This window comes from Rhodococcus sp. NPDC058521, assembly GCF_042719695.1.
Classification (GTDB): domain Bacteria; phylum Actinomycetota; class Actinomycetes; order Mycobacteriales; family Mycobacteriaceae; genus Rhodococcus_F.
Genome location: NZ_JBHXNL010000001.1, coordinates 711,979 through 768,453 on the forward strand (window position 1 = coordinate 711,979; position 56,475 = coordinate 768,453).

A 56,475-nucleotide genomic window follows, 5' to 3' on the forward strand; every position below is an offset into this window, starting at 1 on the left:
ATCGAACCGTGGCGGCCGGAACAACCGTGGTGCGCTTTGACATTGACGACTACACGAGATGGCGCCTATTGGAGGGTCTGGACGATATCGGACTGACGTTGCGCCAGGTAGAGGCGATTTCGGAGTTCGAAAAGTCAAGGCCTTCATGGAAACCAGAGACCCTCCCCGGGGGCGTCGACGCGAACTGAATCGCTACGACCACGGTCGAATCCGGCGCCATTCGCGCCATGGAATTGATGCCACATCCAATGAGAATTGGCGTGGCACATAGACTCCTGCCGTATTCGGGTTTACCGTGGTTCGTAGTCGGTCCGAAGAAGGACCATTAGTTTGCGGAGGAATTTCAATGAACAAGGCAGAGCTCATCGATGTTCTGACCGAGAAACTGGGGTCGGACAGGCGGACGGCGACTGATGCAGTCGAGCATGTGGTGGACACGATCGTTCGCGCCGTTCATCGCGGCGAGAGCGTGACGATCACCGGATTCGGAGTTTTCGAGCAGCGTCGCCGCGCGGCACGTGTGGCGCGCAATCCGCGCACCGGCGAGACCGTGAAGGTCAAGCCGACATCGGTTCCCGCCTTCCGCCCCGGTGCCCAGTTCAAGGCTGTTATCGCCGGCGGCCAGAAGCTTCCGTCTTCCGGTCCGGCCGTAAAGCGCGGTGCTGCAGCGCCCGCGAAGAAGACGGCAGCCAAGAAGACTGCGGCAAAGAAGGCGGCTGCCAAGAAGACAGCGGCGAAGAAGACTGCGGCAAAGGCACCTGCCAAGACCGCAGCAAAGAAGACCGCAGCGAAGAAGACTGCGGCAAAGGCACCTGCCAAGACCACCGCGAAGAAGACTGCGGCGAAGAAGGCACCCGCCAAGACCACTGCCAAGAAGACTGCGGCAAAGAAGGCACCCGCCAAGACCACTGCCAAGAAGACTGCGGCAAAGAAGGCACCCGCCAAGACCACCGCGAAGAAGACTGCGGCGAAGAAGGCACCCGCCAAGACCACCGCGAAGAAGACTGCGGCGAAGAAGGCACCCGCCAAGAAGACAACCGCCAAGAAGGCTTCCGCGCGGCGGAAGTAGCTCTCGGTAGAACGAATTCGGCGCCGACAACGCACTATCTGCGTTGTCGGCGCCGAATTCGTTTCAGACCGTGCGCTTGACCGGCAGTGGACTGTCGATATGATCGGCCGCGCACAAGCGGCCACCGGACAGCGACAGCACCCACATGCTCGCCTTGCGGTTACGGGCAGGCGGCAACTCGATTCCGTCGGCGTCCGCCCACCACGACAGAAGGTCGGGGATGACCCCACCCTGGCTCGAGATCACGGGCACACCACCGCCCGCCGCGATCTTGCGTACGAGAGTGCGGGTACCCACCGGGTCCTCGGCGAAACCTTCTTCCGAGAGCCGCGAATCCGTGCGAATCTCCAGCCCTTCCGCATCGGCGAAGGGCTGGACGGTCTGAACGCACCGCTTTCGATCAGCCGATGTCACGGAAGACCCACCGAAGGCGCGGAGTTGCGCGACGAGCGCGTCGGCTTGAATGCGACCCTTGCTGTCGAGGGGCCGCTTGGCATCGTCGCCCTTGTAGCGCTTCTTCGAACCGGCCTTCGCGTGGCGTACCACGATGACGGTAGCGGTATCTGCCGGAAGTGCTTCGAATCTCCGGAGAATCATGCGGTCCATCGGATACGACAACTGATCCGCGACGTCGCCGACCGGAACCCATCGGAGCTCGTCCACCTCCGAATTCGGAACGAACTCGCCGGATATCGCCTCGCCGTTCCAGTACTCGACGCGTTTGCGTAGACGGTGGCCCGGAACGGGATAGGACACCGATCCGAGATGACGGCCGGTCCTGATCGTCATTCCCGTCTCTTCGCCCACCTCGCGAATCGCGGCGACCAATTCGGTTTCACCCGGATCGAGTTTGCCCTTGGGAAACGACCAATCGTCGTACTTACGGCGATGCACCAGAGCGAGTTCGACATCGTCCGGCGTATCCGTGGACTTGCGCCAGACGACAGCCCCGGCAGCAAAGACATTCGACTTGAACGGCTTCTTCGACGACATGATCGGAGATACCCGCTATCCGGCGTTGGTTCGGCTACGCATCAGCGCTTCCTGATGCTCTCGAACCTCTTCACCACGCGCCGGAGCAGCCACCCAGCCTCCGTCGGGCTGAAGCACCCAACAGCGAGTCGTCGGATCCAGTGCGGATTCGAAGATGTCGCTCAACTGCTTGGTGAGTCGTGCGTCCTTCACCTGAGCCATGACCTCCACTCGGCGGTCGAGATTGCGGTGCATCATGTCCGCACTGCCGATCCAGAATTCGTCGGATGCCTGGAAGTGGAATATCCGCGAGTGCTCGAGGAATCTCCCCAGAATGGAACGGACTTCGATGTTCTCGCTGAGTCCGGGTACGCCGGGCCGGAGGGCACAGATTCCGCGCACCACGATTTCGACAGGCACGCCCGCAGCCGAGGCCCGGTAGAGCGCATCGATGACCTGCTCGTCCACCAGTGCGTTGGCCTTCAAGCGAATCCGAGCGTCGCGACCCTGCTCCTTGGCGGACACTTCGGCGTCGATCCGTTCGACGATGCCCTTTCGCACCCCGTATGGCGCGACCAACAGGTTCCGGTACTTGGACTTTCGTGAATAACCGGTAAGCGAGTTGAACAGATCGGTGAGATCCGCCCCGATCTCGGGTGCGGCGGTCAGAAGACCCACGTCCTCGTAGAGTCGGGCCGTCTTCGGGTTGTAGTTGCCGGTTCCGATGTGGCAGTAGCGCCGAATTGTGGAACCCTCCCTGCGGACCACCAGGCACGTCTTGCAGTGAGTTTTGAGCCCGACGAGACCGTAGACCACGTGAACACCGGCCTGTTCGAGCTTGCGGGCCCACTTGATGTTCGCCTGCTCGTCGAAGCGCGCCTTGATTTCCACCAGCGCGACAACCTGTTTGCCGGCCTCGGCCGCATCGATCAGTGCGTTGACGATGGGCGAGTCACCGGAAGTGCGGTACAGCGTCTGCTTGATCGCGAGGACCTGAGGGTCGGCTGCCGCCTGCTCGATGAAGCGCTGCACGCTGGTGGAGAACGAATCGTAAGGGTGCTGCACGAGAACGTCGCCGTCGCGCAGAGTGGAGAAGACACTCTTGGGCGTTTCGCGCTCACCGAATGCGGGATGCGTGGCGGGAACGAACGGCGCATCCTTGAGACCCGGCCGGTCCACCGCGTAAACCTGCCAGAGGCAGGACAGATCAAGCAGACCGGATACCTGGATGACGTCGCCGGGGTCGACGTCGAGTTCGCGTAGCAGCAACTCCAACATGTGATCGGTCATGTCGTCCGCGACCTCGAGTCGGACCGGTGAACCGAAGCGGCGGCGCGCAAGTTCACGCTCGAGTGCCTGCAGCAAGTCCTCGTCACGATCTTCCTCGACCTCGAAGTCTGCATTGCGGGTGATGCGGAAGGCATGATGCTCGACGATCTCCATACCGGGAAAAAGAATGTCGAGGTGCGCCGAGATCAGTTCCTCCATCGGAAGGAACGCGTCGATCGAGGATGGTGTGTCGTTCCGGCGTACGCGAACGAACCTGCCCACGTTGTCCGGCACCTTCACCCTGGCGAAGTGCTCGCCACCGGTCGCGGCGTCCTTGACGGTCACCGCGAGGTTGAGACTGAGGCCGCTGATGTAGGGGAAGGGGTGCGCGTGGTCGACGGCGAGTGGAGTCAGCACCGGGAAGACCTGATCGATGAAGTGCGCAGACAGGCGCTCGTGGTCGTCGGCTGCGAGGTCCTGCCAACGAACGATCGATATTCCCTCGCCGGCGAGCGCAGGGCGAACCGAATCCATGAAGACCCGAGCATGTTTGCTCGCGATTTCCTGAGTTCGAGTATTGATCAGTGCGAGCTGTTCGCGCGGGGACAACCCGTCTGCGGATCGAACCGACAACCCGGTCTCGTCGCGGCGCTTGAGACCGGCCACCCGAACCATGAAGAACTCGTCGAGATTGGACGAGAAGATGGCCAGGAACTTCGCACGCTCGAGCAGCGGCAGAGAGGTGTCCTCGGCGAGAGCCAGAACACGTGAATTGAAGTCCAGCCAGCTCAGTTCACGGTTGAGGTAACGATCGGATGCCAAGCCGTCGGGCAGTGCGCTCGCAATGCCGTTGGTGGCGGCGGGCGGCGCGGTGGGGATGTTCGACCGCGATTGCGACCCGTTCGACGAGCCGACGTCGATCGAGTCGGCTTCTGACTGCTGGCGGTCGGTGTGCCGACCCAATGCTTCCGTGTTGCTCACCCCACGATCATCCCTCACAACTCGAGAAGCGGACAATCATGCGCGAAAATTCGCCGACCCGGTCCGGAGAGCCAGACCGGCGAGGACTTCCGCCGTCGACGGGCCGACACCCAACTCGGTTGCGGCAGCGAGGTCGGACTCGGTGTCCACGTCGGTGCGCAGTCCCGGCCAGTCCCCGGTCAACGGTCGGGCACCCGATTCGAGATGTCTTCGAGCGGAGCTCGGGCCGAAGGAGGGACCGAGGTCGGCGTCCGAATCGCATGCGAACAGTGCTGCCGTCCCGGTGCCGTGGCGGTCGACGATCATCGACCGCGAATGCTCTCGTGCTGCGGCCAGCGCGGTCGTGAGTTCGTGGACCCGAATCGACGGCAGATCGGCTTGTAGCGCAACCAGGTCGGTGGACGGGTCCAGTCGGCGGACGTGATCCGCCGCAGCGGAGAGTGCCGAATTCAACCCGACTTCCGGTTCGTCGGGGCGCATCTCGACGCCGTCTCGGTGCGCAGACGGGGGTGCGGGATCGGGATACGCATCGGCCCCGGTGCTGCGAGCGAGTTCGGCGACCACGTCGTCGGGAGTCACCACGGTGATCCCCGCGACCGTGTCGACGGAGCGAACCACCGAGAGGGTGTCGTGAAGCATGGACAGGACGAGGTCGGTTCGAACGCTTCCTCCGACGAATCCGGACAGCCGTGTCTTCGCTGCCCGGAGATCTTTCACCGCGACGAGAACGTGCGCGCGAGGCCCGTTCACGTATGTGTTCGCGTCACCGCCGGTGCTCATACCGACAATCCTGCCAGGTGTCCTCTCCCGTGACTCACCCTGCCGGAGCCTGTGCGCGAACGATACTGTGGGACGAACACCATCGTCGACACAGGTGAGGGGACGACGTGACCAAGGCAGCGGTTCTGGGTGCGGGCTCGTGGGGGACTGCTTTCGCGAAGGTCCTGGCCGACGCGGGCTCCGACGTCACGGTGTGGTCGAGGCGGCCCGAGGTGGCCGAGTCGATCGTCACCCGTCACGAGAACCCCGGATATCTGCCGGGCGTCGTACTGCCGCCCGGCCTGCACGCTACTGCGGACCACACCCAGGCGTTGGCCGGCGCCGATCTGGTGGTGCTGGCGGTGCCCTCACAGTCACTGCGAACCAATCTCGAGGCGTGGAAGGACGACCTGCCGGAGGATGCCACTCTGCTGAGTCTCGCCAAGGGAATCGAAACCGGAACGCTGATGCGGATGAGTCAGGTCATCGGTCAGGTGTCCGGTGTCGACTCGAACCGGATCGCGGTCTTGTCGGGCCCGAATCTGGCGCGGGAGATCGCATTGGGGCAACCCTCCGCGACGGTGGTCGCGTGCACCGACTCCTCGCGGGCGCTCGCGATCCAGAAAGACTGTGCTACAGGCTATTTCCGCCCCTACACCAACTCTGACGTCATTGGATGCGAGGTGGGCGGCGCCTGCAAGAACGTCATCGCACTCGCCTGCGGGATGGCCGCAGGAATCGGCCTCGGCGAGAACACCACGGCCACGATCATCACGCGCGGCCTGGCGGAGGTGACCCGCCTCGGTGTTGCGCTCGGCGCAAACCCCGCAACACTTTCCGGTTTGGCGGGCGTCGGCGATCTCGTGGCCACCTGTACTTCCCGACTGTCCCGTAACCGGACCTTCGGAGAACGCCTCGGTAGGGGCGGTTCGATCGAAAGCGCGCAGGATGCGACCAACGGGCAGGTCGCCGAAGGCGTGAAGTCGTGCACGTCGGTGCGCGCACTCGCCGCTGGATTCGACGTCGAGATGCCGTTGACCGATGCCGTGCACCGTGTCTGTCACGACGGCCTCGAGGTGCAGGAAGCGATCGGACAGCTGCTCGGACGACGAACGAAGCCGGAGTAGAGCCTTGCACGACACGAAAGGCAGCCCGGTGTTCGGTGATTCGACGCGCTGCGTCAAAGCCGTTGCCGCTGAACATGCACCTGGACGGCCGATGCAGCGCGGGCCGGTGTTCGCAGCGCCGTACCAGCTCTCCGCGGATGAGGGCTCCGAATCCGATTCGTATGCGCGCGCATCCAATCCGGCATGGCGGGAACTCGAGGCTGCGCTCGCAGAACTCGAAGGTGCGGCGGCGGCGCTCGTGGTGGGCTCGGGGATGTCCGCGATCACCGTGGCTTTGCGGTCGCTGTTGTCTACCGGTGGCACGGTGATCGTTCCCTCCGACGGGTACTACCAAGTCCGCGCATACGCACACGAGATGCTTGCACCAGTCGGGGTGACCGTGCACGAGTATGCCACCGCCGAGATGCTGTCGCCCACGGCCGAGGCCACGATCGCCGGTGCGCAGGGTCCCGTCGTCGTGGTGGCGGAGACGCCGGCGAACCCTTCGCTCGACGTCGTCGACCTGCGAGCGTTGTCCGCGTCGTGTGCGCGATCGGGTGCTCTGCTCGTCGTCGACAACACGACCGCAACTCCCCTGGGGCAGCAGCCGCTTTCGCTCGGCGCGGATGTCGTGGTAGCCAGCGGTACCAAGGCGTTGAGCGGCCACAGCGACCTGTTGATGGGATACGTCGCGGTGTCGGACCGTGCGCTGCTCGATCGGATGAGTCGGGAGCGCCTCATGTCAGGAACCGTGCTCGGACCGTTCGAGACTTGGCTGGCGCACCGCAGTCTCGGCACCGCGGGACTGCGCTTCGAGCGGCAGTGCGCGAACGCGGCCGCAATTGCGAAGGCGCTGTCCGAGCATCCGAAGCCACGCCGCGTGCGGTATCCGGGTCTGCAGACCGACCCCTCGTTCGAGATCGCGTCCGGGCAGATGCGCAGATTCGGTGGGCTCGTCACTTTCGAGTTGGAGTCGGCCGCAGAGTTCCACCGTCTGGTCGAGATCGCAGAACTGCCCGTATCGGCGACGAGTTTCGGCGGCATCCACACCACCCTCGACCGGCGTGCCAGATGGGGCGACGCCGTTGCGGACGGATTCGTTCGTCTCTCGGGCGGTATCGAGGACACCGCCGACCTCGTTGCAGATCTCGAGGCCGCGCTGAGCGCCCTGTGACCGACAATATGGGCGTGGGGTCGGTGGCTACCTGCGCTGACCGGTACGGTTTGTCTCGTGAGTGAACCGCGTATCAGGGTCGCCGTCGTCTTCGGCGGACGCAGTAGCGAGCATTCCGTCTCCTGCGTATCGGCTGGAAGTGTGCTGACCAATCTCGACCCGTTTCGTTACGAAGTGGTGCCTGTCGGTATCGGCCGCGACGGCACCTGGATGTTGGGCTCGACCGATCCGGAGTCGCTCGCCATCCGTGATCGAACCCTGCCGAGTGTGCAGCCGGGAGGCAACGAACTCGCACTGACCGCGGACCCGACCCGGCACGGTGCCCTGGTCTCGCTCGGCGATTCCGAGGCAGGCAAGGTTCTCGCGTCCGTGGACGTCGTGTTTCCCGTTCTTCACGGCGCGTACGGCGAGGACGGCACGGTACAGGGTCTCCTCGAGTTGGCCGGAGTTCCCTACGTCGGACCGGGTGTGCTGGCCAGTGCCGCCGGAATGGACAAGGAGTTCACCAAGAAACTCCTGGCCGCCGAGCACCTTCCGGTCGGCCATCAGGTGGTGCTGCGTCCGGGCACGGAAACGCTGACGCAGGAACAGAAGGACGGCCTCGACCTGCCGGTGTTCGTGAAGCCGGCTCGGGGTGGCTCCTCGATCGGTATCACCCGCGTCGCCGACTGGGCGAAACTGGACGACGCGATCACGCAGGCACGCCGGCACGATCCGAAGGTGATCGTCGAATCGGGAATCGTCGGTCGCGAGGTCGAATGCGGCGTGCTCGAGTTTCCGGACGGTTCGGTTCGCGCGAGTGTGGTTGCCGAGATCAAGATGCCCGAATCGAGTCGCGAGGACGACACCGCGTTCTACGACTTCGACACGAAGTATCTCGACGACGTCTGCGAGTTCGATGTTCCCGCCAAGCTGGACGACGACGTGAGCGACGAGATCAGGAAGCTGGCGGTGGAGGCGTTCCGTGCCCTCGATTGCCAGGGACTGTCCCGAGTCGACTTCTTCGTTACCGAGAACGGACCCGTGATCAACGAGATCAACACGATGCCCGGCTTCACCTCGATCTCGATGTATCCGCGCATGTGGGATGCGGCCGGCGTCGACTACCCGACTCTGGTGTCGACCTTGGTGGACACGGCGCTGACCCGTGGAACCGGTCTGCGGTAAGGCCGATCAGGAACCGGGAAGCGGCGCCGGGTCGAGTGGACGAGCTTCCAGTGCCTTCGACGCAGCCTCGGACATCTCCTGAAGTGGGGTGGGACCGGAGCCGTTCGGGATCGTCACCGCGACGTACACGCCGCGGTCGACGAGGTACCAGGTACTCGACTCGAGTCCCATCTCCGCGCCCGAAACCTCGAACCACTGCACCCCGTCGATGACCTGAAGGGGTGCCGCCTGGTCGAACTCGACCGGACGGTCGACTCCGCACCGCAGGACCACGGGTTCACCTTCGCTCGGCTGCCAGGCCGCAGCGGATTCGGGTGCCGGTTCGGCAAGTTCCGCGCGTTCGAGGTCACCCAGATTGTCGGGAAGTGCTGCCATCAGCTTGTCGCACTCGGGTGACTCCGAGGCAGGTGCGGGTACCGTGCCGAGCGACACCGGTTCTCGTATCGGATCTCGGCCGGCAAGGAAGGCTGCCACCAGGACCGCCACGACGAGGGCTACGGGGATGGCCACGGCGGTGGCTATCACGGCAGGGTGTCGGCGATGGTCTTGTTCGGGCTCGAATGCGTCGGTCTCGGGCATGCTCGGATCTTGTTCGTCGTATCGTCTGGACTGTTCGAACCTACCGTAGGAGGCTCACCATCTCACCGACCGATGCCCAGCCCGATCATGTGAGCCCGCGTCCGCGCACGGTGGCGGAGATCGGTGAGTTCGCGGTGATCGGCCGAGCGACCGCTTCGCGGACACAACCTGCAAGCACCTTGCTGGGTCCCGGCGACGATGCCGCCATCGTGAGTGCCTCAGACGGCAGAGTCGCGGTCTCCGCGGACATGCTCGTCGAGGGCAGGCACTTCCGGTTCGACTGGTCCAGCCCACGGGAAGTCGGTCGAAAAGCGTTGGCGCAGAATGCTGCCGATATCTTCGCGATGGGTGCTTCGCCCACCGCCCTGGTGGTGTCGATCGGATGCCCCGCAGACACTCCCGTCGACGTCGTCGACGCGATCTCGGCCGGAATCGGCGAGGCGGCGGAAGAACTCGGTGCAGGTGTCGTCGGCGGCGACCTCGTCCAATCGGACCAGGTGGTGGTATCGGTCACCGTGCTGGGCGATCTCGGTGGTGGTGAACCGGTCCTACGATCCGGTGCGGGAATCGGCGACGTTGTTGCCGTGACCGGTGGACTGGGTCGATCCGCGGCGGGACTGGCACTGCTCCGCGCCGGTGCGGACTACGGCGCTGCCGGACTGGACGGTCTCGTCGCAGCACACCGGGTTCCCGCGCCGCCCTATGCCGCTGCGCGCGCGGCGTCGGATTCGGCCACGTCGATGACGGACGTCTCGGACGGCCTGCTCGCCGATCTCGGCCACCTGTGCGCGGCGTCGGGCGTGAGTATCGATGTCGAATCGGCGCTGTTGCAGCCCGGCACCGACATCGACGTGGCAGCCGAACTGCTGGGCGTGGACCCGCGCGAGTGGATCATGACCGGGGGAGAGGATCACGCGTTCGCCGCGACCTTCCGCGAAGAATCCGATCTTCCCGAGGGCTGGACCCGGATCGGACGGGTTCGCGACGGATCGGGAGTGTCGATCGACGGAAGCCCCGCGACGGGGGGCGCGGGATGGGAAAGCTTCTCCGTATAAATTGCACGCATGGCTATCTACGCGCTCGGCGAACGAACCCCGGACATACACCCGGACGCCTACGTCCATCCCGATGCGGTGGTGATCGGCGCCGTCACTCTCGCTGCCGGCGCATCGGTGTGGCCGGGCGCGGTTCTGCGGGGCGACTACGGCACGATCACGATCGGGGAGCGCAGCAACATCCAGGACGGGTCGGTGATCCACTGCACCCCTGTCGATCCCACGGTGATCGGTGCGGGCTGCGTCGTTGGACACAACGCACACGTCGAAGGTGCCGTCGTGGAGGACAACTGTCTGATCGCGTCCGGGTCCGTCGTGCTGAACGGTGCTGTCGTCGGTGAGGGCGCGGTCGTGGGTGCGGGCGCTGTCGTTCCCTTCAAGTTCGAGGTACCCAGTAGGCGCATGGCATTGGGGGTTCCCGCGAAAGTGCGCGACGGGTTCGAGGTTCCCGAGGGGCATGTGGATCTCAATGTTCAGATGTACTCCGCCAACGCCGGTTACTACCGCGACGCATTGCGCAGGCTCGACTGATGGCGCCGCTGAAGGACGTGGTGGAGGCCGGTTGGGCGAGCGCGCTGGAGCCGGTATCCGGGCGCATCGCGGAAATGGGTGACTTCCTACGCGCGGAGAACGCCGCAGGAAGGGGATACCTCCCTGCGGGGGAGAACGTGTTGCGGGCATTCACGCATCCGTTCGAGGAGGTGAAAGTGCTGGTCGTGGGGCAAGATCCGTACCCGACACCCGGACACGCAGTGGGGCTGAGCTTCTCGGTCGCCCCCGAGGTGCGTCCGGTGCCCCGCAGCCTTGCGAACATCTTCACCGAGTACTCCACGGATCTCGTGCTGCCCACGCCGTCGAACGGTGACCTCACCGCGTGGTCTCGTCAGGGCGTTCTACTCCTCAACAGAGTGCTCACGGTTGCACCGGGCGAGGCCGCATCTCATCGCCGCAAGGGATGGGAGTCGGTCACCGAGCAAGCGATCCGCGCTCTGGTGGCGCGACCGGAACCACTCGTCGCAATTCTCTGGGGGCGAGACGCCGCGACGTTGAAACCGATGCTCGGCGAGGTTCCGATCATCGAATCCGCACATCCGTCGCCGCTCTCGGCGTCGCGTGGCTTCTTCGGATCACGACCGTTCAGCCGCGCAAACTCCCTCCTCGAGGAGTTGGGCGGCGATCCGGTCGACTGGCGCCTGCCCTGAGGCGGTACGGAATCTAGCTGGGCTTGACGGAACCGAAGTCGGCACGACGCTTCTCGACGAATGCGTCGACGCCCTCGATGCCGATCGGACTGTTCGCTGCCGCGGAGATGGAGGCGGCCTCGGCGTCGAGTTGATCGCCGAGCGAGTTGGTGACCGACGCGGCGAGCAGTTTCTTGATTCCGGCGAAGGCATCGGTGGGGCCCACGGCGAGCGAACGCGCGAGCCGGAACGCCTCGTCCTGGATGACGTCGTCACCCACCAGTCGACTCAGAATGCCGATGCGTACGGCTTCGTCACCGCCCAGCACGGAGTCGGAGAGGAGGATGTCCCGTGCACGGGAGATCCCCACGATCCGCGGAAGCAACCAGGTCATACCGCCGTCGGGGGTGAAACCGATGGACGGGTAGGCCGGGCGCAGCTTGGTCGACGGGCCACCCACCGCGATGTCGGCAAGGCACACGAGGCTCATGCCGGCGCCTGCGGCCCAGCCGTGGACCCCTGCGACGACCGGCGCACTGAGTTCGCTGAGGGACCGAACGAATTCGTGGAGCACTCCGGCAACCTCGGCGACGTGGGCACCGCGGTCGGATGCCGACGCGAACCCGTGCACGTTGCCGCCTGCACAGAAGTTGGGCCCCTCACCGACCAGGAGCACGCTGCCCACCTCGTCTCCGAGGATCTGCAGGGCCTGCGTGCCCTGTGCGACACCGTCGGAGTCGAGTGACGCGCCGTTCTCTGCGGTGGCGATCACGATCCGCAGGACACCTTCTTCGAACGTCACCTTGGAGAGTTGATCTATGGAGTTCACGGTCTGCACATTACAGACGGCGATACCGGGTTCGAACAGCACTGCACCCCACAGCGAATCGCTGGGGGGTGCAATTGCGAGTGTCTCGAGTACTCGTACTCGGGGACCGTTCTAGCCTCGGACGACCTTGCCGGCCTTGAGGCAGGAGGTGCACACGTTGACTCGCCGGGTGTTTCCGGGAGCAACCTGGGCGCGAACGGTCTGGATGTTCGGGTTCCAGCGACGATTGGTACGCCGGTGCGAGTGCGAGACCGACTTACCGAAGCCGGGCCCCTTGGCGCATACGTCGCAGACGGCAGCCATAGTCGCGAACTCCTTCAGATAGTGAACAGTGCTTCGTCCTCGTGAGGTCTTCCCGCACGAGGCAACCGTGTAAGAGTAGCCGTTGAGTGCCGGATTGGCCAAACTCGGACGTGTGGCATGGATCGCCCTCGCCGCTCGGTCCACCCCTGCTCGGCGCGTGCTCTCGCGATACCCTGTGCGCACCATCGTAGGTCCATGTGGAGAGGACGTTCGTGAATCCTGAGGTCCGCCCCGCACCGGGTGCCGGCGACGCCGATTTCCGTGTGGACGGTCGCCTGCTCGGATACTGGGCCCGCCTGTGCGTGGCAGGGCTCGAACAGCGGTGCGCGGAGATCAACGACCTCAATGTGTACCCGATCCCGGACGGCGATACCGGGACGAACCTGCTTGCGACTATGCGGTCCGCTGTGGCAGCCGCAGAGGACCACGCGCTGGGTAGCGCTGGTGAAGTGCCCCACAGTGCACACCAGATCGCCGTGGCGCTGGCGCGGGGAGCGGTGTCCGGTGCGAGAGGCAATTCCGGTGTCATCCTGTCCCAGGTCCTTCGCGGATTCGCGCAGGCAACGGGTGAAGGCGACCTCGACGACGCGGCATTGCGTAGTGGTCTTCGGCAGGGTTCGAATCTGGCCGCGGACGCTGTCAGCGAGCCGGTCGAGGGCACCATCGTCACCGTGCTGCGGTGCGCCGCCGACGCCGCCGCGAGTTCGGACCGGGATCTCGGGCTGGCCGCGACCGCGCGGGATGCTGCCGACGCGGCCGCATCGGCACTGATCCGCACCCCTGCGCAACTCGACGTGCTCGATGCTGCCGGTGTGGTGGACGCGGGCGGGCTCGGCCTCGTGGTGATTCTCGATGCGCTCGTCGAGGCGGTGGACGGCGCGGCGCCGAGGCGCGAGATCGTGACCCGTCGTGCGCTGCCCGAACGTGCGCAGAACACCGAGTGCGCCGTCCCCGCCCACGATCATCCCGGACACGAACACGCGGGACAGGATCGTTCGGGGCCGGACTACGAGGTCATGTACCTCGTCTCCGAGACCGAGGACGAACGCATGGCCGACCTGCGAGCCCACCTCGGTGCGCTCGGCGACTCGATCGTGATCGTGGGCGACGGCGCAGGCGGTTGGTCCGTCCACGTGCACTGCACCGATGCCGGTGCGGCCGTCGAAGCCGGCCTTCTCGCCGGCCGGGTTCACGGAATCCGGATCACGAGCTTCCTCGTCGATGCGCGTGATCAAGGACTGGTTGCGCCGACCGTGCGGGTCCGCAGCGGCGGGCACGGTCGGGGGATCATCGCGATGGCGTCCGGGGACGGCGCGGCCGAGTTGTTCGAAGCCGAGGGTGCGACCGTACTGCGGAGTGACACACCGGTTACTCGTGGCCGATTGCTCGGCGTGATTCGCGAGATCGAACGCAGCGAAGTGCTCGTGCTTCCCAACGGTGCCATTTCCGCGCAGGAACTCGTGGCGGTGAGCGCCGCCGCCCGTGACTCGAGCCACGAGGTGGTGCTGCTCGCAACCTCCTCGATGGTGCAGGGAATCGCTGCGATGGCAGTCCACGATCCCAGCAGAGACGCCGTCGACGATGCCTTCACGATGTCGGAGGCAGCGGCAGGCACCCGGTGGGGATCGCTGAGAGTCGCCGCCGAACGCGCCCTGACCTATGTCGGAACGTGTGAGCCGGGAGATTCTCTCGGCCTCATGGGCCACGAGGTGGTCCTGATCGAGTCGGATACGGTCACAGCCGGTACCCGGCTGGTCGACCTCGCGCTCGGGGGTGGCGGTGAACTCGTCACCCTGATCATGGGGGCGAACGCACCGGAAGGACTGAGCGAGCACCTCAGCGACCACGTCGCTCGCAATCATGTGGGTGTGGACGTGATGGTTTATGTCGGTGGGCAGGTCGACGATCTGTTTCAACTGGGTGTCGAATAGTCGGCACGATCGAGCACATCGGGAAGGAACCTCATGGCGGCGCTGTCGGATCGTCTCGATCTGCTCCTGGGAAACAAGACGGCGGACGCACTTGCCGAGGCCTTCGAGATTCGCACGGTCGAGGACCTTCTTCGCCACTATCCGCACCGGTACGCATCCCAGGGCCGGGATCTGGCCGAGAAGGAGCCTCCCGAAGGCGAACACATCACGATCATCGCGCGGGTCACGTCCGCCGCGGTCGTGAAGATGCGGAACCGCCCGGGGCAGATGCTCAAGGCGGTTCTCACGACGGACACCCAGAACGTGGATGTCACCTTCTTCAACCCACAGAAGGTCCGGCATGCGATCAAACCGGGTGTGCGCGCAATGTTTTCGGGGACGGTGAAGTACTTCCGCGGCAAGTGGAGTCTTACTCATCCCAGCTACCTGATCCTTCCCGAGCCTCGTGGGGGAGAGGACGACCCGGTCATTCGGGTCGGTCGCATCCGGGGGTCGGGCGATCTTGCCGGCATCGCGCGCGCCGGATCCGATTCCGGTGCCGGCGTGGACATGTCGGTGTTCGATCGCGCGTTCATTCCCCTGTACCCGGCGACACGCGAAGTCGAGAGCTGGACCATCATGCGGTGTGTACGGCAGGTGCTCGATCAACTCGATCCGGTCGTCGACCCGTTGCCCGAATCGACGGTGGGTGAGCACGGCCTCGTCGGCCTGGACGACGCCCTGCGTTCGATTCACCTTCCCGACACCAGGGACGAGATCGATCGCGCGCGTGATCGGCTTCGGTTCGACGAAGCGGTGTCGTTGCAGCTCGTGCTCGCGATGCGCCGCAAGGACAATGCAGAACGAGTCGCACCCGAGTGTCCGCCCGTTCGCGACGGAATCGCCGAGCGTTTCGAAGCGCGGCTGCCGTTCACTCTGACCGACGGACAGCACGCCGTTGCGGAGGAGATTTCGGCGGACCTTTCGCGCCCACACCCGATGAGCAGACTTCTACAAGGCGAGGTGGGGTCCGGAAAAACGATCGTCGCACTTCGGGCGATGCTGCAGGTCGTCGACGCCGGGTATCAATGTGCGCTCCTCGCGCCCACGGAAGTGCTCGCGACGCAGCACGCGAAGTCGTTGCGGGCAATGCTCGGCGACCTGGGGACCGCCGGCGAGCTCGGATCCGAGGACAAGGCGACACGTGTCACGTTGGTGACCGGCTCGATGTCGGTTGCCGCGAAACGAGCGGCGCTCAACGAAGTGGTGGTGGGCGACGCGGGAATCGTGATCGGCACACACGCCCTCATTCAGGACAACGTCGACTTCTTCCGGCTCGGCATGGTCGTGGTGGACGAGCAGCACCGATTCGGTGTCGAACAACGCGACGCGCTGCGGTCCAAGGCAAGGGACGGACTGAGTCCGCACGTTCTGGTCATGACCGCGACACCCATACCTCGCACTATCGCGATGACGGTGCTCGGGGACCTCGAGGTGTCGACGCTTCGGCAACTGCCGAAGGGCCGCTCTCCCATCAAGAGCAGTGTCGTACCTGCCGGTCAGAAGCCGCAGTGGGTGGGCCGTGCCTGGGAACGGATTCGTGAGGACGTCGCCGACGGTCGACAGGCGTACGTCGTCTGCTCACGGATCGGCGACGGCAACGACGAATCCGGCGACAAGGACGAGAAGGACGCGCAGCAACAGACGATCGCCGCGACCGACCTCCACGAGCAGTTGAGCACACAGCTTCTTCCCGATCTGCGCATCGGACTTCTGCACGGGCGATTGCCGGCGGACGAGAAGGACGGGGCGATGGCGGCGTTCGACGCGGGGGAGACGGACGTCCTGGTGTGCACCACGGTGGTGGAAGTGGGCGTGGACGTTCCCAATGCCACGGTCATGGTGATCGTCGATGCAGACCGATTCGGCGTCAGTCAGTTGCACCAATTGCGAGGACGCGTGGGCCGTGGCAAACATCAGGGTCTGTGCATTCTGATCACCAGCGCCAATCCCGGAAGCCCCACGTACGAGCGGCTGTCGAGTGTGGCGTCGACCAACGACGGTTTCGAACTGGCGCGGCTCGACCTGGAGACCCGCCGCGAGGGTGACATTCTCGGAAAAGCTCAGAGCGGAACGACCACGACGCTGCGACTGTTGTCACTCCTCGAACACGAGGACGTAATTGCGAGCGCCGCCGAATTCGCACGTGGAATCATCGACGTGGACCCGGTCCTCGAAGAGCATCCCGGATTGGCGGCAATGGTCGGTGCAGCACTCGATTCCGAGAAGATCGAATACCTGGAGAAAGCCTGATCGGAAGCGTGAACGTGCAGGTCGCGTGTTTCGCAGGTATTACCGAACTTGCACCCCGCCGAAGCTCGATTGTGAAGTCGTTTGTGGAATCTTGAATATTGGGACGCGGGTTCCCCGGCGCCCTTCCTCGCGGGGTAGTTTGCAGCCATGTTCTCAAAAGTGCTCGTCGCGAACCGTGGCGAAATTGCGATCCGCGCTTTCCGCGCCGCCTACGAACTAGGTGCCGGAACCGTCGCGGTGTTCCCGTACGAGGATCGGAACTCGATCCACCGTCTGAAGGCCGACGAGAGTTACCAGATCGGCGAGGAAGGGCACCCGGTTCGGGCGTACCTGTCCGTCGACGAGATCGTGTCCGCTGCCGTCCAGGCGGGTGCCGACGCCGTGTACCCCGGGTACGGGTTCCTGTCGGAGAACCCCGACCTTGCGGCCGCATGCGCCGAGGCCGGAATCACGTTCGTGGGCCCCTCGTCGGACGTCCTCGAGCTGACGGGAAACAAGTCACGGGCGATCTCGGCCGCGCGCGCCGCGGGCCTTCCGGTACTCGCTTCCTCGGAGCCCTCCTCCGACGTGGACGAACTGGTGGCAGCTTCCGAGAACATGGAGTTCCCGCTGTTCGTGAAGGCCGTTGCCGGTGGCGGCGGTCGCGGTATGCGCCGAGTGGCCGAACCCGCGCAGTTGCGTGAGTCCATCGAGGCGGCGGCTCGCGAGGCCGAGTCCGCGTTCGGTGACGCAACCGTGTTCCTCGAGCAGGCCGTGATCGATCCACGGCACATCGAGGTACAGATCCTCGCCGACGGCGAGGGCAACGTCATTCACCTCTTCGAGCGCGACTGCTCCCTGCAACGACGCCACCAGAAGGTCATCGAGCTCGCCCCCGCGCCGAACCTGTCCGACGAACTGCGTGAGCGGATCTGCTCCGACGCCGTCGCGTTCGCGAAGCAGATCGGCTATTCCTGCGCGGGCACGGTGGAGTTCCTTCTCGACGCCCGCGGCAATCACGTCTTCATCGAGATGAATCCGCGTATCCAGGTCGAGCACACCGTGACCGAGGAAGTCACCGATGTGGACCTCGTCCAGTCACAGTTGCGCATTGCTTCCGGAGAGACCCTGGCCGATCTGGGTCTGAGCCAGGACAAGATCACCCTCCGCGGCGCGGCGCTCCAGTGCCGAATCACCACCGAAGACCCCACCAACGGCTTCCGGCCCGACACGGGCCGCATCACCGCGTACCGCACGCCCGGAGGTGCCGGAATCCGTCTGGACGGCGGTGCGACCCTCGGTGCCGAGGTCGGTGCCTACTTCGACTCGATGCTGGTCAAACTGACCTGCCGTGGTCGTGATTTCGAAACCGCAGTCGGCCGCGCACGGCGAGCAGTCACCGAGTTCCGAATCCGTGGTGTGTCGACGAACATTCCGTTCCTGCAGGCGGTGCTCGACGATCCAGATTTTCGCGCGGGCCGTGTCACGACCTCGTTCATCGAGGAACGACCGCAGCTACTGACGCTGCGCTCCTCCGCCGACCGCGGAACCAAGATTCTGAGCTACCTCGCCGACGTGACGGTCAACAAACCGCACGGGGAACGGCCGTCGTCGGTGTACCCGCACGACAAGCTCCCCAAGATCGACTTGTCGGCACCCGCACCGGAAGGCAGTCGTCAGCGGCTGCTGACGCTCGGCCCAGACGGGTTCGCGAAGGCACTGCGTGAGCAGAAGGCGCTCGGCGTCACGGAAACCACCTTCCGGGATGCGCATCAGTCCCTGCTCGCGACCCGGGTGCGCACCAGCGGGCTCCTTGCCGTGGCTCCCTACGTCGCCCGTACCACCCCCGAGTTGCTGTCGATCGAGGCCTGGGGCGGCGCCACCTACGACGTCGCACTGCGCTTTCTGCACGAGGATCCGTGGTACCGGCTCGCGGCGTTGCGCGAAGCGGTCCCGAACATTTGTTTGCAGATGCTGCTGCGTGGACGCAACACGGTGGGCTACACCCCCTATCCGGAGAAGGTGACCCGGGCTTTCGTTCAGGAAGCGACGGACACCGGAATCGACATCTTCCGAATCTTCGACGCGCTCAACAACGTCGACCAGATGCGACCGGCCATCGATGCGGTCCGCGAGACCGGGACCGCCGTTGCCGAGGTGGCGCTGTCGTACACGGGTGACCTCGCGAACCCGAACGAGAAGCTCTACACACTCGACTACTACCTGAAGTTGGCCGAGGAGATCGTCGAAGCGGGCGCTCACATCATCGCCATCAAGGACATGGCCGGTCTTCTGCGTGCCCCGGCGGCCGCGAAGCTCGTGACAGCACTGCGGGAGAACTTCGACCTACCGGTCCACGTGCACACGCACGACACACCGGGTGGACAGCTCGCCACCTACTTGGCGGCCTGGCAGGCCGGTGCCGACGCGGTCGACGGGGCATCCTCGGCGCTCGCCGGAACCACCAGTCAGCCCGCGCTGTCGGCCATCGTCGCCGCAGCCGCGCACACCGAACAGGACACGGGTCTCGACCTGCAGGCGGTGTGCGACCTGGAGCCGTACTGGGAAGCTCTCCGCAAGGTGTACGCACCGTTCGAATCCGGGATTCCGGCACCGACCGGACGCGTCTACACCCACGAGATTCCGGGTGGGCAGTTGTCCAACCTGCGTACTCAGGCTGTGGCCCTCGGACTGGGTGATCGCTTCGAGGAGGTCGAGGCCAAATACGCTGCCGCAGACCGCATGTTGGGGCGCCTCGTGAAGGTCACGCCGTCGTCGAAGGTCGTCGGCGACCTGGCGCTGCACCTCGTCGGTTCCGGCGCCTCCACCGAGGAATTCGCCGACGACCCCTCCCGGTTCGACATCCCGGACTCGGTCGTGGGCTTCCTGCGTGGCGAACTCGGTACGCCTCCCGGCGGATGGCCGGAGCCGTTCCGTACCAAGGCCCTCGAGGGTAGAGGTCCGGCCAAGCCCGAGGTGCCGCTCAGCGCCGAGGACGAGAAGGCACTATCGGGAACCTCGGCGGAACGCCGGAGCACCTTGAACCGCTTGCTCTTCCCCGGGCCGGCGAAGGAATTCCTCGAGCACTACGAGAAGTACGGCGACACCTCCCAGCTGTCCGCCAACCAGTTCTTCTACGGACTGCGCCGCGGCGAAGAGCACCGCGTGAAACTTGCACAGGGTGTCGAACTGCTCATCGGTCTCGAGGCGATCTCCGAACCCGACGAGCGCGGGTACCGAAACGTGATGTGCATCCTCAACGGTCAGTTGCGTCCCGTGTCGGTGCGAGACCGTTCGATCGCCAGCGAGGTGCCCGCGGCGGAGAAGGCCGACAAGACCAACCCGGCTCACGTGGCAGCGCCGTTCGCGGGAGTGGTGACTCTGGCCGTCTCCGAGGGAGACGAGGTCGAGGCCGGCGGAACCGTCGCCACCATCGAAGCCATGAAGATGGAGGCTGCGATCACCGCACCCCGCGGTGGTGTCGTCTCGCGCCTCGCGATCGGCAGTGTCCAGCAGGTAGAGGGTGGTGACCTGTTGATCGAGGTGACTGCGGGGGAGTCGACGGCGCAGTGACGGAACGTCCTCGATGACCCGGATCGTTGCGGGACTCGCAGGCGGGCGCCGCCTGCGAGTCCCGCCCTCGGGCACGCGCCCCACGTCGGACCGCGTGCGCGAAGCACTGTTCAGCATGATCGACGCCCGTATGGACCTGGAGGGCATTTCGGTTCTCGACCTGTACGCCGGGTCCGGTGCGCTCGGTCTCGAAGCACTGTCGCGGGGTGCTTCTCATGTCGTTCTCGTCGAATCCGACGCGGCCGCAGCACGTGTCGTCGCGAGCAACATCGAGGCGACGGCGTTGCCGGGGGCCACGGTGCGGCGGTCGTCGGTGGAATCGGTTGTCGGGTCGCGGGCCGATCGCGAATTCGACCTCGTCCTCGCCGATCCGCCGTATTCGGTCGAGGACGCTGCCGTGGCCGGCATGCTGATCGCATTGCGTGACAACGGCTGGGTGCGAGACGGCTCCCTCGTCGTCGTCGAAAGGTCTTCGCGCTCACCCGAAACGTCCTGGCCCGACGGTTTCGAGGGGCGCAAGGGCAAGAAGTACGGCGAAGCCAGAATCGAACTCGCCACCTGCTACGGTCGGGACTCATGACTGGAGCTGTGTGCCCGGGATCCTTCGACCCTGTGACGAACGGCCACCTGGATGTCATATCCAGGGCAGCTGCGCAATTCGACGAGGTCGTCGTCACGGTGATGATCAACAAGAGCAAACGCGGACTGTTCACCGTGGACGAGCGTATCCGGATGCTCGAGGACGCGACCAGCGATCTCGGGAACGTGCGCATCAGTTCGTGGCACGGACTGCTCGTCGACTATGCGAAGCAAGAGGGCATCACGGCCATCGTGAAGGGTCTGCGTGGCGCCAACGATTTCGATTACGAACTGCAGATGGCGCAGATGAACCAGAAGTTGTCCGGCGTGGACACCTTGTTCATCCCCACCAACCCGACCTACAGCTACCTGTCGAGTTCGCTCGTCAAGGAAGTGGCCACGTTCGGGGGTGATGTCGCCGACATGTTGCCGGCGAAAGTGCACTCCCAGCTGCTCGAGCGCATCGCCGAGCGTGCAACCGAGCAGAGCTGAAAGCCGACACACCCACTCACGCCGCACATCGGCGCAGTCGATCCGGCAGACTTGCAGCCGTAGCTGTGTCACCGACGAATGGGGTTGCTTGTGTACCGGGTATTCGAGGCGCTGGACGAGCTCGTCGCGATCGTCGAAGAGGCGCGCGGAGTTCCGATGACCGCGGGCTGCGTCGTGCCGCGCGGTGACGTTCTCGAACTGCTCGACGACGTGCGTGACGCGATTCCCGGTGAACTCGACGACGCCCAGGACGTGCTCGACCACCGTGACAAGTTGGTCGGCGACGCCCGTGCGAGCGCCGAGAAGACGGTGTCGGTGGCGACTACCGAGGCCGACTCGATGGTCGAGAATGCTCGCGAGGACGCCGACCGGATTCTGTCGGACGCCAAGGCCCAGGCAGATCGCATGGTCACCGAGGCGCGTGCCCACGCCGACCAACTCATCGGCGACGCCGAAGCGGAAGCTGAGCGAGCCGTCGACGAGGGCCGCCGGGAGTACGAGTCCGTCACCGGGCGGGCACGCAGCGAGGCCGACCGGATGATCGAGTCCGGGAAGGCGAGCTACGAGCGTTCGGTGGCCGACGGTACGGCGGAGCAGGAACGGTTGGTCTCCCAGACCGAGGTCGTGCAGGCCGCCCACGCCGAATCCGCCAGGGTCATCGACTCGGCTCATGCCGAATCGGATCGTCTCCGTTCGGACTGCGACGTGTACGTCGACACCAAGCTGGCCGAGTTCGAAGACTTCCTCAGTGGCACCATCCGCTCTGTGGGCCGGGGGCGCCAGCAGCTCCGGACCGGGTCCGGTGTGCCCGACTACGCGCCCGATTACGAGGACGACCGCCGCCGCAGGTAGCTTGCCGCTTCCGGTTGGAGCCCACGCTGCCGATCGCGTATCGTTGAGTGGTTGCCCATTCAGTACACGTCGAAAGCGATTCTCGTGACTTCCCGTCATCACCGTCCGTCGCATCCGGTCAAGGATGCGGGTTTCGTGCTGGGCACGGCCGCTCTGGGTCGTCGTCCGGGGTCGATGCAGACGGTCGAACGAGTCGTGCCCGCACAGCGTCGAATCGGTCTGGATCTCGTTGCCATCCCCGAGGGGACGGACATCGACCTCGACCTGAAGCTCGAAGCGGTCTCCGAAGGTGTGCTGGTGACCGGAACGCTCTCCGCCCCCGTCGCGGGTGAGTGCTCCCGGTGCCTCGAGCCGTTCACGGACGACGTCGAGCTGCGTCTGACGGAACTGTTCGCGTACCCGGACAGTGCCACCGACGAGACCACAGAGGAAGACGAGGTGTACCTCGTAGAGGACGAGCAGATCGACCTCGAACCTCTCGTGATCGACTCCGTGGGACTGGCTCTTCCGTTGCAGCCCCTGTGCAGTGAAGATTGCCTGGGATTGTGCTCGGAATGTGGCGTTCGCCTGGCGATTGCCGAATCCGGGCATGGGCATGACATACTTGATCCTCGCTGGGCTGGTCTTGCAGCCAAATTTGGCGTGGATTCAGAACCGAGCGCAAATCTTGTGAACACCGAAGCCGAGGAGAAGTAGAAGTGGCTGTCCCCAAGCGCAGAATGTCGCGATCGAACACCAGGTCGCGTCGCAGCCAGTGGAAGACCACTGTGCCCACCCTCGTCACCTGCCCCAACCGTGGTTGCGGCGAGAAGACGCTGCCCCACGTTGCGTGCCCGTCCTGCGGCACGTACAAGGGCCGCCAGGTGACCGCCGCCGTTTAGTCTTCGGTAGACGTGACGAGCGACAACACCGCAGTACACGCCAGCGGCGAGGAGGATCACCGATCCCTCCTCGCCGCTCTCGGCGTGGAGATAGAGTCCGAGCTGCTCACGCTCGCTCTGACTCACCGCTCGTATGCGTACGAGAACGGCGGACTGCCGACCAACGAGCGACTCGAATTCCTCGGTGACTCCGTCCTCGGAGTGACGGTCACCGAGAAGCTCTACCGCGCGCACCCCGACAAATCCGAGGGTGATCTCGCCAAGATCCGGGCGAGCGTCGTCAACATGCATGCTCTGGCCGAGGTGGCCAGGCAGCTCGGCGAGGGTGGACTGGGCGCCCATCTTCTGCTCGGCAAGGGCGAAGAGATGACCGGCGGGCGCGACAAACCCAGCATTCTGGCCGACGGGATGGAGTCGATTCTCGGCGCCATCCATCTCGAGCACGGGATCGAGACCGCTCGCCGAGTCGTGCTCGACCTGTTCGCCGACCTGCTCGAGCGCGCGCCTCGTCTCGGTGCCGGCCTCGACTGGAAGACCAGTCTGCAGGAGCTCACTGCAGAACGCGGCGCTGGTGTGCCCGTCTACGAGATCGCCGCCACCGGGCCGGATCACGACAAGGAATTCACGGCGACCGTTCTGGTCGGCGGTAGTCCGCTCGGGATCGGTGTCGGGCGCTCGAAGAAGGAAGCCGAACAGAAGGCCGCGAGCACAGCGTGGAATGCGCTGTCGGATTCGGCGGACGGCGACGCCCCGGGCCTCGGTGCCTGAACTTCCCGAAGTCGAGGTGGTCCGTCGCGGCCTCGAGAAATTCGTCGTCGGATCCACCGTGGAGTCGGTGGATTTTCTGCATCCGCGATCCATAAGGCGCCACGTACTGGGCGCGGGTGATCTCGCCGGACAGATCGTCGGGCACCGCATCGTCTCTGCCGATCGGCGGGGCAAATACCTCTGGCTGGTTCTCGACCCCGGCACAGTTGCGATCGTCGTGCACCTCGGAATGAGCGGCCAGATGCTGGTCCAACCGGCCGATGCGCCGGCGGAGAAGCACCTTCGTATCAGAGCCAGGCTGTCGGATGGCAACGATCTTCGATTCGTCGACCAGCGCACGTTCGGCGGTTGGGCGATGGCCGAGCTGGTGACGGTCGACGGCACAGCTGTGCCGGATTCGGTGGCCCACATCGCCCGTGACCCGATGGATCCGCGATTCGACGTCGAGTCCGTCGTGAAGACACTGCGCGGTAAGCACACCGAGATCAAGCGGGCCCTGCTCGACCAGACCGTGGTGTCCGGGGTCGGCAACATCTACGCCGACGAAGCTCTGTGGCGCGCCAAGATTCACGGAAACCGCCTCACCGACAAACTGACCAGGCCGAAACTACGGGAAATCCTCGACGCCGCGCGGAGCGTCATGGACGCTGCCCTTTCCGAGGGCGGCACGTCGTTCGATGCGCTGTACGTCAACGTCAACGGGGAATCGGGCTACTTCGACCGCTCACTTCACGCCTACGGCAGGGAAGGTGAGCCCTGTGACCGGTGCGGGGCACCGATGCGCCGCGAGAAATTCATGAATCGCAGCTCGTACAGCTGCCCGGTGTGCCAGCGAAAACGCTAGTTCGACCGGTGCTACTTCGTCTCGTTCGGATGGCTCGTGTGCACCTACTCGATGAGTACCGTGCGCCCGTCGACGTAGAACCAGATACGCGCGGTGCCCTTCGTCGTCGGCTTGTGTTGCCAGCGATCATGAGTCTTCCCGCCGCGCTGGATCGTGCCGAGCTCGCCCCTCAGGCGGTAGTTCGTCGGCGTCGTGGACAGCGGCGTGCGCGTGAGAAACTCCCAGGCGTCGGTCATGGGGTTGCGGATCGTCGCGACGAGATCCCGCCAGCCCTTCTGTGGTCAGGGACGCTCCACGGTACTGGCGGCATCTTCTTCGTCGAGCCACTCGAGGTCGGTGCTACCCAAGCCTGCGGCGATTGCGGTTGCTGTCTCCTTCCAAGACGTGAGCTCGGTGATCGCCAGGTGCGGTTGATCGGTCGAGAACGACGCTCGCGCGGCATCGACGAGGTCCTGGGCGCAGGTCTCACGATCGGCGGGGGAGAGTGCCAGCATCCACGGGAACGCCTTCGTCATGCGCTCGGCGAGCGTGCCCGTATGATCCAGGGTCACCGTGATCAGCTGCGCGGCGAAGTTGAGCAGGCGTGCGCGTCCTTCGGCCTCGCGCTGCGACATCAGGACCAGTGCCTCGCCGTCTCGGCGGGTCACCGTGACTGGATGATCTTCGGCCTCGGCAAACACCTCGGCGGAGTGTTTACTCAGGTCCGACGATCGTCGAGTGGCGACAGGGAGGTCAGCTGCCATGGTCATGAACCGAGCGTATTCGGAACGTGTTCGGAAGTCTAGCGCGGGACTGCCTGCTTCATGGGGTCCGGTGTGCCAGCCGTCACCTCGTTCCAGGTCGCCCCGCGTTCGGGGATGACCGAGTGGCAGGATTGCCACATGACTGACGACAACGCCACGCCGTCCACAGAGCTGTGGGTCGAGCGCACCGGCACCCGGCTCTACACGGGTCGTAGTTCGCGCGGCGCCGAGGTTCGTATCGGCTCGGAGAGCGTCGAGGGTGTCTTCACTCCGGGTGAACTCCTCAAGATCGCGCTTGCCGCGTGCAGTGGCATGAGCTCGGACTTTCCGTTGTCTCGTCGGCTGGGCGACAACTACGACGCCACCATCCGCGTCTCCGGTGCCGCAGACCGCGAGAACGAGGTGTACCCGCAGCTCGACGAGGTTCTCGAACTCGATCTCAGTGAACTCGACGCGGATGCGCAGGCACGCCTGATCGCTCTCGTCGAGCGCTCGGTGGACAAGGTCTGCACTGTGGGCAGGACCCTGAAGGCGGGCACGAACGTGACTCTCACGGTGGCCGGGGAGAGCTGATGGAAAGGCTGACGGCCTGGGTGCACGGGCGCGTCCAAGGTGTCGGTTTTCGGTGGTGGACCCGGGCGAGGGCGCTGGAGCTCGGACTGGTCGGCTACGCGGCGAACAAGTCCGACGGCCGCGTGCTCGTCGTGGCCGAAGGAGAACATGCGCGACTGGAGACTCTCGTGGGCCTGCTGCGCGGCGGCGAGACACCCGGCCGGGTGGATCTGGTCGTGGAGAGTTACGACGCGCCGCGCGGAGACCTGATCGGGTTCGTCGAACGGTGAACCGAAGGTAAACTCGTCGGCCATGCATCTGAAGAGTCTGACGTTGAAGGGATTCAAGTCCTTTGCGTCCGCGACGACTCTGCGATTCGAGCCCGGAATCACCTGTGTGGTCGGCCCCAACGGGTCCGGCAAATCCAATGTTGTCGATGCTCTGACCTGGGTCATGGGCGAGCAGGGCGCCAAAGCTCTGCGCGGCGGCAAGATGGAGGACGTCATCTTCGCCGGTACCGCGGGCCGCGCACCACTCGGCCGCGCAGAGGTGACACTGACGATCGACAACACCGACGGTGCCTTGCCGATCGACTACTCCGAAGTGTCGATCACTCGTCGCATGTTTCGTGACGGTGCGGGCGAGTACGAGATCAACGGCTCGTCGTGTCGGTTGATGGACGTGCAGGAACTTCTCAGCGACTCCGGTATCGGCCGCGAGATGCACGTGATCGTGGGGCAGGGGCGCCTCGCAGCCATCCTCGAATCGCGGCCCGAGGATCGGCGTGCCTTCATCGAAGAGGCCGCAGGCGTTCTCAAACACCGCAAGCGCAAAGAGAAGGCCGTCCGAAAGCTCGATTCGATGCAGGCCAACCTCGCGCGTCTGACCGACCTCACGGCGGAACTGCGGCGACAGCTCAAGCCCTTGGGCAGGCAGGCCGAGGTCGCCAGAAGAGCCCAGACGGTGCAGGCGGACCTGCGTGACGCGCGGTTGCGTCTCGCAGCCGACGACCTGGTGACCCGGCGGGCGGAGCTGGAGAATCAGGCTCAGGACGAAAAGATCGCACGAGAGCAATACGACCAGGTGACGGCCGCGCTCGACGATGCGAACCTCGAACTGGGCAGGCACGAACAGTCCCTTGCCCGGCTCACACCGGGCGCCGAGGCTGCTGCGCAAACGTGGTTCCAGCTTTCGGCGCTGGCCGAACGAGTCAACTCGACCATTCGTATCGCTCGCGAGCGGGCCCGTCACCTCGACTCGGAACCCCTGTCCAACCGGGGTGAGGATCCCGACGCGATGGAGGCGCGAGCCGATCGGATCGCGGCCGAGGAAGCCGAGCTGGTCGAAGCCACCGAGATGGCCCGCGCCGCGCTGGACGCGGCAAAGGAACAGTTGGCGATCAACGAGGAGACAGCCGCCGCCGCGGAGCGGGCGCACATGGCAGAGGTTCGCGCCATCGCCGATCGGCGGGAAGGTCTCGCGAGGCTGTCCGGTCGGGTCGACACCCTGCGGACGCGCGGTGAGTCGGTGGACGCAGAGGTGGCCCGCCTGACCGCGTCGATCGAAGAGGCCCGCGCACGTGGAGAAGAGGCGCAAGCCGAATTCGAGGCTGTGCAGGCCGAGATCGGCGATCTCGACGCCGGCGAGCTCGGGCTCGACTCCAACCACGAGCGCGCCGTCGAGGCCTTGAAGTACGCCACCGAGCGGGTCGACGAGCTCCAGGAGCAGGAGCGCGCGGCCAGCCAACGGGTCGTTTCGCTGCGAGCGCGCATCGACGCACTGTCGATGGGTCTCGAGCGCAGAGACGGCGGTGCCTGGTTGCTCGAGCATCGATCCGGCGACGGGGTACTCGGCACGTTGTCCGATCGGATCACGGTGGAGAAGGGCTACGAGGTTGCCGTGGCCGCAGCACTCGGACCGGCTGCAGATGCGGTGATCGCCGAATCGCTCGATGCGGCGAAGGGTGCAGTGGTCGCGCTGAAGTCGGGAGACGGCGGCAGAGCCTCCCTCTTGATCGGAACGAGCGGTGGACCCGACACGGTCCCCGCACCCGCGAATTCGCGGTGGGCGAGTGACGTCGTCGAGGCCCCGACCGAACTGCGTCCCGGTCTCGCAGCGCTTCTGCGCGGAGTCGTCGTGGTCGACGACGTGGACCAGGCCGTGGCCGTGACCACCGCCGACCCCGGCCTGCATGCCGTGACGAAGGACGGCGATCTTCTCGGAGCCGGGTGGATGACCGGCGGCTCGGATCGGCAACCGAGCACGCTCGAGGTCCAAGCGGCCATCGACGACTCGAGCAAGGACCTCGCGCACGCGGAGCGCAGAGCCGAAGAGTTGTCGGCGGCACTGTCGGGTGCCCGCGAAGAGCAGGTGGCCCGACAGGAGAGTGCCGAACAGTCGTTGGCCGCTCTCAACGAATCGGATGCCGCGATGTCGGCGATCTACGAGAAGCTCGGGCGCTTGGGGCAGGCTGCCCGGGCCGCACACGCCGAGTCCGATCGCCTTGCGCAACAGCGTGAAAGGGCGGAGAGCGGCCGCGGCGACACGCTCACCGAACTCGCGGAGCTCGAGGAACGATTGCGGCTCGCCGAGCAGGAGAGCGGGGGAGAGGACGACTACGCGGCCTCCGCGAACACCGGATCCGACCGCGAGATGGCCGCTGCCGCCCTGTCCGAGGCCCGCGCTGTGGAGGTCGACGCACGACTGGCGGTGCGGACCGCAGAGGAACGTGCCGAATCCGTGCGAGGCAAGGCGGACTCGTTGCGTCGAGCTGCCCGCGCGGAGCGTGATGCCCGCGCGCGTGCCGAACGGGCGATGAAGGCCAGACAGAACGCAGCGGCCGTGGCAGGTGCGGTGGCCGAATCCGGTCAGCGAGTGGCCGATCATCTGGACGAAGTGGTCACTGCCGCAATGACGCATCGGGACGAGCTCGCACGCCACCGCACCGAACGCACCGAACAACTCGAGCAGGTCAAGGAACGGGTTCGTGACCTGTCCGCACAGATGGCGTCGCTGACGGATGCGGTTCATCGCGACGAAGTCGCGCGTGCACAGGCTGCTCTGCGTATCGAACAGCTCGAGGAGTCGATTCTCGAGCAGCACGGAATCGGGCTGGACGACCTGATTGCGGAGTACGGCCCCGACGTGGCGCTGCCGCCGTCCGCTCTCGAGCTCGAGGAATACGAGCAGGCGAAGGAGCGCGGTGAGCAGGTCACGAAACCCGCCCCGGTTCCCTACGATCGCGCAACTCAGGAGCGGCGCGCGAAGCGCGCCGAGAAGGATCTGACCACTCTCGGCAAGGTCAACCCCCTCGCACTCGAGGAGTTCGCAGCTCTCGAGGAGCGGTACAACTTCCTCTCTACTCAACTCGAGGACGTGAAGTCGGCGCGCAAGGACCTGCTCGGGGTGGTCGCAGATGTGGACGCCCGCATTCTGCAGGTGTTCACGGAGGCATACGCCGACGTGGAACGCGAGTTCGTAGAGGTGTTCGCGAAGTTGTTCCCGGGCGGCGAGGGTCGGCTGGTGCTGACCGATCCGTCGGACATGCTCACCACCGGTATCGAGGTCGAGGCGAGGCCACCGGGCAAGAAGGTCAAACGTCTGTCGTTGCTGTCGGGTGGTGAGAAGTCGTTGACGGCCGTTGCCATGCTGGTCGCCATCTTCCGCGCCCGGCCGTCCCCCTTCTATGTGATGGACGAGGTCGAGGCGGCATTGGACGACACCAACCTGCGGCGTCTCATCGGACTGTTCGAGCAACTTCGCGAGAAGTCACAGCTCATCGTGATCACGCACCAGAAGCCGACCATGGAAGTGGCGGACGCCCTCTACGGAGTGAGCATGCGAGGCGATGGCATCACCACCGTCATCTCGCAGCGGCTGCGGGGACAGGACATGGTCGCCGCGGACGCCTGACCGGCAGGAGTGTGCGACGCGGGGCGACGCCTGAAACAATGACGGCGTGACTACCGGAGCTTGGATTGCCATTGCGGCCGTACTGGCCGTTCTTCTCGTCGTACTCGTCGTCGGCACGGTGCTGTATCGCCGCCGACGCATCTCGCTCACCGAGCCGGAGACGCGTCAGGTCGATGCGGGCGACAAGGACCGATCGGGCGGCTACAAGGCCGGCAGCGGCTTCAGTTTCAGTCAGGGAGCGACGGCTACGGCGCCCCCGCGCGAAGCGGTGCCGACCCCGAAGCCGGCACCCGAGCCGCAGCCGGAACCGGAACCCGAACACCCCGTAGCCCCCGAGCCGGCCGCTCCGGAATCACCTGCGGCGGCGGATGCACCGGTCGCAGAGCCGGTCACTGCAGAACCGGTCGAGCCCGAGGTCGCTCCGACACCCGCGCCCGTGGAGGCAGAGCCGGAACCTGAGCCGGTACCAGAACCCGAACCGGCGCCCGAACCTGAACCTGAAACCGAGCCGGCACCCGAGCCCGAGGCCGCGCCCGCTCCGGTTCTCGACGAGATCGCTCCCACAGAAGGCCGCCTGGATCGTCTGCGCGGTCGCCTGTCGCGTTCCCAGTCCGCGGTCGGCAAGAGTCTGCTCGGCATCCTCGGTGGCGGTGACCTGGACGAGGATTCGTGGGAAGAGGTCGAGGACACCCTGCTGATCGCCGATCTCGGTTCGGCGACGACCGAGAAGATCGTCACGTCCTTGCGTGAGCAGATGGCTTCCCGCAGCGTTCGCACCGAATCCGAAGCCCGTGCGCTCCTGCGCGAGGTGATGATCACCGAGTTGAAGCCCGATCTGGACAGGTCCGTCAGGGCGCTTCCTCACGCCGACCATCCGGCGGTCCTTCTGGTCGTCGGCGTGAACGGAACCGGCAAGACCACCACGACGGGCAAGCTGGCTCGTGTTCTCGTGGGCGACGGACGCCGTGTCGTGCTCGGTGCAGCCGATACCTTCCGCGCTGCAGCCGCAGATCAGCTGCAGACGTGGGCCGAACGCGTGGGTGCCGAAGTGGTGCGCGGCAAGGAGGGTGCGGATCCCGCAGCCATCGCGTTCGACGCGGTCGTCAAGGGCACGGAGAACGGAGTCGACGCCGTCCTCATCGACACCGCGGGCCGGTTGCACACGAAGACCGGGCTGATGGACGAACTGGGCAAGGTCAAGCGTGTCGTGGAGAAGAAGGCGTCCGTGGACGACGTTCTTCTCGTTCTCGATGCGACCATCGGCCAGAACGGACTCGCGCAGGCCCGTGTCTTCGCGGACGTCGTGGACATCACGGGTGTCGTCCTCACCAAGCTCGACGGCACCGCGAAGGGCGGAATCGTCTTCCAGGTTCAGCACGAGTTGGGGGTACCCGTGAAATTGGTGGGTCTCGGTGAGGGCGCGGACGATCTGGCGCCGTTCGAGCCGGCCGCCTTCGTGGACGCACTGCTGGGCTAGCCGTCCTCACAGCCGCATTCGCTCCGCAAAGTGCCTGGCGAAACGTGTACGCAACACAAATGGTGGATGCGTTCACACAGGTGAAACCGTGCAGAGCCACAGCCGAAACACCGTGAAACCACTCTTCTCCTTACGACGTGCTGTCCCCGGCGCGCGCGACGAGGAGGTAGTAAGTGAGTCCCGACGAAGTGTTGGCAAACTCCGGTAATGCCGCGTGGATGCTGATGGCGGCATCCTTGGTGTTGCTGATGACCCCCGGCCTGGCCTTCTTCTACGGTGGGATGTCCCGGTCGAAGTCCGTGCTGAACATGATGATGATGTCGTTCGGCGCCATGGCCGTCATTGCGGTCGTGTACGTGCTGTGGGGCTGGTCGATGTCCTACGGCACCCAGGACATCGGCGGAATCTTCGCCAATCCGTTCGAGTTCTTCGGCCTGAAGGACAGCATCACGGATGCGGAGGGCAACTTCATCGCCGGTGCGGCCGGATATCCCAACGTCATCGACATCGCGTTCCAGGTGACGTTCGCGATCATCACCACGGCGTTGATCAGCGGTGCGCTGGCAGAACGCGTCAAGTTCGGGACGTGGATGGTGTTCTCGGCCATCTGGGTCACGGTCGTGTACTTCCCGCTCGCCCACATGGTGTGGGGTGGTGGCCTGCTGTCGGGTTCCGAGGACAGCCTTGCAGCGAAGATCTTCGGCACGGTCGACGATGGCGAAGGTGGGCTCGTTGCCGCTGTCGAGCCGATCGACTTCGCCGGCGGCACGGTCGTGCACATAAATGCCGGTATCGCAGCCTTCGTTCTGGTCCTGATCATCGGAAAGCGCGCAGGTTTCGGTAAGACGGCGTTCCGTCCGCACAATCTTCCGTTCGTGATGCTCGGCGCCGCGCTCCTGTGGTTCGGGTGGTTCGGATTCAATGCGGGCTCGGCTTTCGCCGCCGATGGCGCTGCCGGCCTCGCGTGGGTCAACACCACGGCCGCCACCGCCGCCGCCATTCTCGGCTGGCTTCTGACGGAGCGGATTCGTGACGGTCACGCCACCAGCCTCGGCGCAGCATCGGGTGCGGTCGCGGGTCTCGTGGCGATCACCCCGGCTGCCGGTTCGCTCAGCCCGATCGGTTCGCTCGTACTCGGTGTGATCGCCGGTGTGCTGTCGGCACTGGCCGTCGGACTGAAGTTCCGCTTCGGATACGACGACTCCCTCGACGTCGTCGGCGTTCACCTCGTGTCCGGCCTGTGGGGGACCGTCGCGATCGGCCTGCTCGGTACCGAGACCGGTTTGTTCTACGGTGGTGATTACAAGCAACTCGTCGTTCAGGTGGTCATCGCCGTGGTCGCACTCGTGTTCACCGCGATCCTCACCGCCGTGATCGCGCTGGCACTGAAGCCGCTCGGTTGGCGGGTATCGCGGGAGGACGAGGCGCGTGGCATCGACGAGGCAGAACACGCCGAGACCGCTTATGACCTCGCATGATCCGCTGATGGACCTTGTCAACCCTGGTGATGGCCCTACTGTGAATTGCAGAACCCTACTGTGAACCGCAGAACATTGGAAGGAATCGGAAAATGAAGCTGATCACGGCAATTGTCAAGCCGTTCACCCTCGAGGACGTGAAGACAGGCCTCGAGCAGGCTGGCGTGCTCGGCATGACCGTCAGCGAGGTCCAGGGCTACGGTCGGCAGAAGGGGCACACAGAGGTCTACCGCGGTGCCGAGTACTCCGTCGACTTCGTCCCGAAGGTTCGGGTGGAGGTTGTGGTCGACGACTCGGCGGTCGACAAGGTCGTCGAGGTGATCGTCGAGGCCGCTCGCACCGGAAAGATCGGTGACGGAAAGGTGTGGGTCTCGCCGGTCGAGTCGGTGATCCGGGTTCGCACCGGAGAACGCGGCGCGGATGCACTCTGACCCACGCGGGTCCGGATCGATCGGCCCTGATTCTGCTGCTTCGGCAGCAGGATCGGGGCCGTCTTCGTCCGGGCGCACCGAACTCGCATCGCCAAGTGCGGCAGACGACCTCGTCCGGGCACGCCGGCAACTTCTGCTCCGCAGTGAGCAGGGTTCCGGGGCCGGCGGTGGCCGAACGCGTCGACTCGACGCGCCGGCGCTGCGCAGCGCGCTTGTGGAACTGCACGAATTCTGGCTCACGACCAAGGGTACAGAGCTCGGAATGTCGCCGGACTGCGGTCTGGCACTGGTTGCGGTAGGCGGACTGGGCCGCCGGGAATTGCTGCCGCATTCGGATCTGGACCTGATCCTGCTGCACGACAACGTCGATCCGGACGTGGTGGCAGAAATCGCCGATCAGTTCTGGTACCCGCTGTGGGACGCCCACATCAAACTCGACCACAGCGTGCGTACGATTCCGCAGGCCCTGCAGGTCGCGGCAAACGACATGACGGCGGCTCTGGGGATGCTCGAAGCGCGTCACATCGTCGGAGACATCGAGCTGAGCAATCTCCTGATCGGTGGAGTTCGTCGCCAGTGGCGCACCGACATCCGCAGCCGATTCGACGAACTGATCGACCAGACCAGATCCCGGTGGGAACGCAGCGGCGAGATCGCGCATCGTGCGGAACCGGATCTCAAGAGTGGCCGCGGCGGCTTGCGCGACGTGCAACTGCTCAATGCGCTGGCGATCGCTCAACTGACCGACGGGATGCCGGGTCTCGATCCCGAATCGCCGGGCGGCGGGCTGACGGTTGCTCACGGCCGGCTGTTGGACGTGCGAACCGAGTTGCATCGCGTTGCGGGGCGGGCACGCGATCAGGTTCTTGCGCAGGATGCGGACGAGATCGGTGCCGCACTGCGACTCGGTGACAGGTTCGACTTGGCGAGGACCCTGAGCGACTCTGCCCGAACGATCGGATACTCGGTGGACGTCGGGATTCGCACGGCCGCCAATTCGCTGCCGCGACGGGGCCTTTCGGTGCTCCGTCGGGTTCCGGTTCGTCGTCCTCTGGACGAGGGTGTCGTCGAGCACGGTGGTGAGGTGGTGCTTGCGCGGGACGCGCGGCCGAAGAAGGATCCCGCACTGATCACCCGTGTCGCAGCTGCCGCAGCGCAGACGGGGATGCCGATGTCCGCGTCGACGTTGAGCCGACTCGCGGACAGTGCGCCGGAACTACGGCAACCGTGGCCGACGGAGGCGCTCAGCGATCTGCTCGTGTTGTTGGGCAGCGGTACTCGCATGATTCCGACCATCGAGGCACTCGACCGGACCGGGTTGTGGGGCCGGTTGTTGCCCGAGTGGGGAGCAGTCAGAGATCTGCCGCCACGTGATGCCGTGCACACCTGGACGGTCGATCGTCACCTCGTCGAAACGGCGGCATACGCCAGCGGGTTCACCACACGCGTCAGCCGTCCGGACCTGTTGGTACTCGGTGCCCTTCTGCACGACATCGGCAAGGGGCGCGGGGGAGACCACAGCATCGTGGGGGCCGAACTGGCCGATCAGATCGGTGTGCGGCTGGGATTGTGGCCGTCCGATCTCGCACTTCTGACGGCGATGGTCCGACACCACCTGCTGCTTCCGGCGACCGCGACTCGGCGTGATCTGGACGATCCGGCGACGGTGCAGAAGGTGGTCGACGCGCTGGGTGGCGACACGGTTCTCCTCGAACTGCTGCACGCTCTGGCGGAAGCGGACTCGCTCGCTACCGGTCCGGGTGTGTGGGGGGACTGGAAGTCCTCGCTGATCGGGGAACTCGTTCGGCGTTGCCGCATGGTGATGGCCGGGGACGTGTTGCCGGCTCCGGACCCACTCGATCCGGAGCACGTGTCACTTGCCGCGACGGGTGGCGTCCACGTCGCACTCGACACCACGGACACGGCGCACACCTACGTCGTGACGGTGATCGCCCCCGACGCCCCTGGCCTGCTCGCCAAGGCGGCAGGTGTGCTCGCACTCAATTCGCTCCGCGTGTACTCGGCCTCGCTGGGCAGCCACGACGGAGCTGCGATCAACTCGTTCGCGGTGTCGCCGCGCTTCGGGTCGCCCCCACAGGCGGGATTGTTGAGGCAGGAGCTGATCAGAGCCCTCGCCGGTGAGCTGGACGTGACGAATGCTCTGGACGTGAAGGACGCCGAGTCGAGGGAACATCAACGAGAGGAAGGCGCGACCGGAGTTCCGTCGTTGTGGGCGCAGGCTCCTCCGCGGATCATCTGGTTCGATGCGCCCAACCCGGGAGAGGCGATTCTGGAGTTGCGAGCAGAGGACCGGGTCGGATTGCTGTGCAGGTTGGCGTTCGCGCTCGAACGGTGTGGGGCAGACGTGCGATGGGCGCGCGTCAGCACTCTCGGGTCGTCCGTCATCGACGCGTTCTGCGTGGGCCGCGACGGTATCGACACCCGCAGTGTGCGCGAGGACATCGAAGCTGCTGTTCTCTCTGTCGTCCCCCTCACGAAGCCGGTCACGCCTCCGGCCGGAGAGGGCGGCGCTGCCGGGGGATGATGATTGCCGGGAACGGCAGCGGTTAGGCTGGTATCCGAGAATATCCACGTAGTCGACGCAGGCGCGGCGGCACACTCTTACGAACTCAGGAGCGCACTCGGTGTTCGAATCCCTTTCCGACAGATTGACCGGATCCCTCAAGGATCTGCGTGGCAAGGGTCGACTCTCCGGCGCCGACATCGATGCGACGTGCCGTGAGATCCGGCTCGCCCTCCTCGAGGCCGACGTCGCGCTCCCGGTCGTGCGGACCTTCATCGCGAAGATCAAGGAACGCGCGAAGGGCGTCGAGGTGTCCGGCGCGCTCAACCCGGCCCAGCAGGTCGTCAAGATCGTCAACGAGGAACTTGTCGGAATCCTCGGTGGCGAGACCCGTCGTCTGGCTTTCGCGAAGAACCCGCCCACCGTGGTGATGCTCGCCGGCCTTCAGGGTTCCGGTAAGACCACCCTCGCGGGAAAGCTCGCCAAGTGGTTGAAGGACCAGGGGCACACGCCGCTGCTGGTGGCCTGCGACCTTCAGCGACCCGGCGCGGTCTCGCAGTTGCAGATCGTCGGTGAGCGAGCGGGCGCGACAGTGTTCGCACCGCACCCCGGCACCTCGATCGGCGGCGGCGAGAACGAACTGGGTGTGACGGCAGCCGATCCCGTCGAGGTGGCGCGCGCCGGTGTCGAGGAAGCTCGCAACAAGCAGTACGACGTGGTCGTGGTCGACACCGCCGGTCGTCTCGGTATCGACTCCGAGTTGATGGCCCAGGCAGCGGGCATTCGGGACGCGGTCCAGCCCGACGAGACGCTTTTCGTCCTCGACGCGATGATCGGTCAGGACGCAGTCAGCACCGCCGAGGCGTTCCGCGAAGGCGTCGGCTTCACCGGTGTCGTTCTCACCAAGCTCGACGGCGACGCCCGTGGTGGTGCCGCGCTCAGCGTCCGTGAAATCACCGGTGAGCCCATCCTCTTCGCATCGACCGGTGAGAAGCTCGAAGACTTCGACGTCTTCCATCCGGACCGTATGGCCAGCCGCATCCTGGGCATGGGCGACGTTCTCAGCCTGATCGAAGCTGCCGAGCAGCATTTCGACGCGAAGCAGGCGGAGGCGACTGCCAGCAAGATCGGTTCGGGTCAGCTCACCCTCGAGGACTTCCTCGAGCAGATGATGGCCGTCCGCAAGATGGGCCCGATCGGCAACCTGCTCGGCATGCTGCCGGGCGCGGCGCAGATGAAGGACCAGCTCGCGAACGTCGACGAGAAGCAACTGGACCGCGTTCAGGCAATCATCCGCGGTATGACACCGGCCGAGCGTGCCGACCCGAAGATCATCAACGCTTCCCGGCGTCTGCGCATCGCGAACGGTTCCGGTGTCAAGGTCTCCGATGTCAATCAACTGGTCGACAGGTTCTTCGAGGCCCGCAAGATGATGGCTGCCATGGCCGGTCGCATGGGTATGCCGGGTGGGCGTAAACCTCAGCGGGGCAAGAAGGGCAAGAAGGGCAAAAAGGGAGGCAAGGGTCCGACCCCGCCGAAGATGAAGGGCGGATTCCCCGGAGGCCTGCCAGGTGGACTCCCGGGCGGTATGCCTGCCGGTAGCGGGATGCCCGACCTGTCCAACATGCCGAAGGGGCTCGACGAACTGCCGCCCGGACTCGAGGGCCTCGACCTCTCCCAGTTCAAACTTCCGAAGAAGTAGCCCGATGACCGCTCTGCATCTGCGTGGAACCCTGCTCCCGGGGGAGGACCCCACGGATTTGTGGGTGGACGGAGACGTGGTCTCGTTCGAGCCCGTCGCGGGAGCCGAGACCGTGTGCGAGTCCGGCTGGATCCTGCCCGGGCTGGTCGACGCGCACTGCCACGTGGGCATCGCGTTCGGTGGCGGTGGCGGCGAGACCAGGGACGGCCTCCTGGAACAAGCGGTCACCGAGCGAGATGCAGGGGTCCTGCTGTTGCGGGATGCGGGTTCGCCAGTCGACACCCGATTCGTCGACGACCGCGCCGATCTGCCACGCATCGTGCGGGCCGGTCAGCACATCGCGGCGCCTCGACGCTACATCCGTGGTCTCCCGGTCGACCTCGAAGACGAAGAGCAGTTGCCGGACGAGGTCGTACGACAGGCACGGGCAGGCGACGGCTGGGTCAAACTGGTCGGTGACTGGATCGATCGATCCGTCGGCGACCTGACACCTCTGTGGAGTGACGAGATTCTCGTGGAGGCAATCGCTGCAGCGCACCGGGAAGGGGCTCGCGTCACCGCCCACGTGTTCGCCGAGGACGCGCTGCCGGGTCTGATCAACGCCGGCATCGACTGCATCGAGCACGGCACGGGGCTCACCGACGAGACCATCGAGTCGATGGCGGCACACGGGACAGCACTCGTGCCCACCCTCGTGAACATTGCGACGTTCCCGGAGATCGCAGACTCCGCGTCGAAATACCCGACGTATGCAGCGCACATGCGTGACCTGCACTCGAGGGTCAAGGACACGATCGGGGCAGCGCACGATGCGGGAATCTCGATCTACGCGGGTACCGACGCGGGCGGCTCGATCAAGCACGGCCGGATCGCGGACGAGGTCGAGGCACTGAAAGGTGTCGGTCTTTCGCCCACCGACGCACTGGGTGCGGCGAGTTGGACGGCGCGTACGTGGCTCGGCCACGACGGTTTGTCCGAAGGTGGACCGGCCGATCTGGTCGTGTATCGCGATGATCCGCGGGCAAGCATCGACACGTTGCGGGAGCCGGACCTCGTCGTGTTGCGCGGGGCTGTGGTCAAGACGAGATGACCTCGTTTTCCGTGCATGGCGATCGTCTGGCAGAATGAACGGCTGTCGTCGCATCCGGTTACGTACCGCGCGGCGGTCACAGGTTAGAGGCAAAACCGGGCTCGCTATCCCTGCGGGTCGCTGAATTGCACGTGACATGCGCACTTTCGTGTGCGCTGAAGGAGAAGCACAGCAGTGGCTGTCAAGATCAAGCTCACCCGGCTCGGCAAGATCCGGAACCCGCAGTACCGCATCGTCGTCGCCGACTCTCGCACCCGCCGCAACGGCCGTGCGATCGAGACCATCGGCAAGTACCACCCCAAGGAAGAGCCCTCGCTGATCGAGGTCGACTCCGAGCGTGCACAGTACTGGCTCGGCGTGGGCGCACAGCCCACCGAGCCCGTCGAGGCCCTCCTCAAGGTCACGGGTGACTGGCAGAAGTTCAAGGGACTGCCCGGAGCCGAGGGCACCCTCGAGAAGGCAGAGCCCAAGCCGACCAAGCTCGAGCTGTTCCAGGCAGCCCTCGCGCAGGCCGAGAACGAGCCCGTCGCCGAGGCAGTCACCCCCAAGAAGAAGAAGGCCAAGGCCGACGATGCCGAGGCTGCTGCCGAGGCTCCGGCAGAAGAGGCCGCAGCCGACAGCTCCGAGGCTGCACAGAAGTGAGTGACGTCGTCGCCGATGCCGTCGAGCATCTCGTTCGGGGCATCGTCGCCAATCCCGACGACGTTCGTGTCGAGCTGATCACCGGACGTCGGGGACGCACTGTCGAGGTTCACGTGAACCCCGACGACCTGGGCAAGGTCATCGGTCGTAGCGGCCGTACCGCCACGGCTCTGCGGACACTGGTCTCCGGTATCGGTGGCCGTGGCATTCGGGTCGACGTCGTCGACACGGATCAGTAGACGGCCCCGACAGTGGAGCTCGTTGTCGGCCGAGTGGCCAAATCGCACGGCATCAAAGGTGAATTGGTCGTCGAGGTTCGCACCGACGAACCCGAGGACCGATTTGCGGTGGGTGCTGTGCTGCACGGTCGCAAGGCGCGCGAGCGCGAGCGCGAAACATACGAGGTGGAAGCCGCCCGGGAACATTCCGGGCGGCTTCTGCTGCGTCTCGTCGGGGTGCGCGATCGCACTGCGGCAGACGCACTTCGAGGAACCTTGTTCGTCATCGACAGCGAGGAACTCGACACACCCGAGGACCCGGACGAGTTCTACGACCATCAGCTCGAAGGTCTGTCGGTTCGTCTGAAGGACGGTTCCGAGGTGGGAACCGTCGTCGAGGTGCTGCATTCCGCGGCCGGCGAACTGCTGTCCGTTCGCCCTGTGGACCAGGACCGCGAGCTGCTCGTGCCGTTCGTGGCTGCGATCGTCACATCGGTGTCGATTGCCGACGGTGTCGTCGAGATCGACCCACCGGAGGGTCTTCTCGACCCCGACTTCGGCGAGTCCGCCGACGGGCGGTGACCCGTGCGTCTCGACGTCGTCACCATCTTTCCCGAGTACCTCGAGCCCTTGCGTGCTGCCCTGCTCGGCAAGGCGATCGACAAGGGGCTCATCTCCGTGGGCGTTCACGATCTGCGTGATTGGACCCACGATGTCCACAAGGCTGTCGACGATTCTCCTTACGGCGGCGGCCCCGGCATGGTCATGACGCCCACCGTGTGGGGGCCGGCTCTCGACGACGTGCTGAGCGCTCCGGACGCAGACGCGGACCCGGTGCTCGTCGTCCCGACCCCGGCCGGAGTTCCCTTCACCCAGGCCACCGCGCATCGATGGGCGGAGGAGAAGCACCTGGTCTTCGCATGCGGCCGCTACGAGGGTATCGACCAGCGTGTCTTCGACGATGCTGCGCGTCGCGTGCGCGTCGAAGAGGTGAGCATCGGCGACTACGTTCTCATCGGTGGCGAGGCCGCGGTACTGGTGATGGCCGAGGCTGTGGTTCGGCTGATTCCGGGTGTTCTGGGCAATCAGCAGTCACACCAAGAGGATTCGTTCTCGGACGGTCTCCTGGAGGGCCCGAGCTATACCCGTCCTGCCAGCTGGCGGGAACTGGAGGTGCCGCCGGTGCTGTTGTCCGGAGACCACGCGAAGGTCGCGCAGTGGCGCCACGAACAGGCAGTCGCCAGAACCGCCGAACGAAGGCCCGACCTGTTGCACTGATTCGGCAGGTCTTCACCGCCGATCTCGCTGTCGCACTGGCCCGGTAGGGTCAATTTTCGTGACTCTCAAGACCGTGAACCAGCGCATCGCCGAGGAACTCGACATTCGAGAGGGACAGGTGGCTGCGGCCGTCGACCTGCTCGACGGTGGCTCGACCGTCCCGTTCATCGCCCGCTACCGCAAGGAAGTCACGGGCATGCTCGACGATGCACAGTTGCGTCAGCTGGAAGAGCGGCTGCGCTACCTGCGCGAGCTCGACGAGCGTCGTGACGTGATCCTCGAGTCGATCGACGGACAGGGCAAACTCGACGACCAGTTGCGCGGGCAGATCATGCTGGCGGACACGAAGGCGCGTCTCGAAGACATCTACCTTCCGTTCAAGCCGAAGCGTCGCACCAAGGCCCAGATCGCACGCGAGGCCGGTCACGAGCCGGTTGCCGATGCTCTCATCGGCGACCCGAACGCCGATCCCGCCCAGTACGACGCGGAGCAACTCGACGGTGCCCGTGCCATCCTCGTCGAGCGTTTCGCCGAGGATGCCGATCTGGTCGGTGAGCTGCGCGAGCTGATGTGGACTCGTGGGCAATTGGTGACCGCGGTGAAGAAGGGAAAGGAATCCGAAGGCGCCAAGTTCGCCGACTACTTCGAGTTCTCCGAGCCCTTCACGAACCTGCCCTCACATCGCATCCTCGCTGCTCTGCGCGGGGAGAAGGAAGGCGTTCTCAGCATGACGCTCGCCCCGGACGCGGACGAGCCCGAGCCGGGTGTGCCTACCGTGTACGAAGGCCGGATTGCGCACCGGTTCGACATCGCGGATCGCGGGCGCACAGCGGACAGGTGGTTGTTGGACACCGTGCGCTGGGCGTGGCGCACGAAGCTGCTGATCACCATGGGTATCGACATGAGAATGCGGCTGCGCCAGTCGGCCGAGCAGGATGCTGTGGAGGTGTTCGCCAACAACCTGCGTGATCTGCTGCTTGCCGCGCCGGCCGGCACCCGTTCCACCATGGGACTCGACCCGGGCTTCCGCACCGGAACGAAGGTGGCCGTGGTGGACGCCACCGGCAAGGTGGTTGCTCACGAGACCATCTACCCTCATCAGCCGCACGGCAAGTGGGATGCGGCACTCGCGACCCTCGCTCGGCTCGTGAAGGAACACGGAGTTGAACTCGTCGCAATCGGAAACGGCACCGCATCTCGTGAGACGGACGCTCTCGCCGCGGAGCTGATCAAGGTCGCCGGATCCGGTGAACTGACCAAGATCGTCGTGTCCGAGGCAGGGGCATCGGTGTACTCGGCGTCCGCGTACGCGTCACAGGAGTTGCCGGACCTCGACGTATCGATTCGAGGCGCCGTATCGATCGCCCGCCGACTTCAGGACCCGCTCGCCGAGCTCGTCAAGATCGATCCCAAGTCGATCGGTGTCGGTCAGTACCAGCACGACATCTCCGAGACTCTGCTCGCGCGCTCGCTGGGCGCGGTGGTCGAAGACGCGGTGAACGCGGTGGGAGTCGACGTGAACACGGCGTCGGTCCCGCTGCTCTCCCGAGTGTCCGGCATCGCCGGGTCCCTGGCCGAAAGCATCGTCTCGCACCGCGATCAGAACGGTCCCTTCCGAAGCCGCAGGGGACTGAAGGACGTCGCCCGGCTCGGCCCGAAAGCGTTCGAGCAGTGCGCCGGCTTCCTCCGCATCCCCAACGGAGAGGACCCACTCGACGCATCGAGTGTCCACCCCGAGGCGTATCCGGTCGTGCGCAGAATCGTCGATTCGACCGGCACCGGCGTCCGCGAGATCATCGGCAACAGCCGGACGCTTCGGGCACTGAATCCGGCGGACTTCGCCGACGAGCGTTTCGGCCTCCCGACGGTCACGGACATCATCGGCGAGCTCGAGAAGCCCGGACGCGACCCGCGTCCCGAGTTCAAGACCGCGACGTTCGCCGCCGGCATCGAAAAGGTTGCGCACTTGAAACCCGGAATGGTGTTGGAAGGTGTCGTCACCAATGTCGCTGCGTTCGGTGCCTTCGTCGACGTGGGTGTTCACCAGGACGGTTTGGTGCACGTGTCGGCGATGTCGAAGTCGTTCGTCAAGGACCCGCACGATGTCGTGAAGTCCGGTGATGTGGTGAAGGTGAAGGTGCTCGAGGTCGACGAGGCCCGGCAACGGATCGGACTGTCCTTGCGTCTGGACGACGAACCGGGGTCCGGGCAGCGAAAGCCCGCCGGTGACCGTCGTGAGAACGGCCGACAGGGTGGCGACCGCAGACCGGGTGGCGGGGATCGGCGCGGCGGAAAGCCCGGTGGGCGGCGCGACTCCGCACCTGCGGCCGGTGGTTCGATGGCGGACGCACTACGTAAGGCAGGGTTCGGCCGCTGAGCCGACGAAGCGCGCCGAGCGGTCAGGGTTGCCGATAGACGAGACCGACAGGCGCGTTGCGAGCGAGCGTCGAACGCGCGGTACTCGACCGAGGGCACCGAGCGCGACGTTCGGACCTTGCGGGCGGCAGAGTAGTCGTCGAGCAGTGAGTCCGATCCACCGTCCAGGACGCGTCCGACTGCATCTGCGAGAGCCAGCGCATCGTGCAATCCCAGACTCATTCCCTGCCCGCCTGCAGGACTGTGCACGTGCGCCGAGTCGCCCGCGAGGAGAACGTGGCCTCGGCGGTACGTTGCCGGCACCTTGTGATGAATGCGGAACCGCGAACTCCACTGCACATCGGTCACCCGAACCGGATGCTTCGGTCCTCTCGCGGCGAGGAGGGCCTGAGCGCGAAAAGAACAGAATCACTTCGTCGCGGGGGAGTGGGCCGTCGACCGAGACGTCCGCGAGTGTGAACGATTCGGCAACGTCGTCGCCGGCGAACTCGATGCCGGCGAGTGACCGAACGGTGCTGTTCATACCGTCCGCGCCCACGAGGTAGCGAGCCTGCAACGTCTCGTGCGACAGTTCGGCGACGACGTGGTCGCCGTTGTCGCGCACGCTCGCCAAGGCAACAGAGCGCTCGATCGGTACCTGAAGTGCGTTCAGTCGCTATGTCAGAACCGCCTCGGTGACGTGCTGGGAAATCATCAACGAGTACGGATACTTCGTCGGTAGAGGGGTGAACTCGATCGGCACGAGCACCCGATCCCGGTCACGAGCGGTGAAACGGTGCGCTGGTATCCCTCGCTCCACGAGCGAGGGGTGACGCCGATGGACTCGAGAACTTCCAGGGTGTGCGAGTGCACGACAGCGGCCCTGGACTCGGAGGACGGCGCGTCCTGCCGATCCACCAGTCGAAAATTCCAGCCGGACCGCGCCAGGGATGCGGCGCACGCCATGCCCGTGGGGCCTGCCCCGACGATAAGCACATCGATCATGCCTGCCTCCCGGACGGGCGATGTCGGCGAATTCTCCTGCCGTCGTCGAGGGTAGTGCGCACGGAGCCGTAGGGTGCCAGGACTCGGAGTCCCTGCGAGGGAGCGTCGGGTCGTGCAATGCTCGGAACTACTCGTGAGGAGGAGGGCGATGCGGGACTGGCTCGAACGCGAGATCGTCGGCAACGGCCGGCTCCCGCTGTTGTTCTTCCTGCTGGGTTTTCTCGCGTCCTTCCTGTTCATCCGATTGAGTGTCCGGATGATTCGTGCCGAGGTGAAATGGTGGCCGGGGAACGTCACTCCGGGTGGCCATCACGTTCACCACGTCGTGTTCGGTGTGGTCATGATGCTGGTGAGCGGTGGCTCGATCATCGCCGTCTACGAAGATGGGACACAGACGACCGGGGCTGTGCTCGCCACCTTCTTCGGCATCGGAGCCGCGCTGGTTCTGGACGAGTTCGCGCTGATTTTCTATTTGAAGGACGTGTACTGGTCCGAACAGGGCCGGACATCCGTGGATGCGGTGTTCGTTGCGGTGGCCGTCACGGGTCTCGTGTTGCTGGGATTTCGCCCTCTGGAACTGTTCGACGTCGCCGGCTTCCGAAGCGAACCCGATCCGTGGTTGCGCGTGGCAATCAGCGTCGCGACCGTTCTCAATCTCGTACTGGCTGCCATCGTGCTCGCCAAGGGCAAGATCTGGACCGGGCTCGTCGGATTGTTCATCTTTCCGATCCTGATCGTGGGCGCACTGCGGCTGAGCCGTCCGGGCGCGCCGTGGGCCCGCTGGCGCTACACCCACAAGCCGAAACGGATGCGCCGTGCCGTCGTCCGTGAGCGTCGCTGGCGTCGTCCCGTGATCCGGGCCAAGATCTACGTGCAGGATCTGGTGGCAGGTACACCCAGCGTCGAGCACGCCAGGGCCGCCGCAGAGGAAGAGCTCGAACATGTCGTGCACCCCGCACCTGCACCGATTTCCCCGATGGGGGATCCGTCTGGCACAATTGACGGGTTGCCTGGACCAGGTGACGCTACTTGAACTGGGCACGAACCAGACGAGCACCGGACGTTATTGCGTGGCCGGGTGCCGCTCGGTTCCTCTGCTCCTGCGAAAACGCAAGGATGGAACACCGATGAACACCCTCGATTTCCTGGACAAGAAGTCCCTCCGCGACGACATTCCCGAGTTTCGTCCCGGCGATACGCTCAACGTGCACGTCAAGGTCATCGAAGGCTCCAAGGAGCGCGTGCAGGTCTTCAAGGGCGTCGTGATTCGTCGCCAGGGTGGCGGTGTTCGCGAGACGTTCACCGTCCGCAAGGTCTCCTTCGGTGTCGGCGTCGAGCGCACCTTCCCGGTTCACAGCCCCAACCTCGCGCAGATCGAGGTCGTGACCCGCGGTGACGTCCGTCGCGCCAAGCTGTACTACCTGCGCGATCTCCGTGGCAAGGCCGCGAAGATCAAGGAAAAGCGCTGACCTTTCCGGTGAGCCCGGCGCCGCACGATTGCGGTGCCGGGCTAATCTGTTTTCTGTGACCGATTCGTCGAAGGAGCAGGCATTGTCGTCCGACCCCGGGAATGCCCGAGATGATGCAGACGAGGCGGTCGACAGATTCTCCAAGAAGGGCGAGAAGAAGGAGCGATCCTTCTGGCGTGAGTTGCCCATTCTGATTCTCGTTGCGCTCGTTCTGAGCTTCCTGCTGCAGACTTTCATTGCGCGGGTCTACCTCATCCCATCCGAATCGATGGAACCCACGCTGCACGGCTGCCCGGGTTGTACCGGTGATCGCATAGTGGTGGAGAAGATCGGGTACCGATTCCACGATCCGAGGCCCGGTGACGTCATCGTGTTCCGCGGCCCCGATTCGTGGTCGGAGGAATTCGTCTCGACCCGTTCGGACAATGCCATCAAGCGAGGAGCTCAAGAGGTCGGTTCGTTGGTCGGGCTCGTGCCCCCGGACGAGAAGGATCTCGTCAAGCGCGTCATCGCGACCGGCGGACAGACCGTCGAATGCTGTGACGAACAGGGCCGAGTCCTGGTGGACGGAAAGCCCCTCGACGAGCCGTACGTTCAGATGGACTTCCCCTTCGTTCCCGGTCAACAGGACTGCGAGAGCGATCTGAAGTCGGGGCGTTGCTTCGCACCCGTTACCGTCCCGGAGGGCAATGTCTGGGTGATGGGCGACAACCGCAGCAATTCCGCGGATTCGCGCTTCCACGTCGGCGACGAGTTGCAGGGCACTATTCCGATCGAGAACGTGATCGGCAAGGCACGATTCATCGCCCTGCCTCCGGGGCGCATGGGCGGAATAAGTTCTCCCGACATTCAGGGCAACTGAGAAGTTGGCGTCTTCGTGTGAGTAGCTGGCCACCTCGTACCGTCATCCGTAGATCGTCCGGTCTGCGGACGATGGAGTCCGCCCTGGTGCGCAGTGGTCTTGGGCCTGTGGCGGGCGTAGACGAGGCCGGGCGAGGGGCATGCGCGGGCCCATTGGTGGTTGCCGCCTGCATTCTTGCCGCTAGGCCACATCCCGCGCTGTCCCGCCTCGACGATTCCAAGAAGCTCACCGAGAAGTCACGGGAAGAGTTGTTTCCCATGATCACTCGGCTGGCGGTGTCGTGGAGCGTCGTGCAGGTACCGGCATGGGAAGTCGATGCGATCGGTGTTCACGTCGCCAATATCGAAGGGATGCGGCGGGCGGTGGCCGGTTTGGGTGAGACGCCGGGCTACGTCCTCACCGATGGCTTCCGTGTGCCGGGTCTGCCGGTCCCGTCGTTACCGGTGATCGGTGGGGACGGCGCAGCGGCGTGTATAGCGGCGGCCAGCGTTCTCGCCAAGGTCACGCGAGATCGCACCATGGTGGACCTCGAGGATGCGTACCCCGGCTACGGATTCGCGGTACACAAGGGGTACAGCACGGCGGCGCACATGTCGGCCCTGCACGAGCTGGGTCCGAGCGACGAGCATCGCTACTCGTACGCGAACGTCGCCGCGGTTCGGGACCGGGCGGGTGCCACAGTTGGTGGTGCGCGATGATGACTGTTCACATCAGAGTAGGAGGGCCAACAGTCCTATGAGTGCCGAGGATCTCGAGAAGTACGAAACCGAGATGGAGCTGTCGCTCTACCGTGAATACCGCGACATCGTCGGGCAGTTCTCGTACGTCGTCGAAACGGAACGTCGCTTCTACCTGGCAAATTCCGTGGAACTGTTGCCCCACAACGCCGACGGCGAGATCTACTTCGAGCTTCGGATGTCCGATGCGTGGGTGTGGGACATGTATCGGCCGGCGCGGTTCGTGAAGTACGTCCGAGTGATCACGTTCAAGGACGTGAACATCGAGGAACTCGACAAGCCGGATCTGCGTCTCCCCGATAACGGGCTTTCCTGACACGATCGACTTCTTTCGCCCCGAGGTTTCCACAACCGGCCCACTCCTCCACAGGGCAAGTATTTGCCCTGGTCGCTCGGTTCCCGCCGTCGTGCAACGTGTGCACTCTGGTGGTCGGGAGCGGCTCCGACAGACGAGTCGCGGGGGCTGACGGAGGCCGGCGATGGGGCACAATCTTGCGCTCGGAGCGCACGGGGAGCAGTTGGCGGCCGACTATCTGGCCGGGGCGGGAATGGAGATCGTCGAACGTAATTGGCGTTCACGACACGGTGAGATCGATCTGATCGCGGCCGAGGGCGATTGTCTCGTGTTCGTCGAGGTGAAGACGAGAACGGGGCGAGGATTCGGCTCGCCTGCCGAGGCGGTGACCGTCACCAAACAGCGGCGAATCAGACTGCTGGGACTCGAATGGTTGCGTTCGTCCGGTCGGCATTGGGCACGAGTTCGCTTCGACGTGGTGTCGATCCTCGTCGAAAAGGCGTGTGCACCGCAGATCCAACACATCGAAGGGGCCTTCTGATGGCACTGGGTCGGGCACATTCGGTGGCGGTCTCCGGTGTCGACGGGCAGGTGGTGGAGATCGAGGCAGACATCGGACGCGGCCTCCCAGCGATCCACCTGGTGGGGTTACCCGACACGGCCCTGCAGGAGGCTCGGGATCGAATACGTGCCGCGGTCACCAACTCGGAAGAGGAGTGGCCCGATTCCAAGGTGATACTCGCGCTGTCTCCGGCGACATTGCCGAAAGTCGGGTCCGTCTACGATCTTGCTCTCGTCGCGGCGGTGCTCGATGCGGCGAACAAGGTTCAGCGTGATCGCTTGCGGAAGACCGTCCTGCTCGGTGAACTTGCGCTCGACGGTCGGCTACGCACGGTTCGGGGAGTGCTACCAGCTGTCCTGGCTGCCAAGAGGGCAGGTTGGTCGACCGTGGTCGTACCCGAGGACGCGCTGCTCGAAGCGGGTTTGGTCCGCGATATCGAGATTCTCGGAGCCGCCAACCTCCGTGCTGTGCTCGGCTGGCTCCGCGGCGAGCGTCAGTTGACGTCACCGGAGGTCCCGAGTTCCGCCCCACGAGAGGCATATGCGGATCTCAGCGAGGTTGCCGGGCAATCGGAAGCGCGGTGGGCCATCGAGGTGGCGGCAGCAGGTGCACATCATCTGATGCTCACCGGACCGCCGGGAATCGGTAAGACCATGCTGGCGCAACGGCTTCCAGGTGTTCTACCTGCTCTCAGCGAATCGGAATCCTTGGAGGTCACTGCAATTCACTCTGTGGCAGGCACTCTTCCGCCCGGCCGGCCGCTCATCGACCTGCCTCCGTTCATCGCTCCGCATCACACCGCGACAGTGAGCTCCCTCGTCGGAGGTGGTAGTGGAATGGCCAGGCCCGGTGCGGTGAGCCGTGCCCATCGCGGTGTCCTGTTCCTGGACGAATGCGCCGAGATCGGTACCAAGGTCCTCGAGGCGCTCCGTACGCCGCTCGAAGACGGCGAAGTGAGGATTGCGAGACGTGATGGGGTGGCACGTTATCCGGCCAGATTTCAAATGGTTCTCGCTGCGAATCCATGCCCGTGTGCACCTGCTCGGGAGGCGGATTGTGTATGCGCGCCCACCGCGCGGCGTAAGTATCTGGGGAAACTGTCGGGCCCGCTTCTCGACCGAGTGGACCTGAGGGTGCGGATGCAGTCCGTATCGACCGGGGCGTTGATCGACGAGGTCGGCGAGACCACGGAGGTGGTCCGCGAGCGCGTTGCACGGGCGCGTTCCGCCGCGACCGAACGCTGGCGAGAGTTCGGCTGGATCAGCAACGCCGAAGTTCCAGGCCCTGCACTGAGACAAAGATTTCGTCTCTCCAGGGTGGCTTTGGCGCCCGTCGAGAAGGCGCTGCGACGCGGAGTGATCACCGCCAGAGGGGCGGACAGGGCGTTGCGAGTTGCTTGGACTCTGGGCGATCTTGCCGGCGCGGACATCCCGGGCTCGGATCACGTGACGACGGCGCTGGGATTTCGGGACCGGGGGCTGCAATGACGATGCAACAGGAGATCGACGACCCGCGTTTGCTGGCGTGGGCGTACCTGTCGAAAGTGGTTCAGGGCCCGTGTGCGCCTCTGACGGAGTTGATCGAGAAGGTGGGACCGCAGGAGGCGGCCCGAGCGGTGCGCGAGCGAGATCTGTCGGAGTATCTGGGGGAGCGGACCGTTGCCAGAGCACACGTCGACTCGGCAGTCGAAGATCTGCGGGCGCTCTCGGAGATGGGTGGCCGACTCGTCACTCCCGACGACGACGAATGGCCACGATGGCGCATGCTCGCCTTCGACGGGCTGGGGCATTCCCGCGCAGACGGCCCACCTCTCGCGTTGTGGGTGGTCGGTTCCCGCTCGCTTGGCGAGCTCACCGAGAGGTCGATCTCCGTCGTGGGCACCCGCGCGGCAAGCGGATACGGTGAACACGTCACGGCAGAAATAGCGGGCGACCTTGCGCTCGACGGATGGACGATCGTCTCCGGTGCGGCATTCGGGATCGACGGTGCAGCGCACCGTGCTGCGCTGGGAGTGGGTGGCCTGACCATCGCCGTCCTGGCGTGTGGTGTCGATCGGGCGTACCCCGCCGGGCACGCCCGTCTGCTACGCCAGATTTCGCAGAACGGCCTGGTCGTCAGCGAGTATCCGCCGGGTACGACTCCCGCGAAACACCGCTTCCTCGCACGAAACCGTCTGGTCGCTGCCCTGTCGGACGGCGTGGTGGTTGTCGAAGCCGGGTGGAGAAGTGGTGCGCGGAACACCGCTACCTGGGGTCGGCGGATGAGTCGACCCGTAATGGCGGTGCCCGGGCCGGTCACGTCCGCCTCGTCTGCCGGCTGCAACCGGATGATCCGCGAAGGCGAAGCGCGCTTGGTGGCCAGGGCCGTCGACGTCGTCGAGGAGGCCGGACCGATCGGGCTGGCGGATACCGAGGACGACACGGTGGCGCGAGACACGGATTCCCTCGACGGCAATGCGCTGTTGGTACACGAAGCACTGCCGACACGGGGGTTCCGTTCGGTCCCGGAGGTGTCGGTGGAGTCCGGGGTGCCGATCGCAATCGTGCGATCCATGCTCGCGCAGCTGGAACTCGACGGGTTCGCCGTCCCTTGTCAGGACGGGTGGATGCGATCCCGATGAATGCACCGACATCCGGCCCTCAGGTAACTCTCGAAGACCAGTGGCTGCGCGTCTACGATCCTCGAGATTCTCGGACCGCCGCCCACCTCCGACACAGCACGTCCGACGAACCTGCCGAGATCGGCGCTCGCGAACATTCGGGTACGGTGGTTAGGTAACGCTTACTTGCGTTGGTTGTGGATAGAGAATCGAGGTTGTAATGGCGAAGCCCGCAACGGTGCTGACGGTGGCCCGTACGGAACAATTGACGCCCCACATGATTCGAGTGCACCTCGGTGGTCCAGGATTCGATTCGTTCACACCGAACGAATTCACCGACATGTACGTGAAACTCGTTTTCGGCTCCGGCGACGACGCGGTGGTCCGCACCTACACGATCAGGTCGGTGGACCCGGTGAGGCGGGAGATCGCGATCGATTTCGTCGTGCACGGAGACGTGGGGGTTGCCGGTCCGTGGGCCGCAGCGGCGCAAGCCGGCGACGAGGTCGAGGTTCGCGGCCCCGGTGGGGCTTTCGCGCCCGACCCGGCTGCCGACTGGTACCTGCTCGCGGGAGACGAAACGGCGATTCCCGCCATCTCCGCAGCAGTCGAGCGGCTCGAATCGGATGCCGTCGGGAACGTTCTCATCGAGGTCGGCGGCTCCGAGGACGAGGTTCCGTTGCCCGCCCCGGCAGGCGTGGAGGTGCGGTGGATACATCGAGGGGTGTCCTCGGACCAGGTCGACGAAACCAACTCCGGCGACAACGCGCCGTTGATCGAGGCCGTTCGAAGTCTGCCTTGGCGTGCGGGGCAGCCGCACGTCTTCGTTCACGGTGAGGCACAGGCGGTCATGACAAATGTCCGTCCGTATGTTCGCAAAGAGCGCGGCGTCTCCTCGAAGTCCGCGTCGATTTCGGGATACTGGCGCAAGGGGCGTACAGAGGAGGGATTTCGCGTGTGGAAGTCGGAGTTCGCTGCCGCCGAGCAAGGCTGAACTCGTGCGTGTCCTGCTTGCCTGATGCCGACCGGCAACGAATAATGGTGGCGGTATGAGCAGCGATGGCGCGTCGGCGGTGAAATTGTCGCCGGGTCTGGACGAGGTGCTCGCCGAGTATGCCGAGTATCTGCGTCTGGGCCGGGGCCGGTCGGAACACACGGTTCGCGCCTACCTGGCGGATGTCCGTTCGTTGTTGCGACACTTCGCGTCGGCAGCCCCGGAGGCGAACATCTCGGCGCTCGACCTTGCCGTACTCCGCTCGTGGCTCGCGGCTCAGGCTGCCGCGGGAACGGCGCGGACGACGCTCGCGCGACGCACGTCGTCCGCCCGGAACTTCACCGCGTGGTTGGTCCGCACCAGACGACTCGCCACCGATCCCGGTGCTCGGTTGGTTGCCGCGCGGGCACACCGAACCCTGCCCGCAGTTCTTCGTCGTGAACAAGCAGTGGAGGCGATGGATGCGGCAGAACTCGGTGCAGCCCAAGAAGATCCGATTGCGCTCAGGGATCGGCTGATCGTCGAGCTGCTGTATTCGACGGGGATTCGCGTAGGCGAACTGTGCAGTCTGAACCTGGTGTCGGTCGACAAACATCGGCGTCTGCTTCGCGTGATCGGTAAGGGCGACAAGGAACGGTCCGTTCCGTACGGGCGCCCCGCCGCCGATGCCATCGATGCGTGGCTGCAAGTGGGAAGGCCGCAACTCGTCTCCGAATCATCCGGTACTGCACTGCTTCTCGGTAAGCGCGGGGGACGGCTCGATCAGAGGCAGGCGCGCAGCGTCGTGCACGAGGTGATGTCCGCCGTTCCGGGATCTCCGAATCTCGGCCCGCACGGTCTTCGACACAGCGCGGCGACGCACCTGCTAGAAGGGGGTGCAGATCTTCGTGTGGTCCAGGAATTGCTCGGGCACTCGAGTATGGGGACGACTCAGCTCTACACGCACGTGTCCGTCGAGCGATTGCGTGCAGTGCACGACCAGGCTCACCCGCGGGCCTGATCGAACGAGACGGGTTTGAGGCGTAGGGGAGCGGTACGGACGAGACGGAGTGGATTCAGGTACTCACGATCGCGCCGAACACCCCAATGCAGACAAGCCGCGGCCCGGCAGCCGGGGTGGCCCGCCTCGAGCGTGCCCAGCACCGTCCCGATTCCGACGCGCTGCCCGGGCCGGACGCGGGCGACGACAGGTTCATAGGTGGTGCGCAGACCGCCGTCGTGATCGACGGACACGGTCGGTTTACCCGCAACCTCACCCGCGAACACGACCGTCCCCGCACCTGCCGAGAGCACTGCCTGCTCGGGGCGCCCGGAGAGATCGACGCCGCGGTGCCCCGGAAGCCAGTTGTGCTCCGGTTTGTCGAACGTGCGTACCACTTCGGGCCGGGGATGAAGTGGCCAATCGAACTCGCCACCCGGAACCGCCGAAGCGCCCGGGCTGCCGAGCAGGATCAGTGCCGACAGCATCGGCAGGATCAGAACGAGGCGAGGTTGGTTCACCGCCGTGACAATGCCGGTTCTTCGGCCGTGAAACCGCACGTCGCACCGTATGTGGACGAGCCGCGAGGTTGTCCACAGAGCGGGGAGAGGGGCTTGACAGGGATCGCGGTTATGGGGAGCGCGACGGAGGCCGTACACTGGTCGAGCGGTCTGTGCTCGCACAGTCCGACTTCGCGCGCCCGCGCACGATCTACGGCCTTCGGCTGGTCTCGCACCCAGAGTGCGAGTCCGAAGTCCTGCGGGTGCCAGGGCGGAGCGTCACCGACACTCCGCATGAACCGGCAATGAAAGAGAGATACACAGCCATGGCTGTCGTAACAATGAAGCAGCTGCTCGACAGCGGCACGCACTTCGGTCACCAGACCCGTCGTTGGAACCCGAAGATGAAGCGTTTCATCTTCACCGACCGCAACGGCATCTACATCATCGACCTGCAGCAGACGCTGACGTACATCGACAAGGCGTACGAGTTCGTCAAGGAGACCGTCGCCCACGGCGGCACCATCCTCTTCGTCGGGACCAAGAAGCAGGCGCAGGAGTCCATCGCGGGCGAGGCGACTCGCGTCGGGATGCCCTACGTCAACCAGCGTTGGCTCGGCGGCATGCTCACCAACTTCAGCACCGTCCACAAGCGTCTGCTCCGCCTCAAGGAGCTCGAGGCGATGGAGCAGACCGGTGGCTTCGAGGGTCGCACCAAGAAGGAAATCCTCATGCTCACGCGTGAGATGACCAAGCTGGATCGCACTCTCGGTGGTATCCGCGACATGGCCAAGGTTCCCTCGGCCGTGTGGGTCGTCGACACCAACAAGGAGCACCTGGCAGTTGCCGAGGCTCGCAAGCTGAACATCCCGGTCATCGCGATCCTGGACACCAACTGCGACCCCGACCTCGTCGACTACCCGATTCCGGGCAACGACGATGCCATCCGTTCGGCCGCGCTGCTGACCAAGGTCGTCGCTTCCGCAGTTGCCGAGGGCGTGCAGGCACGTGCCGGGCAGAGCGCCGACAAGGACGCCAAGCCCGAGGCCGGCGCCGGCGAGCCCCTCGCCGAGTGGGAGCAGGAACTGCTGTCGCAGGCCGCCCCCGCTGCAGAGGCTCCGGCAGCCGAGGCTGCCCCGGCCACCGAGGCCCCCTCGACCGAGGCCTGATCCGATGACAACGGCCCTGACCAAGAAAGTCTTTGGTCAGGGCCGTTTCACCGTCTGCTTCACGTACTACCCTGACGTACGTCTCAACAGACACCTCGACGTACGTCCCATTACACAATGAGGAGGCTCGCTCACAATGGCGAACTACACCGCCGCTGACGTCAAGCGGCTCCGCGAGCTCACCGGCTCCGGAATGATGGCATGCAAGAACGCCCTGGCCGAGGCTGATGGCGACTTCGACAAGGCTGTCGAGCAGCTGCGCATCAAGGGTGCCAAGGATGTGGGTAAGCGTGCCGAGCGCACCACCGCCGAGGGCCTGGTCGTCGCCAAGGACGGCGTCCTGCTCGAGATCGACTGCGAGACCGACTTCGTCGCCAAGAACGCGGACTTCCTGAAGCTCGCCGAATCGATCGTGGCGGTTGCCGCGGAGGCGAAGCCTGCCGACGTCGAGGCTCTCAAGGCGCTCGAGCTCGACGGCAAGACCGTCGACGCCGTCGTTCAGGAGCAGTCGGCCAAGATCGGCGAGAAGCTCGTCCTGAGCCGGATCGCCTCCTTCGAGGGCCCGGTGGCCGTGTACCTGCACAAGCGCAGTGCCGACCTGCCGCCGGCCGTCGGCGTTCTCGTCGAGTACAGCGGCGAAGGCGAAGCTGCAGCCGAGGCTGCTCGCGGCGCGGCGATGCAGGTTGCTGCCCTCAAGGCGAAGTACGTCAACCGTGACGAGGTTCCCGAGGACATCGTTGCCAACGAGCGCCACATCGCCGAGGAGACCGCACGGGCGGAAGGCAAGCCCGAGCAGGCGCTGCCGAAGATCATCGAAGGCCGCGTCAACGGCTACTTCAAGGATGTCGTGCTGACCGAGCAGTCCTCGGTGCAGGACTCCAAGAAGTCGGTCAAGGCGATTCTGGACGAGGCCGGGGTCACCGTGAAGCGTTTCGTGCGCTTCGAGGTCGGCGCTTCCTGATCGATTCGTGGGACGTGTGGCCCCGTCGGCGAAGAGTTCGCACTCGAACCGGCGGGGCCAACGTATGCCACCGAACTGTCGTGATGAGGCAGGATCGGAAGTGGATCCGCGGCTGGTGATCGCGGCGGCGACCGGGTTGGTGCCGGTGTAGATCGAACGAGCGTGACCGAAGAACCGAGGAGAACAATGTCCGAAGCAGCCAACGAACGCCCAGGCTTTCGCCGTGTCCTTCTGAAGCTCGGTGGCGAGATGTTCGGTGGCGGCAGGGTCGGTCTGGATCCTGACGTCGTGACGAAGGTGGCCGAACAGATCGCCGGGGTTGCACGTTCCGGTGTGGAGGTCGCCGTGGTCATCGGTGGCGGAAACTTCTTCCGCGGTGCCGAACTGCAGCAGCGCGGTCTCGACCGGGCTCGGTCCGACTACATGGGCATGCTCGGAACCGTGATGAATTCGCTTGCGCTGCAGGACTTCCTGGAGAAGCAGGGGATCGATACCCGGGTCCAGACCGCGATCACCATGGGCCAGGTCGCCGAGCCCTACATCCCGTTGCGTGCCCAGCGGCACCTCGAGAAGGGGCGCGTCGTCATCTTCGGTGCCGGCATGGGCATGCCCTACTTCTCGACCGACACGACGGCTGCCCAGCGTGCGCTCGAGGTCGGTGCCGAGGTCGTACTGATGGCGAAGGGTGTCGACGGCGTCTATTCCGCGGATCCTCGTATCGACCCGGACGCGACGATGTTCGATCAGATCACCCACCGCGAAGTGATCGAGCGTGGGCTTCAGGTTGCCGACGCGACGGCCTTCAGCCTCTGCATGGACAACAAGATGCCGATGATGGTGTTCAATCTGCTCACCGAGGGCAATATCGCCCGCGCGGTGGCCGGTGAGAAGATCGGAACGTTGGTCAAGTCTTGAACCCCCGCCCTGATCTGTACGACGAAGCAGAAACGAACATGGAGGAACTACCGTGATTGATGAAGCTCTCTTCGAAGCGGAAGAGAAGATGGAAAAAGCTGTCACGGTGGCGAAGGACGACCTCGGTTCGATTCGAACGGGGCGCGCGAATCCGGGCATGTTCTCCCGTATCGTCATCGAGTACTACGGGGCGATGACCCCGATCACTCAGCTCGCGAGCATCAACGTGCCCGAGGCGCGCCTTGTCGTCGTGAAGCCGTACGAGCAGGCCCAGCTGGGCGCCATCGAGACGGCAATTCGCAATTCGGACCTCGGGGTCAATCCGACCAACGACGGAAACCTGATTCGCATCTCGGTTCCGCAGCTCACGGAAGAGCGGCGCAGGGAACTG

The 56,475-nt window shown here is 65.1% G+C and carries 56 protein-coding genes and 2 pseudogenes (2 of these 58 cut by a window edge); 46 read left to right on the forward strand and 12 right to left on the reverse strand.

All coding sequences use genetic code 11. From position 1 onward, the window contains the following. Together leuD and ACFWO3_RS03395 are read left to right on the forward strand one after the other, a co-directional pair. Positions 1-188: the 3' end of a 3-isopropylmalate dehydratase small subunit gene (leuD, locus tag ACFWO3_RS03390; protein WP_378573665.1), read on the forward strand. The gene continues 421 nt to the left of window position 1, outside the view; 188 of the gene's 609 nt are visible here — the last part of the coding sequence; its start codon lies off the left edge, out of view; its stop codon occupies positions 186-188. Positions 189-346: 158 nt separating this feature from the next. Then, entirely contained in the window at positions 347-1,069 is a 723-nt protein-coding gene (locus ACFWO3_RS03395; protein WP_378573667.1) for an HU family DNA-binding protein, read from the forward strand. Between the two features lie 63 nt (positions 1,070-1,132). On the opposite strand, the gene ACFWO3_RS03400 is transcribed toward ACFWO3_RS03395, so the two are convergent. The 3 genes from ACFWO3_RS03400 to cofC all read right to left on the reverse strand — a co-directional run bounded on the left by ACFWO3_RS03400 (position 1,133) and on the right by cofC (position 5,071). Then, positions 1,133-2,062, reverse strand: coding sequence for an NUDIX domain-containing protein (locus ACFWO3_RS03400; protein WP_378573669.1), 930 nt, complete (start codon positions 2,060-2,062; stop codon positions 1,133-1,135). 15 nt (positions 2,063-2,077) lie between these two features. Next, a complete protein-coding gene (locus ACFWO3_RS03405) occupies positions 2,078-4,231 on the reverse strand; it encodes an RNA degradosome polyphosphate kinase (RefSeq protein WP_378574026.1) in 2,154 nt (717 codons plus the stop codon). A gap of 96 nt (positions 4,232-4,327) precedes the next feature. Beyond that, complete coding sequence (cofC, locus tag ACFWO3_RS03410) at positions 4,328-5,071, reverse strand: 2-phospho-L-lactate guanylyltransferase (protein WP_378573671.1); 744 nt, start codon at positions 5,069-5,071, stop codon at positions 4,328-4,330. Between the two features lie 107 nt (positions 5,072-5,178). On the opposite strand from cofC, the gene ACFWO3_RS03415 reads away from it, so the two are divergent. Genes ACFWO3_RS03415 through ACFWO3_RS03425 form a run of 3 tightly spaced genes read left to right on the forward strand, consistent with a single transcriptional unit; the run spans position 5,179 to position 8,497 of the window. After that, positions 5,179-6,177, forward strand: coding sequence for an NAD(P)H-dependent glycerol-3-phosphate dehydrogenase (locus tag ACFWO3_RS03415; RefSeq protein WP_378573673.1), 999 nt, complete (start codon positions 5,179-5,181; stop codon positions 6,175-6,177). Between the two features lie 28 nt (positions 6,178-6,205). Further along, complete coding sequence (locus ACFWO3_RS03420; protein ID WP_378574028.1) at positions 6,206-7,330, forward strand: cystathionine gamma-lyase; 1,125 nt, start codon at positions 6,206-6,208, stop codon at positions 7,328-7,330. 57 nt (positions 7,331-7,387) lie between these two features. Beyond that, entirely contained in the window at positions 7,388-8,497 is a 1,110-nt protein-coding gene (locus ACFWO3_RS03425) for a D-alanine--D-alanine ligase family protein (RefSeq protein WP_378573675.1), read from the forward strand. 6 nt (positions 8,498-8,503) lie between these two features. Here the strand turns inward: ACFWO3_RS03425 and ACFWO3_RS03430 are convergent, their stop codons facing one another. After that, complete coding sequence (locus tag ACFWO3_RS03430; RefSeq protein WP_378573677.1) at positions 8,504-9,076, reverse strand: DUF3515 domain-containing protein; 573 nt, start codon at positions 9,074-9,076, stop codon at positions 8,504-8,506. An 89-nt stretch (positions 9,077-9,165) separates the two neighbouring features. On the opposite strand from ACFWO3_RS03430, the gene ACFWO3_RS03435 reads away from it, so the two are divergent. The 3 genes from ACFWO3_RS03435 to ACFWO3_RS03445 are packed head-to-tail and all read left to right on the forward strand — an operon-like array spanning position 9,166 to position 11,333. After that, complete coding sequence (locus tag ACFWO3_RS03435) at positions 9,166-10,131, forward strand: thiamine-phosphate kinase (RefSeq protein WP_378573679.1); 966 nt, start codon at positions 9,166-9,168, stop codon at positions 10,129-10,131. 9 nt (positions 10,132-10,140) lie between these two features. Continuing rightward, complete coding sequence (locus ACFWO3_RS03440) at positions 10,141-10,662, forward strand: gamma carbonic anhydrase family protein (protein ID WP_378573681.1); 522 nt, start codon at positions 10,141-10,143, stop codon at positions 10,660-10,662. After that, positions 10,662-11,333, forward strand: a complete 672-nt coding sequence (locus ACFWO3_RS03445) for a uracil-DNA glycosylase (protein WP_378573683.1) — start codon at positions 10,662-10,664, stop codon at positions 11,331-11,333. The genes ACFWO3_RS03440 and ACFWO3_RS03445 overlap by 1 nt, the downstream gene beginning before the upstream one ends. 13 nt (positions 11,334-11,346) lie before the next feature. Here the strand turns inward: ACFWO3_RS03445 and ACFWO3_RS03450 are convergent, their stop codons facing one another. Next, complete coding sequence (locus ACFWO3_RS03450) at positions 11,347-12,141, reverse strand: enoyl-CoA hydratase/isomerase family protein (protein WP_378573685.1); 795 nt, start codon at positions 12,139-12,141, stop codon at positions 11,347-11,349. A 111-nt stretch (positions 12,142-12,252) separates the two neighbouring features. Then, positions 12,253-12,444 carry a 50S ribosomal protein L28 gene (gene rpmB / locus ACFWO3_RS03455; RefSeq protein ID WP_378573687.1) on the reverse strand — a complete coding sequence of 64 codons (192 nt, stop codon included), beginning with the start codon at positions 12,442-12,444 and terminating at the stop codon, positions 12,253-12,255. Between the two features lie 212 nt (positions 12,445-12,656). On the opposite strand from rpmB, the gene ACFWO3_RS03460 reads away from it, so the two are divergent. The 10 genes from ACFWO3_RS03460 to mutM all read left to right on the forward strand — a co-directional run bounded on the left by ACFWO3_RS03460 (position 12,657) and on the right by mutM (position 24,635). After that, positions 12,657-14,375, forward strand: a complete 1,719-nt coding sequence (locus tag ACFWO3_RS03460; protein WP_378573689.1) for a DAK2 domain-containing protein — start codon at positions 12,657-12,659, stop codon at positions 14,373-14,375. Between the two features lie 33 nt (positions 14,376-14,408). Further along, positions 14,409-16,667 (forward strand): ATP-dependent DNA helicase RecG, encoded by a 2,259-nt coding sequence (gene recG / locus ACFWO3_RS03465; RefSeq protein WP_378573691.1) that lies wholly within the window; start codon positions 14,409-14,411, stop codon positions 16,665-16,667. A 147-nt stretch (positions 16,668-16,814) separates the two neighbouring features. After that, entirely contained in the window at positions 16,815-20,219 is a 3,405-nt protein-coding gene (locus ACFWO3_RS03470) for a pyruvate carboxylase (protein WP_378573693.1), read from the forward strand. Positions 20,220-20,232: 13 nt separating this feature from the next. Further along, positions 20,233-20,799, forward strand: coding sequence for a 16S rRNA (guanine(966)-N(2))-methyltransferase RsmD (gene rsmD / locus ACFWO3_RS03475; RefSeq protein ID WP_378573695.1), 567 nt, complete (start codon positions 20,233-20,235; stop codon positions 20,797-20,799). Next, the gene (gene coaD, locus ACFWO3_RS03480; protein ID WP_378573697.1) at positions 20,796-21,290 is read left to right on the forward strand and encodes a pantetheine-phosphate adenylyltransferase; all 495 of its coding nucleotides are present in this window, start codon (positions 20,796-20,798) and stop codon (positions 21,288-21,290) included. Before rsmD ends, coaD begins: the two co-directional genes overlap by 4 nt. Before the next feature lie 90 nt (positions 21,291-21,380). Continuing rightward, complete coding sequence (locus tag ACFWO3_RS03485; protein WP_378574031.1) at positions 21,381-22,142, forward strand: DivIVA domain-containing protein; 762 nt, start codon at positions 21,381-21,383, stop codon at positions 22,140-22,142. Between the two features lie 135 nt (positions 22,143-22,277). Beyond that, a complete protein-coding gene (locus ACFWO3_RS03490) occupies positions 22,278-22,838 on the forward strand; it encodes a YceD family protein (RefSeq protein ID WP_378574034.1) in 561 nt (186 codons plus the stop codon). A gap of 2 nt (positions 22,839-22,840) precedes the next feature. Continuing rightward, positions 22,841-23,023, forward strand: a complete 183-nt coding sequence (rpmF, locus tag ACFWO3_RS03495) for a 50S ribosomal protein L32 (protein WP_005240446.1) — start codon at positions 22,841-22,843, stop codon at positions 23,021-23,023. Positions 23,024-23,035: 12 nt separating this feature from the next. Beyond that, positions 23,036-23,791 (forward strand): ribonuclease III, encoded by a 756-nt coding sequence (gene rnc / locus ACFWO3_RS03500; RefSeq protein ID WP_378573699.1) that lies wholly within the window; start codon positions 23,036-23,038, stop codon positions 23,789-23,791. Next, positions 23,784-24,635 carry a bifunctional DNA-formamidopyrimidine glycosylase/DNA-(apurinic or apyrimidinic site) lyase gene (mutM, locus tag ACFWO3_RS03505; protein ID WP_378573701.1) on the forward strand — a complete coding sequence of 284 codons (852 nt, stop codon included), beginning with the start codon at positions 23,784-23,786 and terminating at the stop codon, positions 24,633-24,635. The genes rnc and mutM overlap by 8 nt, the downstream gene beginning before the upstream one ends. Positions 24,636-24,679: 44 nt before the next feature. On the opposite strand, the gene ACFWO3_RS03510 is transcribed toward mutM, so the two are convergent. Continuing rightward, complete coding sequence (locus ACFWO3_RS03510) at positions 24,680-24,871, reverse strand: hypothetical protein (RefSeq protein WP_378573703.1); 192 nt, start codon at positions 24,869-24,871, stop codon at positions 24,680-24,682. Between the two features lie 45 nt (positions 24,872-24,916). Further along, positions 24,917-25,384 carry a prevent-host-death protein gene (locus ACFWO3_RS03515; RefSeq protein WP_378573706.1) on the reverse strand — a complete coding sequence of 156 codons (468 nt, stop codon included), beginning with the start codon at positions 25,382-25,384 and terminating at the stop codon, positions 24,917-24,919. A gap of 132 nt (positions 25,385-25,516) precedes the next feature. Here ACFWO3_RS03515 and ACFWO3_RS03520 point away from each other — a divergent pair, with 132 nt between their 5' ends. From ACFWO3_RS03520 to ACFWO3_RS03585, 14 genes are all read left to right on the forward strand, one after another. Next, positions 25,517-25,951, forward strand: a complete 435-nt coding sequence (locus tag ACFWO3_RS03520; RefSeq protein ID WP_378573708.1) for an OsmC family protein — start codon at positions 25,517-25,519, stop codon at positions 25,949-25,951. Then, positions 25,951-26,220, forward strand: coding sequence for an acylphosphatase (locus tag ACFWO3_RS03525; protein ID WP_378573710.1), 270 nt, complete (start codon positions 25,951-25,953; stop codon positions 26,218-26,220). The genes ACFWO3_RS03520 and ACFWO3_RS03525 overlap by 1 nt, the downstream gene beginning before the upstream one ends. A gap of 22 nt (positions 26,221-26,242) precedes the next feature. Continuing rightward, positions 26,243-29,842, forward strand: a complete 3,600-nt coding sequence (smc, locus tag ACFWO3_RS03530) for a chromosome segregation protein SMC (RefSeq protein ID WP_378573712.1) — start codon at positions 26,243-26,245, stop codon at positions 29,840-29,842. Positions 29,843-29,888: 46 nt separating this feature from the next. After that, entirely contained in the window at positions 29,889-31,319 is a 1,431-nt protein-coding gene (ftsY, locus tag ACFWO3_RS03535) for a signal recognition particle-docking protein FtsY (protein WP_378573714.1), read from the forward strand. Positions 31,320-31,537: 218 nt separating this feature from the next. Beyond that, positions 31,538-32,797, forward strand: a complete 1,260-nt coding sequence (locus ACFWO3_RS03540; protein WP_378574036.1) for an ammonium transporter — start codon at positions 31,538-31,540, stop codon at positions 32,795-32,797. A gap of 92 nt (positions 32,798-32,889) precedes the next feature. After that, positions 32,890-33,228 (forward strand): P-II family nitrogen regulator, encoded by a 339-nt coding sequence (locus ACFWO3_RS03545; RefSeq protein WP_378423199.1) that lies wholly within the window; start codon positions 32,890-32,892, stop codon positions 33,226-33,228. Beyond that, a complete protein-coding gene (locus ACFWO3_RS03550; RefSeq protein WP_378573716.1) occupies positions 33,218-35,773 on the forward strand; it encodes a [protein-PII] uridylyltransferase in 2,556 nt (851 codons plus the stop codon). The genes ACFWO3_RS03545 and ACFWO3_RS03550 overlap by 11 nt, the downstream gene beginning before the upstream one ends. A 100-nt stretch (positions 35,774-35,873) precedes the next feature. Further along, a complete protein-coding gene (gene ffh, locus ACFWO3_RS03555; RefSeq protein ID WP_378573718.1) occupies positions 35,874-37,454 on the forward strand; it encodes a signal recognition particle protein in 1,581 nt (526 codons plus the stop codon). A 4-nt stretch (positions 37,455-37,458) separates the two neighbouring features. Continuing rightward, a complete protein-coding gene (locus tag ACFWO3_RS03560) occupies positions 37,459-38,544 on the forward strand; it encodes an amidohydrolase family protein (protein WP_378573720.1) in 1,086 nt (361 codons plus the stop codon). A 174-nt stretch (positions 38,545-38,718) separates the two neighbouring features. After that, a complete protein-coding gene (gene rpsP / locus ACFWO3_RS03565) occupies positions 38,719-39,186 on the forward strand; it encodes a 30S ribosomal protein S16 (protein ID WP_378573722.1) in 468 nt (155 codons plus the stop codon). Next, the gene (locus tag ACFWO3_RS03570; protein ID WP_378573724.1) at positions 39,183-39,425 is read left to right on the forward strand and encodes an RNA-binding protein; all 243 of its coding nucleotides are present in this window, start codon (positions 39,183-39,185) and stop codon (positions 39,423-39,425) included. Before rpsP ends, ACFWO3_RS03570 begins: the two co-directional genes overlap by 4 nt. 12 nt (positions 39,426-39,437) lie before the next feature. Beyond that, positions 39,438-39,986, forward strand: a complete 549-nt coding sequence (gene rimM / locus ACFWO3_RS03575) for a ribosome maturation factor RimM (protein WP_378573726.1) — start codon at positions 39,438-39,440, stop codon at positions 39,984-39,986. 3 nt (positions 39,987-39,989) lie between these two features. Further along, positions 39,990-40,682, forward strand: a complete 693-nt coding sequence (gene trmD, locus ACFWO3_RS03580; protein WP_378573728.1) for a tRNA (guanosine(37)-N1)-methyltransferase TrmD — start codon at positions 39,990-39,992, stop codon at positions 40,680-40,682. A gap of 58 nt (positions 40,683-40,740) precedes the next feature. Then, positions 40,741-43,059 carry a Tex family protein gene (locus ACFWO3_RS03585; RefSeq protein ID WP_378573730.1) on the forward strand — a complete coding sequence of 773 codons (2,319 nt, stop codon included), beginning with the start codon at positions 40,741-40,743 and terminating at the stop codon, positions 43,057-43,059. 164 nt (positions 43,060-43,223) lie between these two features. On the opposite strand, the pseudogene ACFWO3_RS03590 reads toward ACFWO3_RS03585, so the two are convergent. The 3 genes and pseudogenes from ACFWO3_RS03590 to ACFWO3_RS03600 all read right to left on the reverse strand — a co-directional run. Beyond that, positions 43,224-43,406, reverse strand: a pseudogene (locus ACFWO3_RS03590) (FAD-dependent oxidoreductase); the annotation flags it as partial. Between the two features lie 133 nt (positions 43,407-43,539). Then, positions 43,540-43,662: pseudogene (locus tag ACFWO3_RS03595) on the reverse strand (FAD-dependent monooxygenase); the annotation flags it as partial. Between the two features lie 89 nt (positions 43,663-43,751). Further along, a complete protein-coding gene (locus ACFWO3_RS03600) occupies positions 43,752-44,042 on the reverse strand; it encodes an FAD-dependent oxidoreductase (RefSeq protein WP_378573732.1) in 291 nt (96 codons plus the stop codon). Positions 44,043-44,190: 148 nt separating this feature from the next. On the opposite strand from ACFWO3_RS03600, the gene ACFWO3_RS03605 reads away from it, so the two are divergent. The 10 genes from ACFWO3_RS03605 (at position 44,191) to ACFWO3_RS03650 (ending at position 52,560) form a co-directional block, all read left to right on the forward strand. Then, a complete protein-coding gene (locus ACFWO3_RS03605) occupies positions 44,191-45,075 on the forward strand; it encodes a hypothetical protein (protein WP_378573734.1) in 885 nt (294 codons plus the stop codon). 94 nt (positions 45,076-45,169) lie between these two features. Continuing rightward, positions 45,170-45,511: a 50S ribosomal protein L19 gene (rplS, locus tag ACFWO3_RS03610; protein ID WP_005240490.1), complete on the forward strand. Its 342-nt coding sequence runs from the start codon at positions 45,170-45,172 to the stop codon at positions 45,509-45,511. A gap of 55 nt (positions 45,512-45,566) precedes the next feature. Continuing rightward, on the forward strand, positions 45,567-46,373 hold the full coding sequence (gene lepB / locus ACFWO3_RS03615) for a signal peptidase I (protein ID WP_378573736.1): 807 nt from the start codon (positions 45,567-45,569) through the stop codon (positions 46,371-46,373). A 17-nt stretch (positions 46,374-46,390) separates the two neighbouring features. Continuing rightward, the gene (locus ACFWO3_RS03620) at positions 46,391-47,071 is read left to right on the forward strand and encodes a ribonuclease HII (RefSeq protein ID WP_378573738.1); all 681 of its coding nucleotides are present in this window, start codon (positions 46,391-46,393) and stop codon (positions 47,069-47,071) included. 37 nt (positions 47,072-47,108) lie between these two features. Continuing rightward, entirely contained in the window at positions 47,109-47,426 is a 318-nt protein-coding gene (locus tag ACFWO3_RS03625) for a DUF2469 domain-containing protein (protein WP_005240496.1), read from the forward strand. 163 nt (positions 47,427-47,589) lie between these two features. Continuing rightward, positions 47,590-47,946: a YraN family protein gene (locus tag ACFWO3_RS03630; RefSeq protein WP_378573740.1), complete on the forward strand. Its 357-nt coding sequence runs from the start codon at positions 47,590-47,592 to the stop codon at positions 47,944-47,946. Next, positions 47,946-49,454: a YifB family Mg chelatase-like AAA ATPase gene (locus ACFWO3_RS03635; protein WP_378573742.1), complete on the forward strand. Its 1,509-nt coding sequence runs from the start codon at positions 47,946-47,948 to the stop codon at positions 49,452-49,454. Before ACFWO3_RS03630 ends, ACFWO3_RS03635 begins: the two co-directional genes overlap by 1 nt. Then, positions 49,451-50,587: a DNA-processing protein DprA gene (dprA, locus tag ACFWO3_RS03640; RefSeq protein ID WP_378573744.1), complete on the forward strand. Its 1,137-nt coding sequence runs from the start codon at positions 49,451-49,453 to the stop codon at positions 50,585-50,587. The genes ACFWO3_RS03635 and dprA overlap by 4 nt, the downstream gene beginning before the upstream one ends. Positions 50,588-50,786: 199 nt before the next feature. Continuing rightward, entirely contained in the window at positions 50,787-51,560 is a 774-nt protein-coding gene (locus ACFWO3_RS03645; protein ID WP_378573746.1) for a siderophore-interacting protein, read from the forward strand. Between the two features lie 55 nt (positions 51,561-51,615). Further along, positions 51,616-52,560 (forward strand): tyrosine recombinase XerC, encoded by a 945-nt coding sequence (locus tag ACFWO3_RS03650; RefSeq protein ID WP_378573748.1) that lies wholly within the window; start codon positions 51,616-51,618, stop codon positions 52,558-52,560. On the opposite strand, the gene ACFWO3_RS03655 is transcribed toward ACFWO3_RS03650, so the two are convergent. After that, entirely contained in the window at positions 52,545-53,027 is a 483-nt protein-coding gene (locus tag ACFWO3_RS03655; protein WP_378574039.1) for a M23 family metallopeptidase, read from the reverse strand. The genes ACFWO3_RS03650 and ACFWO3_RS03655 overlap by 16 nt on opposite strands. A gap of 338 nt (positions 53,028-53,365) precedes the next feature. Between ACFWO3_RS03655 and rpsB the strand changes: the two genes are divergently transcribed. From rpsB to frr, 4 genes are all read left to right on the forward strand, one after another. Further along, positions 53,366-54,208: a 30S ribosomal protein S2 gene (rpsB, locus tag ACFWO3_RS03660; RefSeq protein ID WP_378573750.1), complete on the forward strand. Its 843-nt coding sequence runs from the start codon at positions 53,366-53,368 to the stop codon at positions 54,206-54,208. A gap of 136 nt (positions 54,209-54,344) precedes the next feature. After that, positions 54,345-55,169 (forward strand): translation elongation factor Ts, encoded by an 825-nt coding sequence (gene tsf / locus ACFWO3_RS03665; protein ID WP_378573752.1) that lies wholly within the window; start codon positions 54,345-54,347, stop codon positions 55,167-55,169. 186 nt (positions 55,170-55,355) lie between these two features. Continuing rightward, on the forward strand, positions 55,356-56,084 hold the full coding sequence (gene pyrH / locus ACFWO3_RS03670) for a UMP kinase (protein ID WP_378573754.1): 729 nt from the start codon (positions 55,356-55,358) through the stop codon (positions 56,082-56,084). A gap of 52 nt (positions 56,085-56,136) precedes the next feature. Next, on the forward strand, positions 56,137-56,475 hold the 5' portion of the coding sequence (gene frr, locus ACFWO3_RS03675) for a ribosome recycling factor (RefSeq protein ID WP_378573756.1). Its footprint extends 219 nt past the window's final position; the window shows 339 of its 558 coding nt (coding positions 1-339); its start codon is at positions 56,137-56,139; the stop codon falls past the right edge of the window.

What these genes read in the sequence shown, in the direction of transcription:
- ACFWO3_RS03395 (WP_378573667.1), top strand. Translation starts at nt 347, where the DNA reads ATGAACAAGGCAGAGCTCATCGATGTTCTGACCGAGAAACTGGGGTCG.
- ACFWO3_RS03400 (WP_378573669.1), bottom strand. Translation starts at nt 2,062, where the DNA reads ATGTCGTCGAAGAAGCCGTTCAAGTCGAATGTCTTTGCTGCCGGGGCT.
- cofC (WP_378573671.1), bottom strand. Translation starts at nt 5,071, where the DNA reads ATGAGCACCGGCGGTGACGCGAACACATACGTGAACGGGCCTCGCGCG.
- ACFWO3_RS03430 (WP_378573677.1), bottom strand. Translation starts at nt 9,076, where the DNA reads ATGCCCGAGACCGACGCATTCGAGCCCGAACAAGACCATCGCCGACAC.
- ACFWO3_RS03440 (WP_378573681.1), top strand. Translation starts at nt 10,141, where the DNA reads ATGGCTATCTACGCGCTCGGCGAACGAACCCCGGACATACACCCGGAC.
- ACFWO3_RS03445 (WP_378573683.1), top strand. Translation starts at nt 10,662, where the DNA reads ATGGCGCCGCTGAAGGACGTGGTGGAGGCCGGTTGGGCGAGCGCGCTG.
- rpmB (WP_378573687.1), bottom strand. Translation starts at nt 12,444, where the DNA reads ATGGCTGCCGTCTGCGACGTATGCGCCAAGGGGCCCGGCTTCGGTAAG.
- recG (WP_378573691.1), top strand. Translation starts at nt 14,409, where the DNA reads ATGGCGGCGCTGTCGGATCGTCTCGATCTGCTCCTGGGAAACAAGACG.
- ACFWO3_RS03470 (WP_378573693.1), top strand. Translation starts at nt 16,815, where the DNA reads ATGTTCTCAAAAGTGCTCGTCGCGAACCGTGGCGAAATTGCGATCCGC.
- rsmD (WP_378573695.1), top strand. Translation starts at nt 20,233, where the DNA reads ATGACCCGGATCGTTGCGGGACTCGCAGGCGGGCGCCGCCTGCGAGTC.
- coaD (WP_378573697.1), top strand. Translation starts at nt 20,796, where the DNA reads ATGACTGGAGCTGTGTGCCCGGGATCCTTCGACCCTGTGACGAACGGC.
- ACFWO3_RS03510 (WP_378573703.1), bottom strand. Translation starts at nt 24,871, where the DNA reads ATGACCGACGCCTGGGAGTTTCTCACGCGCACGCCGCTGTCCACGACG.
- ACFWO3_RS03515 (WP_378573706.1), bottom strand. Translation starts at nt 25,384, where the DNA reads ATGACCATGGCAGCTGACCTCCCTGTCGCCACTCGACGATCGTCGGAC.
- ACFWO3_RS03520 (WP_378573708.1), top strand. Translation starts at nt 25,517, where the DNA reads ATGACTGACGACAACGCCACGCCGTCCACAGAGCTGTGGGTCGAGCGC.
- ACFWO3_RS03525 (WP_378573710.1), top strand. Translation starts at nt 25,951, where the DNA reads ATGGAAAGGCTGACGGCCTGGGTGCACGGGCGCGTCCAAGGTGTCGGT.
- smc (WP_378573712.1), top strand. Translation starts at nt 26,243, where the DNA reads ATGCATCTGAAGAGTCTGACGTTGAAGGGATTCAAGTCCTTTGCGTCC.
- ACFWO3_RS03540 (WP_378574036.1), top strand. Translation starts at nt 31,538, where the DNA reads ATGCTGATGGCGGCATCCTTGGTGTTGCTGATGACCCCCGGCCTGGCC.
- ACFWO3_RS03545 (WP_378423199.1), top strand. Translation starts at nt 32,890, where the DNA reads ATGAAGCTGATCACGGCAATTGTCAAGCCGTTCACCCTCGAGGACGTG.
- ACFWO3_RS03550 (WP_378573716.1), top strand. Translation starts at nt 33,218, where the DNA reads ATGCACTCTGACCCACGCGGGTCCGGATCGATCGGCCCTGATTCTGCT.
- ACFWO3_RS03560 (WP_378573720.1), top strand. Translation starts at nt 37,459, where the DNA reads ATGACCGCTCTGCATCTGCGTGGAACCCTGCTCCCGGGGGAGGACCCC.
- ACFWO3_RS03600 (WP_378573732.1), bottom strand. Translation starts at nt 44,042, where the DNA reads ATGATCGATGTGCTTATCGTCGGGGCAGGCCCCACGGGCATGGCGTGC.
- ACFWO3_RS03605 (WP_378573734.1), top strand. Translation starts at nt 44,191, where the DNA reads ATGCGGGACTGGCTCGAACGCGAGATCGTCGGCAACGGCCGGCTCCCG.
- rplS (WP_005240490.1), top strand. Translation starts at nt 45,170, where the DNA reads ATGAACACCCTCGATTTCCTGGACAAGAAGTCCCTCCGCGACGACATT.
- ACFWO3_RS03625 (WP_005240496.1), top strand. Translation starts at nt 47,109, where the DNA reads ATGAGTGCCGAGGATCTCGAGAAGTACGAAACCGAGATGGAGCTGTCG.
- ACFWO3_RS03630 (WP_378573740.1), top strand. Translation starts at nt 47,590, where the DNA reads ATGGGGCACAATCTTGCGCTCGGAGCGCACGGGGAGCAGTTGGCGGCC.
- ACFWO3_RS03635 (WP_378573742.1), top strand. Translation starts at nt 47,946, where the DNA reads ATGGCACTGGGTCGGGCACATTCGGTGGCGGTCTCCGGTGTCGACGGG.
- dprA (WP_378573744.1), top strand. Translation starts at nt 49,451, where the DNA reads ATGACGATGCAACAGGAGATCGACGACCCGCGTTTGCTGGCGTGGGCG.
- ACFWO3_RS03645 (WP_378573746.1), top strand. Translation starts at nt 50,787, where the DNA reads ATGGCGAAGCCCGCAACGGTGCTGACGGTGGCCCGTACGGAACAATTG.
- ACFWO3_RS03650 (WP_378573748.1), top strand. Translation starts at nt 51,616, where the DNA reads ATGAGCAGCGATGGCGCGTCGGCGGTGAAATTGTCGCCGGGTCTGGAC.
- ACFWO3_RS03655 (WP_378574039.1), bottom strand. Translation starts at nt 53,027, where the DNA reads ATGCTGTCGGCACTGATCCTGCTCGGCAGCCCGGGCGCTTCGGCGGTT.
- rpsB (WP_378573750.1), top strand. Translation starts at nt 53,366, where the DNA reads ATGGCTGTCGTAACAATGAAGCAGCTGCTCGACAGCGGCACGCACTTC.
- tsf (WP_378573752.1), top strand. Translation starts at nt 54,345, where the DNA reads ATGGCGAACTACACCGCCGCTGACGTCAAGCGGCTCCGCGAGCTCACC.
- pyrH (WP_378573754.1), top strand. Translation starts at nt 55,356, where the DNA reads ATGTCCGAAGCAGCCAACGAACGCCCAGGCTTTCGCCGTGTCCTTCTG.